This is a genomic window from Nocardia sp. NPDC052001, assembly GCF_040680615.1.
Lineage (GTDB): Bacteria > Actinomycetota > Actinomycetes > Mycobacteriales > Mycobacteriaceae > Nocardia.
The window spans coordinates 1-57,671 of the sequence record NZ_JBFAXC010000012.1; the positions used below are offsets into that span (position 1 = coordinate 1).

The 57,671-nt window shown below is 63.4% G+C and carries 53 protein-coding genes and 2 pseudogenes (1 of these 55 running past the window's edge); 33 read left to right on the plus strand and 22 right to left on the minus strand.

The genetic code is table 11. From position 1 onward, the window contains the following. Positions 1–310: 310 nt before the first annotated feature. Positions 311–1,951, minus strand: coding sequence for a hypothetical protein (locus AB0L82_RS36075; RefSeq protein WP_364647097.1), 1,641 nt, complete (start codon positions 1,949–1,951; stop codon positions 311–313). Between the two features lie 937 nt (positions 1,952–2,888). On the opposite strand from AB0L82_RS36075, the gene AB0L82_RS36080 reads away from it, so the two are divergent. Next, a complete protein-coding gene (locus AB0L82_RS36080) occupies positions 2,889–3,287 on the plus strand; it encodes a hypothetical protein (protein WP_364647100.1) in 399 nt (132 codons plus the stop codon). A 62-nt stretch (positions 3,288–3,349) separates the two neighbouring features. On the opposite strand, the gene AB0L82_RS36085 is transcribed toward AB0L82_RS36080, so the two are convergent. From AB0L82_RS36085 to AB0L82_RS36105, 5 genes are all read right to left on the minus strand, one after another. After that, positions 3,350–3,934, minus strand: a complete 585-nt coding sequence (locus AB0L82_RS36085) for a hypothetical protein (protein ID WP_364647103.1) — start codon at positions 3,932–3,934, stop codon at positions 3,350–3,352. A gap of 273 nt (positions 3,935–4,207) precedes the next feature. Next, positions 4,208–4,792, minus strand: a complete 585-nt coding sequence (locus tag AB0L82_RS36090) for a dihydrofolate reductase family protein (RefSeq protein WP_364647106.1) — start codon at positions 4,790–4,792, stop codon at positions 4,208–4,210. A 720-nt stretch (positions 4,793–5,512) separates the two neighbouring features. Then, a complete protein-coding gene (locus tag AB0L82_RS36095) occupies positions 5,513–6,160 on the minus strand; it encodes a GAD-like domain-containing protein (RefSeq protein ID WP_364647561.1) in 648 nt (215 codons plus the stop codon). Between the two features lie 124 nt (positions 6,161–6,284). Then, positions 6,285–7,331 carry a DUF3558 family protein gene (locus AB0L82_RS36100; RefSeq protein WP_364647109.1) on the minus strand — a complete coding sequence of 349 codons (1,047 nt, stop codon included), beginning with the start codon at positions 7,329–7,331 and terminating at the stop codon, positions 6,285–6,287. Positions 7,332–8,432: 1,101 nt separating this feature from the next. Beyond that, entirely contained in the window at positions 8,433–8,888 is a 456-nt protein-coding gene (locus tag AB0L82_RS36105; protein WP_364647112.1) for a hypothetical protein, read from the minus strand. 215 nt (positions 8,889–9,103) lie between these two features. On the opposite strand from AB0L82_RS36105, the gene AB0L82_RS36110 reads away from it, so the two are divergent. The 11 genes and pseudogenes from AB0L82_RS36110 to AB0L82_RS36160 form a co-directional block, all read left to right on the plus strand. Continuing rightward, positions 9,104–9,430: a hypothetical protein gene (locus tag AB0L82_RS36110; protein ID WP_364647115.1), complete on the plus strand. Its 327-nt coding sequence runs from the start codon at positions 9,104–9,106 to the stop codon at positions 9,428–9,430. Beyond that, positions 9,408–9,944 (plus strand): DUF6879 family protein, encoded by a 537-nt coding sequence (locus AB0L82_RS36115; protein ID WP_364647118.1) that lies wholly within the window; start codon positions 9,408–9,410, stop codon positions 9,942–9,944. The genes AB0L82_RS36110 and AB0L82_RS36115 overlap by 23 nt, the downstream gene beginning before the upstream one ends. Further along, entirely contained in the window at positions 9,941–10,783 is an 843-nt protein-coding gene (locus tag AB0L82_RS36120; protein ID WP_364647121.1) for a helix-turn-helix transcriptional regulator, read from the plus strand. Before AB0L82_RS36115 ends, AB0L82_RS36120 begins: the two co-directional genes overlap by 4 nt. An 86-nt stretch (positions 10,784–10,869) precedes the next feature. Continuing rightward, on the plus strand, positions 10,870–10,986 hold the full coding sequence (locus tag AB0L82_RS36125; protein ID WP_364647564.1) for a DUF6879 family protein: 117 nt from the start codon (positions 10,870–10,872) through the stop codon (positions 10,984–10,986). 234 nt (positions 10,987–11,220) lie between these two features. Further along, positions 11,221–11,631, plus strand: a complete 411-nt coding sequence (locus AB0L82_RS36130) for a hypothetical protein (RefSeq protein ID WP_364647124.1) — start codon at positions 11,221–11,223, stop codon at positions 11,629–11,631. 15 nt (positions 11,632–11,646) lie between these two features. Continuing rightward, the gene (locus tag AB0L82_RS36135; protein ID WP_364647127.1) at positions 11,647–12,015 is read left to right on the plus strand and encodes a YciI family protein; all 369 of its coding nucleotides are present in this window, start codon (positions 11,647–11,649) and stop codon (positions 12,013–12,015) included. After that, positions 12,012–13,202, plus strand: coding sequence for a DUF6596 domain-containing protein (locus AB0L82_RS36140; RefSeq protein ID WP_364647130.1), 1,191 nt, complete (start codon positions 12,012–12,014; stop codon positions 13,200–13,202). The genes AB0L82_RS36135 and AB0L82_RS36140 overlap by 4 nt, the downstream gene beginning before the upstream one ends. Positions 13,203–13,306: 104 nt before the next feature. Continuing rightward, the gene (locus tag AB0L82_RS36145) at positions 13,307–13,492 is read left to right on the plus strand and encodes a hypothetical protein (RefSeq protein ID WP_364647133.1); all 186 of its coding nucleotides are present in this window, start codon (positions 13,307–13,309) and stop codon (positions 13,490–13,492) included. A gap of 108 nt (positions 13,493–13,600) precedes the next feature. Continuing rightward, positions 13,601–14,566 (plus strand): linear amide C-N hydrolase, encoded by a 966-nt coding sequence (locus AB0L82_RS36150; protein ID WP_364647136.1) that lies wholly within the window; start codon positions 13,601–13,603, stop codon positions 14,564–14,566. A gap of 101 nt (positions 14,567–14,667) precedes the next feature. Beyond that, entirely contained in the window at positions 14,668–16,050 is a 1,383-nt protein-coding gene (locus tag AB0L82_RS36155; RefSeq protein WP_364647139.1) for an amidohydrolase family protein, read from the plus strand. A 59-nt stretch (positions 16,051–16,109) separates the two neighbouring features. Further along, positions 16,110–16,391, plus strand: a pseudogene (locus tag AB0L82_RS36160) (dihydrofolate reductase family protein); the annotation flags it as partial. Between the two features lie 128 nt (positions 16,392–16,519). Here AB0L82_RS36160 and AB0L82_RS36165 read toward each other — a convergent pair. Then, entirely contained in the window at positions 16,520–16,840 is a 321-nt protein-coding gene (locus AB0L82_RS36165; RefSeq protein WP_364647142.1) for an NIPSNAP domain-containing protein, read from the minus strand. A 107-nt stretch (positions 16,841–16,947) separates the two neighbouring features. Next, positions 16,948–17,589 carry a hemerythrin domain-containing protein gene (locus AB0L82_RS36170; RefSeq protein ID WP_364647144.1) on the minus strand — a complete coding sequence of 214 codons (642 nt, stop codon included), beginning with the start codon at positions 17,587–17,589 and terminating at the stop codon, positions 16,948–16,950. Between the two features lie 116 nt (positions 17,590–17,705). On the opposite strand from AB0L82_RS36170, the gene AB0L82_RS36175 reads away from it, so the two are divergent. From AB0L82_RS36175 to AB0L82_RS36190, 4 genes are all read left to right on the plus strand, one after another. Then, on the plus strand, positions 17,706–20,972 hold the full coding sequence (locus tag AB0L82_RS36175) for a BTAD domain-containing putative transcriptional regulator (protein WP_364647146.1): 3,267 nt from the start codon (positions 17,706–17,708) through the stop codon (positions 20,970–20,972). A gap of 108 nt (positions 20,973–21,080) precedes the next feature. Beyond that, positions 21,081–22,424: a zinc-binding dehydrogenase gene (locus AB0L82_RS36180; protein WP_364647149.1), complete on the plus strand. Its 1,344-nt coding sequence runs from the start codon at positions 21,081–21,083 to the stop codon at positions 22,422–22,424. A 135-nt stretch (positions 22,425–22,559) separates the two neighbouring features. Further along, a complete protein-coding gene (locus AB0L82_RS36185; protein ID WP_364647152.1) occupies positions 22,560–22,988 on the plus strand; it encodes a DUF4267 domain-containing protein in 429 nt (142 codons plus the stop codon). Between the two features lie 47 nt (positions 22,989–23,035). After that, positions 23,036–23,488, plus strand: a complete 453-nt coding sequence (locus AB0L82_RS36190; RefSeq protein WP_364647155.1) for a DUF2871 domain-containing protein — start codon at positions 23,036–23,038, stop codon at positions 23,486–23,488. A 144-nt stretch (positions 23,489–23,632) separates the two neighbouring features. On the opposite strand, the gene AB0L82_RS36195 is transcribed toward AB0L82_RS36190, so the two are convergent. Beyond that, a complete protein-coding gene (locus AB0L82_RS36195; protein ID WP_364647158.1) occupies positions 23,633–24,013 on the minus strand; it encodes a hypothetical protein in 381 nt (126 codons plus the stop codon). Between the two features lie 1,042 nt (positions 24,014–25,055). Here AB0L82_RS36195 and AB0L82_RS36200 point away from each other — a divergent pair. The 3 genes from AB0L82_RS36200 (at position 25,056) to AB0L82_RS36210 (ending at position 27,523) form a co-directional block, all read left to right on the plus strand. Next, positions 25,056–25,565, plus strand: coding sequence for an ATP-binding protein (locus tag AB0L82_RS36200; protein ID WP_364647161.1), 510 nt, complete (start codon positions 25,056–25,058; stop codon positions 25,563–25,565). Positions 25,566–25,765: 200 nt separating this feature from the next. Beyond that, positions 25,766–26,497: a DUF234 domain-containing protein gene (locus AB0L82_RS36205; RefSeq protein ID WP_364647164.1), complete on the plus strand. Its 732-nt coding sequence runs from the start codon at positions 25,766–25,768 to the stop codon at positions 26,495–26,497. Positions 26,498–26,935: 438 nt separating this feature from the next. After that, on the plus strand, positions 26,936–27,523 hold the full coding sequence (locus AB0L82_RS36210; RefSeq protein ID WP_364647167.1) for a hypothetical protein: 588 nt from the start codon (positions 26,936–26,938) through the stop codon (positions 27,521–27,523). Between the two features lie 235 nt (positions 27,524–27,758). Here the strand turns inward: AB0L82_RS36210 and AB0L82_RS36215 are convergent, their stop codons facing one another. Beyond that, entirely contained in the window at positions 27,759–28,478 is a 720-nt protein-coding gene (locus tag AB0L82_RS36215) for a haloacid dehalogenase-like hydrolase (RefSeq protein WP_364647170.1), read from the minus strand. 101 nt (positions 28,479–28,579) lie between these two features. Here AB0L82_RS36215 and AB0L82_RS36220 point away from each other — a divergent pair, with 101 nt between their 5' ends. Beyond that, positions 28,580–29,215: a diadenosine tetraphosphate hydrolase gene (locus AB0L82_RS36220; RefSeq protein ID WP_364647173.1), complete on the plus strand. Its 636-nt coding sequence runs from the start codon at positions 28,580–28,582 to the stop codon at positions 29,213–29,215. Here the strand turns inward: AB0L82_RS36220 and AB0L82_RS36225 are convergent. Further along, positions 29,148–29,507: pseudogene (locus AB0L82_RS36225) on the minus strand (tyrosine-type recombinase/integrase); the annotation flags it as partial. The gene AB0L82_RS36220 and the pseudogene AB0L82_RS36225 sit on opposite strands and share 68 nt — an antisense overlap. A 26-nt stretch (positions 29,508–29,533) precedes the next feature. Here AB0L82_RS36225 and AB0L82_RS36230 point away from each other — a divergent pair. From AB0L82_RS36230 to AB0L82_RS36255, 6 genes are all read left to right on the plus strand, one after another. After that, on the plus strand, positions 29,534–29,662 hold the full coding sequence (locus AB0L82_RS36230; RefSeq protein ID WP_364647175.1) for a hypothetical protein: 129 nt from the start codon (positions 29,534–29,536) through the stop codon (positions 29,660–29,662). Positions 29,663–29,689: 27 nt separating this feature from the next. Next, positions 29,690–29,851 carry a VOC family protein gene (locus AB0L82_RS36235; protein ID WP_364647178.1) on the plus strand — a complete coding sequence of 54 codons (162 nt, stop codon included), beginning with the start codon at positions 29,690–29,692 and terminating at the stop codon, positions 29,849–29,851. Between the two features lie 1,220 nt (positions 29,852–31,071). Then, positions 31,072–31,929 (plus strand): hypothetical protein, encoded by an 858-nt coding sequence (locus tag AB0L82_RS36240; protein ID WP_364647181.1) that lies wholly within the window; start codon positions 31,072–31,074, stop codon positions 31,927–31,929. Next, positions 31,926–33,314: a hypothetical protein gene (locus tag AB0L82_RS36245; RefSeq protein ID WP_364647184.1), complete on the plus strand. Its 1,389-nt coding sequence runs from the start codon at positions 31,926–31,928 to the stop codon at positions 33,312–33,314. Before AB0L82_RS36240 ends, AB0L82_RS36245 begins: the two co-directional genes overlap by 4 nt. Next, positions 33,274–35,079 (plus strand): AAA family ATPase, encoded by a 1,806-nt coding sequence (locus AB0L82_RS36250; RefSeq protein WP_364647187.1) that lies wholly within the window; start codon positions 33,274–33,276, stop codon positions 35,077–35,079. Before AB0L82_RS36245 ends, AB0L82_RS36250 begins: the two co-directional genes overlap by 41 nt. Before the next feature lie 154 nt (positions 35,080–35,233). Beyond that, complete coding sequence (locus tag AB0L82_RS36255; protein ID WP_364647190.1) at positions 35,234–36,652, plus strand: hypothetical protein; 1,419 nt, start codon at positions 35,234–35,236, stop codon at positions 36,650–36,652. A 236-nt stretch (positions 36,653–36,888) separates the two neighbouring features. Here the strand turns inward: AB0L82_RS36255 and AB0L82_RS36260 are convergent, their stop codons facing one another. Then, the gene (locus AB0L82_RS36260; protein WP_364647193.1) at positions 36,889–37,395 is read right to left on the minus strand and encodes a hypothetical protein; all 507 of its coding nucleotides are present in this window, start codon (positions 37,393–37,395) and stop codon (positions 36,889–36,891) included. Positions 37,396–37,553: 158 nt separating this feature from the next. On the opposite strand from AB0L82_RS36260, the gene AB0L82_RS36265 reads away from it, so the two are divergent. Both AB0L82_RS36265 and AB0L82_RS36270 read left to right on the plus strand, forming a co-directional pair. Next, entirely contained in the window at positions 37,554–38,285 is a 732-nt protein-coding gene (locus AB0L82_RS36265; protein WP_364647196.1) for an XRE family transcriptional regulator, read from the plus strand. Between the two features lie 12 nt (positions 38,286–38,297). Continuing rightward, positions 38,298–38,765: an NUDIX domain-containing protein gene (locus AB0L82_RS36270; protein WP_364647199.1), complete on the plus strand. Its 468-nt coding sequence runs from the start codon at positions 38,298–38,300 to the stop codon at positions 38,763–38,765. On the opposite strand, the gene AB0L82_RS36275 is transcribed toward AB0L82_RS36270, so the two are convergent. Beyond that, positions 38,753–39,316 (minus strand): HD domain-containing protein, encoded by a 564-nt coding sequence (locus AB0L82_RS36275; protein WP_364647202.1) that lies wholly within the window; start codon positions 39,314–39,316, stop codon positions 38,753–38,755. The two genes, AB0L82_RS36270 and AB0L82_RS36275, sit on opposite strands and share 13 nt — an antisense overlap. Before the next feature lie 418 nt (positions 39,317–39,734). Here AB0L82_RS36275 and AB0L82_RS36280 point away from each other — a divergent pair, with 418 nt between their 5' ends. Then, complete coding sequence (locus tag AB0L82_RS36280; protein ID WP_364647205.1) at positions 39,735–40,040, plus strand: hypothetical protein; 306 nt, start codon at positions 39,735–39,737, stop codon at positions 40,038–40,040. Between the two features lie 381 nt (positions 40,041–40,421). Here AB0L82_RS36280 and AB0L82_RS36285 read toward each other — a convergent pair whose 3' ends face one another. The 7 genes from AB0L82_RS36285 to AB0L82_RS36315 form a co-directional block, all read right to left on the minus strand. Next, complete coding sequence (locus AB0L82_RS36285; protein WP_364647208.1) at positions 40,422–41,141, minus strand: hypothetical protein; 720 nt, start codon at positions 41,139–41,141, stop codon at positions 40,422–40,424. Then, on the minus strand, positions 41,138–41,554 hold the full coding sequence (locus AB0L82_RS36290) for a hypothetical protein (RefSeq protein WP_364647211.1): 417 nt from the start codon (positions 41,552–41,554) through the stop codon (positions 41,138–41,140). Before AB0L82_RS36290 ends, AB0L82_RS36285 begins: the two co-directional genes overlap by 4 nt. A gap of 74 nt (positions 41,555–41,628) precedes the next feature. After that, the gene (locus tag AB0L82_RS36295; protein ID WP_364647214.1) at positions 41,629–42,687 is read right to left on the minus strand and encodes a hypothetical protein; all 1,059 of its coding nucleotides are present in this window, start codon (positions 42,685–42,687) and stop codon (positions 41,629–41,631) included. Between the two features lie 153 nt (positions 42,688–42,840). Then, on the minus strand, positions 42,841–44,355 hold the full coding sequence (locus AB0L82_RS36300) for a hypothetical protein (protein ID WP_364647217.1): 1,515 nt from the start codon (positions 44,353–44,355) through the stop codon (positions 42,841–42,843). Positions 44,356–44,774: 419 nt separating this feature from the next. Continuing rightward, positions 44,775–46,496, minus strand: coding sequence for a hypothetical protein (locus tag AB0L82_RS36305; protein ID WP_364647220.1), 1,722 nt, complete (start codon positions 46,494–46,496; stop codon positions 44,775–44,777). Positions 46,497–46,783: 287 nt separating this feature from the next. Beyond that, positions 46,784–48,808, minus strand: coding sequence for a hypothetical protein (locus tag AB0L82_RS36310; protein WP_364647223.1), 2,025 nt, complete (start codon positions 48,806–48,808; stop codon positions 46,784–46,786). Beyond that, complete coding sequence (locus AB0L82_RS36315) at positions 48,805–52,389, minus strand: penicillin-binding transpeptidase domain-containing protein (protein WP_364647226.1); 3,585 nt, start codon at positions 52,387–52,389, stop codon at positions 48,805–48,807. The genes AB0L82_RS36310 and AB0L82_RS36315 overlap by 4 nt, the downstream gene beginning before the upstream one ends. A 579-nt stretch (positions 52,390–52,968) precedes the next feature. On the opposite strand from AB0L82_RS36315, the gene AB0L82_RS36320 reads away from it, so the two are divergent. Further along, positions 52,969–53,562, plus strand: coding sequence for a hypothetical protein (locus tag AB0L82_RS36320; protein ID WP_364647229.1), 594 nt, complete (start codon positions 52,969–52,971; stop codon positions 53,560–53,562). 251 nt (positions 53,563–53,813) lie between these two features. Here AB0L82_RS36320 and AB0L82_RS36325 read toward each other — a convergent pair whose 3' ends face one another. Then, positions 53,814–54,236 carry a hypothetical protein gene (locus AB0L82_RS36325; protein WP_364647232.1) on the minus strand — a complete coding sequence of 141 codons (423 nt, stop codon included), beginning with the start codon at positions 54,234–54,236 and terminating at the stop codon, positions 53,814–53,816. A 519-nt stretch (positions 54,237–54,755) separates the two neighbouring features. On the opposite strand from AB0L82_RS36325, the gene AB0L82_RS36330 reads away from it, so the two are divergent. From AB0L82_RS36330 to AB0L82_RS36340, 3 genes are all read left to right on the plus strand, one after another. Further along, the gene (locus AB0L82_RS36330; RefSeq protein WP_364647235.1) at positions 54,756–55,820 is read left to right on the plus strand and encodes an HEXXH motif-containing putative peptide modification protein; all 1,065 of its coding nucleotides are present in this window, start codon (positions 54,756–54,758) and stop codon (positions 55,818–55,820) included. Positions 55,821–55,885: 65 nt separating this feature from the next. Next, entirely contained in the window at positions 55,886–56,482 is a 597-nt protein-coding gene (locus AB0L82_RS36335) for a class I SAM-dependent methyltransferase (protein ID WP_364647238.1), read from the plus strand. Between the two features lie 101 nt (positions 56,483–56,583). Then, a complete protein-coding gene (locus tag AB0L82_RS36340) occupies positions 56,584–57,375 on the plus strand; it encodes a fused MFS/spermidine synthase (protein WP_364647241.1) in 792 nt (263 codons plus the stop codon). 42 nt (positions 57,376–57,417) lie between these two features. Here AB0L82_RS36340 and AB0L82_RS36345 read toward each other — a convergent pair whose 3' ends face one another. Next, a protein-coding gene (locus AB0L82_RS36345; RefSeq protein WP_364647244.1) for a radical SAM protein crosses the window boundary here: on the minus strand, positions 57,418–57,671 show its 3' portion. 1,213 nt of this gene lie beyond the right edge of the window; only the last 254 of its 1,467 coding nucleotides appear in the window; the start codon falls outside the window, past its right edge; its stop codon occupies positions 57,418–57,420.

The following is a 57,671-nucleotide window of genomic DNA, read 5'->3' on the forward strand; positions in this document are numbered from 1 at the left end:
GATTCGACAAACTCGCCGTCCGCTACCTGGCCACGATCCACATCGCCGCCATCAACCAGTGGCTACGGTGCATTGACTTTCAAAACACGCCCTAGCCGTGTGTGGGCGAAGACGGCCTCGACCAGACCGTGGTCCAGAAAACGACCATAGTAGGTCTCATCGGTCCGAAGAAGATCCCATTGGGCCGCAACCGAATTGCCGTCATCCGAAGGCTCGGTCGGTGAACGTGTGCTGTCCGAATTCACGAGCGTGATTGTGCCCGACTTCGTCGGGCTCGTGGTCAGGTCGCTTTCACTGGCGCACTACACATCTATTCGACCAAGCAGTCGAGGATTCGTCCATCCACGGTTCCGATCAGCAGGTTTCCCGGTCCAATTAGCGTGAGCGACAAAGGCACTGCGGGGTGACCGTCGATCTCCAGGTGTTGTCGCCACCGCACGGTCCCGTCCGGTGTACCGATCGCCACGAGTTCACCGGAATTGAACGCCACATACACGGTGTCCTGGTCCCCGTCCAGGGCAGTGACCGGGAAGTCCGCGGTGAACACCCACCGCACCGCGCCGTACAGGCCGCTGCGCCGGACAACGAAGACATTGCCTGGAAGGATCCCTGCACCATTATGAACAGCTCCGGCGTGCACCAGGTCCCGGTTCCCCACGCTGCCCACCTCGATGCCGGGCCCACCGAAAAGATGGCCGGCTCGCTCGGGGTCCCATTCGAGGGGGAACAGCTCTCTCAGCACGGGCTCTCCGTCGACACCGTCCGGATCGACGGAGACGACGCATTTGTCCTGCGACGGCTCCTCACGGTCCTTGCCCTCGAGGAAATACAACTGACTGCTATGGCGGATCGGGAACGCGTGATTGCGAGCATCGAATCCACCGAGCGGCACCCGCATCTCGAGGTCATGCCCGGCGGGACGAATCAGCGCCGCCCAGCCTTGGGTGTAAGAATCGGTGGAACGCAGTGCGAGCCAACCATCCTCGCGTGTGGCGAGCGTGACGGAGGAGTCCAGGGGCAGGGAGTCGAGCACCTCGCCATTCGCAAGTGACACGCGAACAACCAGCGGCGATTCGGTAACCCGTTCTGCACCTACCCAGTGCCATAACCCCCTCGCCACGTTGACCCACGCCTCGAGCCGACCGGCCCGAATCACCAGTTGTCGACCGCCCTCCTCATCGCTGACACGCCACTCCAGTTGCCCGTCCGGCCGCCATGATTCGGCCAGAACCCCCTCTAGGCAAGCCAGCACCCGCCCGTCGCGCAGTGGTTGCACATCCCACACCTGCCGCCGAAGCTCCCACGGCTCCCCCGTCAACGCGGTGAGCGCCGCGATGGCATGTCCAACCACTACTTCTGCTGCAGGGCGCTGGAATTGGATTCGCTGTCCGCTGAACTCGTCTCGCTCTACCGAGCGAGCGGCCACATTGCTCCAGTCCGGTCGTTCAAGGACCGCGATGAACGCATACGTGTGCGTCGTGGCGTCGTACCGTCCGCCGGGGAAGCTGTCCACCGGAGCTACTAAGACACGCAGAGCCTGATCGCTGGACCATTCGAGATGCAGTACCTCTCGTGCCCCGCGCTGCACCGAGGTCGAAAGCCCTGACCGTAGATCCAGAATCAGCAGCTCGCCCTCGTAGGCGTATCCCCCGTCATATGCCCCGGTTCCCACCGCCACTATCGGCAGCGACGGGTGAAAGGCCACAGAATGCACAGGTCGCTGAGTTTCCACGACCCACCGACACCGAAGATCGCGCAGGCCATAGATTCCTACGCGGTACTGCCGCCAACGGTAGTGGTCGGTTCCGTAACCCGACCACCCCAGATACCCCAGATCGCCGCCGACGACGACCAGCTCACGTTGCTCGTCGACAGCTACTGCCGACGGCTCGCCGATCTCGGAGAAGGGCTGGTCGCCGAGAACGCGACGAATGATCAGCGGACTGCCCATATAGCAAAAGCTCCTGGTACTCGAAAAGTTGGCGCCGACAAAATCATTCAGGTGCCGCCACAGCCATATCGAAGGCCCGAACAGCCCTTTCGTACTGGTCGCGGTCGAACAGGAACGGGCCGAATGTGCGGTAGACGCGGCCGGTGTCGTACGGCGGGCCGAAGTTGTCCCACACGACCAGGTTTCCCGTTGGTGTGATACGAGTCCGAAGCCCGCCGCAGCCCAATTCCCCGCACTTGCACACGAGTACAGGAGTCCGGTGGTCTCGGACGAGATCAGATGATGGTCTGTGAAAGCGGGCCACACCTGACGCGGACCGCAGGGAACGAACAGCAAGTCCGACATACCAACCACCCGAGGGCTGCACGCCCGCGCCGACCTCGAAGGTGTCAACGAGATCGGTCAGGGGAATGGCGTCGATATATGGGACGACCCGGAAGGCCCCATCAGGGCCGGCGCTGTAGTCGAATCCGACGTCACTGACAGTAGGTTCGCGCTTGTGCCACACACGCTTTCGATCCCGAGCGGACAACCCAACCGGATTCGCGCGAGGAGATACGTCGGCGACCGGGGGCTTTCCGGGGGTCACAGGCGATGGCGCACGGCGCCTTTCCCACGCGAAATGATCACGGCCTCACGGTAGTCGGCAACTGCGTACCCCGCAAAGCCAATTCCGCCCGCTAAAACGGCAATTGGTCGCTCATCGGCGAGTTGGAGACTGGTGTCAGGATCGGATCCCGGCCAGGAGCAGATCTACGGTGCGCGATAGCTCGGCCGGACAAGCGGTCGATGCCCCTGCAGTGTCGACCGGTCGCGGTGAACTGGCCAGGCGGGTAAGCCGAGTCCGCAGCCGGTGAGCATGCGGCCCGAGTACCTACTATGAGCTGGGTAATCCTACGGATCCCGCAGCAGCTGCCCGGCAGCGATGCTGCTACCCATGACGACAACAGGCAGCCCGGTACCGAATTCACGGATCATCCGTACGCCAATCCCAGTGTGGGACAAAGTGATCACCGGAGTGTGTCTCACCCTGACCGTCGTCGCCGCGATCTGGTTCTCGATGCTCAGCGGGTTCTTGGCGATGGGGGGCGATCCGTGTGCGCCAGGCAGCCCCTGTCTGGATGAAGTCGGCCGCGGCTTCCACATCTATCAACTCGGGATGCTCACGATCCTGGTCACTGGATCGATCGCCGTGCTCATCGCTGCGATCACCCGCACCCGGCTCTTCATCTGGGCCTTGGCGACCTTGCTCCTACTACCGGTCCCCTGCGCCATCGGCAGCAATATCGTCGACCATGCCTCCGAACTCAGCACGGTTGCACCTTCGCGACCGTGAACTCGCACAGCCGGTCGACGCCCCGCTCGAACCCGTCCGAATGGGGTCCGCCCATCGTGTGTCTAGTGGCTGATGTCTTGCGTGGTTGTGATGAGTAGGTCTGCGGCTGTGGCGATTTGGGCGTCGGTGATGGCGAGTGTGTCAGTCTCGTTGACGATGGTGATTCCGCTGACCCAGGGGTCGCTGCGGGTTGCGAGTTCGACAACGCCTTTGGTGTGGATCGAACTTTGCTTGGCGCGCGCGTCGCTGATCCAGATTTCCTTGCTGTGGCCTGGCAGGGGCACGAGGTTCATCTCTTTGACGTAGGCGGGTAGCCCGCTGTGGTCTTCATCGGACTTGGTGCGCCGCAGCGACGCATTCGCCGTGATGTGTTTGGCGGGCTGGGAGAACACACAGGCGACACCGCCATCGGCGTCTTGGGTGATGGCCGTGTCCGCGGTGCCACGGGTGTAGGTCAGAGTGACACCGTCGATGGGGAAGGTGGTGCGGAAGTAGTCCAGCAGCGGCACACAGAAATCCTTCTGCGTATGTGCCGCAGGGGTATTGGTGCCCGAGGTTGTTCCACACGCCGTGGCCGCGGCGACGATCAGCATCGATACGCCGAGCAGGCGTCGAGCACGGTGCGGATCGGTGTGGCGGCGGGTCATCGGACTTGGCTCCTGCCTATCTGGAGATTGTTCGCGAAGTCTTGGAGGCGCTCGTGCAGGATCCCGCCAACAGGCCTCGAGGATATTGCGGAGGCTGGAGTTGAGGTTGCCCAGGGTCGGAAGCAGGGCAAAATTTCCAGATCTCTGCTCCTCTGACCAACCCCCGCCGCGAGGCATGTGATGAGCTCACCGGCGCCACCACCACACTGACGCCCGGCCTTCCCCGGACAAATGATCGACCAGACATCTACCCCTGCAGCAGCCCGACCAGCGTCAGCGTGGGGCGAGGCGGTGTACGACGATGCCGGATTTGAAGGTGGTCGTCCCGAGCAATCGCAGGTGAGTGAGGTCTGGGTAGCCGTCGAAGAGCCGCTCACCTGAGCCTGCGATGGCCGGGAAGATCCAGAAGTGGTATTCGTCGACGAGTTCGGCCTCGAGCAGGGTGCGCGATAGCGACCCGGTGCCGAACTTGAGGATGTCGCTGCCGTCTTGTTCCTTGAGAGCGCGCACCGCGTCGACGATATTTCCTTGCAGGACAGTCGCGTTCCAAGTCGTGTCCTGTTGTGCGAGGGTGCGGGACGCGACGTATTTGGGCATGGCGTTGATCCGCGCCGTGTAGGGGTCGTCGTCGGACCGAGTGGGCCACACCTGCGCGAAGCCTTGGTAGGTGTCGCGGCCGAGCAGGAGCGCATCGGCGCCGAACAGCAGGTTGGTCCCGTACTCGCTGTGCTCGTCGTCCCAGTACGGCGCACCCCATCGGTGGGGTTCGCCGACTACTCCGTCGGTCGTCACGAATGTGGATTCGATGATCTTGCGCATGGACGGCCTTTCGATCTTGTTGTGGTGCTGACTCAGCATCGCCAGCTGAAACCCGTACAACAAGCGGTATTCCGGCAACACAGCGTTAAACGAATCGCAACGCTGGCCGCGCGCTCGAACGTCGCCGCGACACAGCGGCTTCGCAGATCGTCTCCACGAACGACGCGTGGAGCCAACCCGGAAAGGCCCCGGGGGTAATAGCGACGCTGCCACAATGACTTTCGCTTCGACGAGTCCGGGGAGAAGGTGGCCTGAATCGGGCAACACCTCCGCTTGGGGGATGTGCGGTCCGTGAAGCCAGCTGTTCGATGGCCAATCCATGCAAGTCCAGAATATTCGGAATCCTGGCTGCGGTCGGGTCATTGACCTCGTCGAGAGGTTTGAGAGCACCGCTGTTATGCCTAACCACGTTGTCGGACAGCCCGAATGGCGGCTCTACGTAATGCTGCAAGCACTCGTGGACAACCATCGGATCGATCCGAACGTACTGCTGACAACGCTTGCCGTGAATGGGTCCCTGCTGCTGACGGGACCCTTGATTTGTCCACCTGATCAGGGCCCCTGATCGAAATCATTGGGTCAGGTCAGATCTTCCATGGATCATGTCATCGGGCAATGTGCGAACAGGAGACGGCCCCGAGATTCCCGGCCACCGCCGATTTCCGCACTCTCCCAAATCATTACATTCCCTCTGCGCCAACCACCCTTCGAGTGGCTCGGCTCTGTTACCGGCTGCGGCGCAGGATCTGCGGCCTGACCTCACAGCGGGGGCAGATCGGCGAAGAGACTACGAGGTGTGACATCGCTGAGCACCTTCATATGCACTGCGGTATCGAGTATCTCGACATTTCGTGGAAGCATCGAACCGCCCAAAGCGGCAGCCGGAATGAACCCGTACATGGTGTCCGCTTCGACCGGCCCCAGCCTTCGCAGCACTCTGCCGAACAGCGGTTTGCCGTCGTCGCCGAGGATATCCAGGCTATTCGGGTTGGATGTGACCAGTGCTGCGTACACGAGGAGGTCGCGGTCCTCGCTGTTCGACATTTCCGATGAACAGTCTTCGACGACATACCACCCCAAGTGCGGAACAATCGTGAGACTCATACCGGTTCGTCGGCCCCACAGTTGCATCTGCCCAAATGCGCTGCGACTGACCGCGATCCATTCGTCCGAGCCGATGGACAACCGCAGTCCCGCCGTCCACTCGTCGACGACCGGCTGCCAGACCTCCGGGTCACATACCCACACCAAACCGTCGAGAAATCCCGAGAACCCCACCTCTCGCCACACCCGAAGCAGGAACTCGGGCAGGATATCCCGATACTTCTCGAACCGCTCCGGAGGAGCGAGTACTCGTACAGACGGATTCCCCCACTGCTCGAGTACATCCCCTACCGACAGCACCACCGCCCCCAATTCACGCCACCGATCCCTCCGACGCAGCCTGGACGAGGCTCAGGATGAGCGAGCTACCGTTCGCGAGCTCGCCCGGTAGTGTGGGTCATCCTCGGCGAGCGCCCGCACTCTAACACTATGAGCGGCCTGCGGGCAGGTACGGCACCAGCACCTGCGCGACGCGGATGAGCTGAGCGCACAAGGCATCTCGGCCGGTCACGCGGTGGCCCGCCGCGCCACTGGACCATGCCTGCACCTGCACGACTCCCAGGGTGTTTCCGTTCCGTTGGCCCTGTGGTGCATCGAATGCCAGTTCGCACCCGCTGTCGCCGAGGGAGGCGGAATCGATGTTCAGCGCGGGGCGCCCCGCCACGGTGACCGGGCGGAAGCCCGTGTACAGGCCGAGTTGGTACATCGACTCACGGAATCGTCGGGCCGACGACCGAGCCGAGATAAAGAACCCCTCGCCCTGCCACTCACAGGAGTGCTCATCCCCACTGCCGCCGCGGTCCTTCTCGGTCGCAGGATCCAGCCCGGCCTGCGCCAAGGCAGTGTCCGCGATATCGCAGGGAGTCCATACCGGCACTGGAGTCGTCGTGAATGGCGGGTCCTGCTCCGGCGCCCCGGTTTGCAGGGTCCAGTCGATGACGTGGCGCGGCAACATATTCGGCAACTTCTCCAGCAGAGCGGCGGCGATATCTTCCGCACCTGCGGTCAGGTCGGTGCGCAGGTTCGGTGAATCCGACACGGGCAGGGCCGCGCCGCCGGACCAATCCATTCCGTCGGTGATGATGTCGATATCGATGTTCTCGACTCGCAATCGTGCCCTCACCTCACGTGCACCCCGCAAGGTTTCCAGACCGCTCGAGATGACCGAATCCTCACCGGCGCCCGGTAGCGTGCGGGTATCACCCGTGAGTGCGAACCCGATCGTGTTGGGGGTCAGGCTCGGTCGGGGCACCGACAAGCGCGGTGAGGTGCCGGTGGCTCGAAGCGTGATCGCCACCGACCGCGACAACGGCCCCGCCGCGGGGTAGCTGTCGGCGCGGGGAATCGGGTCCTCCACGGTGAGAGCGCAATTGACCGCCTGCGCCGTCCGCGTGTTCTCGGTGAACACGGTCTGCAGCGGAGCACCCGAGGTGTACAGGCCACCGCCGAACGTGTGCAGGGTATCCCCGAGCACGGTGTCCAACTGTGCACACGTGGGCACCGCCGTGAATTGCGTTGCTGCCGAGACGGATTCACCGTCATCGACGGCGCACCCCGCTACCAGAGCCGCTATCGTCGGGACCATCAACACAGAACACAGCATTCTCCCCGCCACCGCCCCTACCCTACGGCCCGACGTGGCGCTCTTGACAGTTCACCGCAGGCGGATTGCGCGCGGGTAATGCTCGGGACTGCCCAGTCCACGCCAGATATCCGGTCGGTCGTCCCCGCGTTCGTCTCGCGAAAGTCACTGTCTCGCAACAGCACTCAACGGTCCTTCGCCCAGAAACTTTACGGTCAGCACGTCCGTCGAGGATCTTCGACGAGATCGGGACGACATGGTTGTAGAGGTTGGGAACCCGCCCGCCGTCGAGGAAGAACTTGAACTGGACTGGGCCCGTGGCGGTGACGACGAGGCAGTAGTGGGTCGCATGCGCGGCCCGACACGTGGAACGAGTAGATGTTGTCGGCGCTGTGCAACTCATCGACCGAAAGGTCGGCCGCCGGGTAGCCATGGGTGTTGACGTCGCGAACATAGTCCGTCACAGCGGTGTTCAGCCTGTCCGAGGCATGCTTCATGTCCGCGGGCTCTATTTTGCCACCGATACCGACTTCGACCGAGGTGCCCATTTTCTGTGCGACAGTCTCCAACGCCGCGCGAGAGTTGGTCAGGCCCAACAGGTTTCCGATCGCAATATGGTTGGCCCCGAACCCGAAGAACACCAGGACGACACCGCTGATGACCAGGAGTGCTCGCCGTGAGGTGAACTCGGCGTCACTGGGCTCGTTGGCGTCGGGGTTGTTGTACTTCCGGGATGCCGTTGCCTCCCATAGGGATAGGGGTCGACCAAGATGCCGAACAGAATAGAGAGACTTCCGAAGCAGATCTGAAACCAACCGATGAACCATGCCATGCAACCGGTCCTTGGGGCCGCTGTGGGATCGGATGACAGTCACCTACCGCTTAGGTAGTTGCGGTTGCCTGTATCAACCGAACCCCGGGGGTCATCGAGTGCTCAGTCCTGGATGCTGTCCCTGGACCACCTCCGTTTCTTCCCGAGCATCGTGCGGTGGCCTAGCGCGGTTGGGCCTGGTGCGCCTGGGGACGACGCGAGTCCAACGCGTCGTGAAGTTCCTTCTCCGACAACCGCAAACGCCACCGATACCGCATCGCCGGATCAGCGGTCTGAAGCTCGGCGAACGCGGTCACATCCACCGAATCCCCGCCCAGGTGACCAAGATTCGGCGTAATCACAATCCCCGCATCCACCTTGCGGACAGTGTTGTACAGCGTCCGCAGGTGAGCACCGTCCGAGTTGCCCAGGACAACCACGTCCGCGACCCGTAACCCGAGCTCGTGCGCCCGTTGGCGAGAGTGATACTCCGCCCAATCCCGGTCGGTTTTGGTGGTCAACACACCCAGATTGATGTAGATCACGGCCTTCTCGGCCTGGTTCATGTCCGCCCCTCTCGCCGCTGGTTGACAGTCGGAGGTGCCTGAGATTTTCGCCTCGTGTTCGGTGAGAGCCATCGATGCTCCTTCGCCGTTGTCGCCGTCTTTTCGCCGTGGGTGGCTGCTTGGGGCGGGACGGCGAAGACCGGCCCCAAGCGCCTACAGGAACCGTACGAACCAGGTGTGTTGCGCTGCTATCGAATTGCGCGAAGTTGCGCGACTCGTTGACGGGAATCGCTCTGAACAGCGAGGATTGACATCGTCATCAGCAACGATTCGAGCTAGGTGTCATCATGCATGTTGAATTTCTCGGCGGCGACTCCGGCGGCCAGGGCTCACCGCGCCTGTATGTGACCGATCGCAGCACCTTCGCTGTTCAGGGTTGGAAAACACCACACACCAACCAGATTGAGATCCCGCATCGTCTACTTCGCTACGCGCAGCCCGGCACCTGCCTGGCAGGTCTGCAGGACACCGGGCACGGGACGTTTCTGTTGTCCGGGACACCTGTGACAGATCCGGAGGCGCTGGAAGTCATGAGGATTCCCGGACACGAGGCCGCGGTCGAGGTCCCTATTTCGCAGGTGGTGACACCGGATGCGCCAAGTCCTCGGGGGTGAGGGGTTCGATCGGCTGCTCGATCAAGCGAAGGCACGCGCGTTTCATCTCGAGACGCGCGACGACTACACCGCCGAGTCCGAAACCGATTCGCTGAGAGCCTTTCTGGCTGACGAGTCGATCGATCCTGGCGGTGACTGGTTCGAGCCGTGGGCTGGCCAGGTTCGCCGAATGCGTGGACGCGGTGTCGCTGTTCAAAGGGCTCGGATCGTGTCAGTGCCACACACCGGGTACACCAGGTATCTGCTGGCACTCGCACGCAGCAATGAAGAGGCCGGCGAGGAGATTCGATACCTCGCGCGCTCCGAGGCAGACTCGGCCGACGCGGTCAGCGATGACTTCTGGCTGCTCGATGACCAGTTGGTGTCGTTCAGCTTGTTCGACGACGGCGGCTTCTGGGTCGGAGGAGCCGTCACCGAGGATCCGGTGATCGTGGCGTACGCCGCCAGTATCCGAGACCGGGTGTGGGCCGCCGCGGTCCCCTATCGAAAGTATCTGGTACGTAGTTCGACGTGACCGAAGTTCTGCGTGCGCGAGCTGCTCTGGGTGCCCGGCTGCGTGAGCTCCGAAAAGATGCTCGCTTGGACGGCGCCCAGTTCAGCGTGCTCGCAGGGTGGAACAAGTCCAAGACCAGCCGAATCGAACTCGGCAGGCAAACTCCGAACGAGTCCGACCTCGAGATTTGGTGTCAGACTTGCCAGGCACCGTTAGCGTTGCCTGACCTGCTTGCGTCCCTGCGGAATGTGGAAGCTCAATGGGCTGAGTGGAAGCGGATAGCCGCGGCGGGGCATAGTCGACGCCAACGTCGGCAGGTGGATCTTGAAGGACGGGCAGCTCTTCAGCGGACCTACGCGCCGATCGTTCTCCCGGGCCTGCTGCAGTCCGAGAACTACGCTCGCGCGGTTCTCACGCAATGCATCCGGTTTCTCGGCACACCAGATGATTTGGAGGACGCAGTCGCTGCGCGCATGCGGCGTAAGGAGGTCTTGCGGCGGCCTCGGCACAAGTTCGTTCTGCTGGCGGACGAGGCTGCGCTCTACAAGACCGTCGGTGACTCATCGGTGATGGCAGCACAGCTGCAGGATCTGCTCGACTCGGCGTTCGAGCTCCCTCGCGTATTGTTCGGGATCGTGCCGCTCAAGGCCGAGTTCACCTATCTCACTACATCATTCGACCTGTTCGACAACCGCTTGGCGCTGGTGGAAACAGTCAGCGCAGAGCTCACTGTCGTCACCGCGTCCGAACTCGCACTGTACGAACGGGTGTGGAGGTCGTTGCAGGGGCAGGCGGTCTACGGTGAACGGGCTAAGGCAATCGTCGCCGCCGCGCTCAGCAGTCATCTAGCCGACGGGTGACGAGTCCGAAACAAGTGTCGGCTAGCCGAGAGTGTATAGAGACAGGACTTTCTGCGGTGCAGCGAGTCCACGGATAGTCCGGTGAGCTGTTCCACGACTGCCAGTTCGACGCATTCCATCTCGAAGTACGCGACACCTATGCGGTTCCATCTAAATCAGAGGACCTCCGTCGCTTCCTGAACGGCCCCGCGGGCCACACGTGAGTACCTGCTACAGATCACCGCACCCCGATGATGCGGGAGCAATTGCCAAGGCGTGTGGATCAAGATCACCTTTTGGGCGTTTCCTCGGTCGTCTGGTCGGGACGTTCGAGCGTGCCGTTGTCGTAGCTGTGTCCGCGGCGCCGCCGTGCACATTTTCGACGACCGAATGTCGAAAACCGTCCGCTGGCTCCGTGGTACCGGCGAAGGAACCATCAACCGAAAGGAACTCTCGTCATGAGTACCTCGATCTCCGACCTCGACCGTCTCGTCGGCACCTGGCGGGTGTCCGGCGGCGCCGACGGCACCACGACCTACGCGTGGCTCGACGGCCGCGCCTTCTTGTCCCAGCGCGTGGACATGAACCACGACGGGCACCACGTCTGCGGACTCGAAGTCATCGGCCACGAACGACCGTTCGGCGGCGAGACGAGTGAGGCGGTCACCTCACGCTTCTACTCGAGCGACGGCGAAACGCTCGACTACGAGTACGAACTCGACGGCGACGTGCTCACGATCTGGGGTGGCCGCAAGGGCTCACCGGCGTACTGCCGGACCACGTTCAGCGCCGACGGCAACACGCTGTCCGGCGCGTGGGTGTGGCCCGGTGGCGGTTACGAGGCGACGATGACACGCGTCGGTCAATAGCGGGAGGATGGAGCCGTGAAGTACATCCTGCTGGCCTACACCAACACCGCGGACTGGGCGTCGGTCGACTACTCGAGTCCCGAGTTCGCCGCGATGTGCACGTTCTACGAGGAGCTCGGTGCCGAGCTGACCGAGTCCGGCGAGCTGGTCACGACGATGGGGCTCGCCGATCCGTCGTTGACCTGGACCGTGCGGAAATCGGCTTCGGGTCCGGTCGCCAGCGACGGGCCGTACGCCGAGGTGAAGGAGGTTCTCGCGAGCTTCTCGGTCGTCGATGTCGACTCCCACGACCGCGCGATGGCAATCGCCGCACGGGTCGCCGACAACATCGGCGACACGGTCGAGGTGCGGCCGCTACCCGACGGACCGCCGGCTGATCTGTGATCGCTCGCGAGATCGAGGACCTGCTGCGCGACTTGGCGCCGCAGGTCCTCGGTGCGCTCGTGCGGCGGTACGGGCACTTCGACCTTGCCGAGGACGCGGTGCAGGAGGCATTGCTCGCGGCGACGACACAGTGGCCCCCGTTGCCGGACGAACCACGCACCTGGCTGATCCGGGTGGCCTCGCGGAAATTGATCGACCTGCTGCGCAGCGAGCAAGCCCGCCGTGAGCGGGAGGAAGTGCCGATCGCACCGTCCGGACCCGTTTCGGCACAGGATGATTCGTTGATCCTGCTGTTCATGTGCTGCCATCCCGCGCTGCCGCGCACCGGTCAGATCGCGCTCACCCTGCGCGCGATCGGTGGCCTCACGACGGGAGAGATCGCCCGCGCGCTGTTCGCGCCCGAAGCCACGATGGGCCAGCGGATCAGCCGCGCCAAGAAGACGATCAAGCAATCCGGCGTGCCGTTCGCGATGCCGGCCGAGCACGCCGAACGCCTCGACGCCGTGCTGCAGGTGCTGTACCTGATCTTCAACGAGGGCTACACGAGCACCTCGGGGCCGGTGCTCGCGCGGGTCGAATTGTCGACCGAGGCCATCAGACTCGCCCGGATGCTGCACCGTAGCCTGCCCGCCGACGGCGAAGTTGCCGGCCTGCTCGCGCTGATGCTGCTGACCGACGCCCGCCGTGCCGCGCGGACCGGGCCGGCTGGCATGCTGATTCCGATGGCCGAGCAGGACCGGACATTGTGGGACCGCGCGCAGATCGCCGAAGGTGTTGCGCTGGTAACTGCCGCGATGTCACGAAACAAGCCCGGTCCCTACCAGATTCAGGCAGCGATCGCGGCAGTCCACGACGAGGCGCCGACACCGGACGCGACCGACTGGGAGCAGATCCTCGCGCTCTACACCTTGCTCGACCAGATGTCGGACAATCCGATGGTGACACTGAATCGTGTTGTCGCCCTGGCGATGGCACGTGGGGTGCCCACCGGGCTCACGTTGCTCGAGCAACTGCGCACCGACCGGATCCTTGCCGAGCATCATCGCTTCGCCGCAGTCGAAGCGCATCTCGCGGAACTCGCAGGCGATCTGGAACTGGCCGCCGTGCAATACCGTTCGGCAGCACACAGGACACTGAGCGAACCCGAGCGGCGCTATCTCCTCACGAAGGCAGCGCGGCTCGAATGACATGCCCCGCCGGGATCGAGAGTTCGAGTTCCGGCCCCCGTAGCATCGTGAAGTACACAGATTGCCGAAAAGTTGCCCAGTGTCGGTGGTGGGAGGAGACGTCGGTGAAACGCTGCGGTGTGGCGCTCGCGCCAGTCCCAGGCGGAATGGCGGTGTGGACCGCGTCGTGGGCCACCGGCTACGCCCCCGAACTCGACCACCGTGGTGCGGTCGCCACGGCGTCCAAGATCGTCGCCTTCCTGCAACTGGTCGGACCCTCCCGACCTGCATATCCCCGCAGCCGATCATGACCGGGTCATGATGCCCTCACCAGCGGACTCCATACCGTTCATGGCCGGTCTGATTCCCTGATCCAGCCTTCCCCGATCGTCGACGATTCCCCCGATGTGGAGGCGACCATGTGCACTCGAGCGTTGTGGAACAACAGCGGACAAGGCGTTCTCGTCGGCCGCAATATGGACTGGCGCGAGGAGATGGACACCAATCTGTGGGTGCTGCCGCGTGGTGCGCAGCGGGTCGGGCACGACCGGGATCCGCTGCCGCTGACCTGGACCGCGCGTCACGGCAGTCTCGTCGCCACCGTGTGGGACGGTGCGACCAGCGACGGCGTCAACGAACACGGTCTGGCCGCGCATGTGCTGTGGTTGGCCGAGACCGACTTCGGTGACCGCGACCCCGAGGTTCCGGCGCTCGCGGTGTCGCTGTGGCCGCAGCTGTTCCTGGATCTGTGCGCCACCGTCGAGCAATGCGTGGCGCTGATCGCCGAGATGCCGTTCCAGGTGCGCCCGCTGATCGAACCACGATCGCAGCGCGCCGCGACCGTGCACCTGGCCCTCGAGGATGCCACCGGCGATTCGCTCATCATCGAGCACCTGGACGGCCGCGCGGTTCTGCACCACGATCGCGCCCATACGGTGATGACCAATTCCCCGCCGTACGACCGGCAACTCGAATTGCGTGAGCGCTACACCGGATTCGGCGGAGACCTACCGCTCCCCGGCAGCACCGAGGCCGCCGACCGGTTCGTTCGCGCCAGCTACTACCTCGACCGGCTGCCACCGGCTGCCACCCCGGCCCGCGCCTACGCGGCGCTGCTCAGTGTCATGCGCAACGCCGCCCAGCCGTTCGGCGAACCCGATCCGCAACGACCCAACATCTCGGCCACCATCTGGCGCACAGTGACCGATCTGCGCCAGCGCCGCTACCTGTTCGAATCCTGCTTCAGCCCCAACATCGTCTGGACCGATCTGGACCAACTCGACTTCACGCGCTGCCACAAACTCGACCTCGCCGATCCCGGTCTGCTCGGAAACGTCACCGCCCGATACACCCTCGCCGACCCGCCGACATTCATCGTGTCCTGACCGGTTCCGGTCGAGAGGACGCTGCCACGAGATAGGGGATGAACGCCGTGTCACCAGACTTCCCGCACTCTCCGAAATGCCATTGTGAGTCGTTCGCACGATTGTCTCGGCGTAACCTCCTCGTCGCTGTCGGCGCGGTGTCGATCGCGGCGGTGTTGTCGGCGAGCGCGTGTTCCTCGGGCGATAACGGCGCGGTGGCGACCACACAGGCCAAGGGCCCTGCCGCACCACGCAAGCCGGACTGCCTGTTCCGCAACGTGCGAGTCCTCGACGTCCGGCAAGGACGACTGGGTGATCCGACCGATGTCCTGGTGCGCGGCAACACCATCGCGGCCATCGGCGCCGGCCAGCCCGGCACCGACCAGACCGAGGTCATCGAGGGACGAGGACGCACCCTGATGCCCGGCCTCATCGACAACCACGTCCACCTCGTGTTCGGCAGCGCCACGATGGCCGACCTCAACGACCCCGGCAAAGACCCCCAGTTCTACGCGCAGGCCGCGCTCTCGTCGGCGGATGCGATGTTGATGCGCGGATTCACCTCCGTACGCGATATGGGCGGTCCGATCTTCCCGCTCAAAGCTGCCATTGACGCGGGCAAAGCCACCGGACCGCGAGTGTGGCCATCGGGTGCGATGATCTCCCAGACCGCAGGCCACGGCGATTTCCGGACTCTCGAGGAGAAGTCACGCCGATTCACCGGCAAACAGTCCCGCGCCGAAGAGATCGGTGCGACCTTCATCGTCGACGGCCGCGACGAAGTGCTCACCGCGGCGCGGGAGAACCTGCGCATGGGCGCGAGCCAATTGAAACTGACCGCGGGCGGCGGCACCTCCTCGGCCTACGACCCGATCGACGTCACACAATTCACACTCGACGAGTTGCGAGCCGCCGTCGACGCGGCCGGTGACTGGAACACCTACGTGGCGGTACACGCCTACACACCCAAGGCCGTGCGACGCTCGGTCGAGGCCGGTGTCCTATGCATCGAACACGGTCAGTTGCTCGACGAACCAACGATCGATCTCCTCGCCGAACGCGGTGTCTGGCTCAGCGGCCAGTATCTGAGGCCCAATTCCGAGAGCATGTCCGCCGAGCGTCGCGCCAAACGCGCGGGCATCGTGGCGGGCAACTCGATCGTGTGGCCCATGGCCAAAAAGGCCGGCGTCAAGCTGGCGTGGGGAACCGACTTCCTCTTCGAACCCGAATCGAACGCCGAACAGAACAAATTCCTGCTCCCACTGACCGAATGGTTCAGCTCCGCCGAACTACTGCGCCTGGCCACCCTCGACAACGCCGAACTCTTGGCGCTGAGCGGACCCCGCAGTCCGTACCAGGGGACACTGGGCGTGGTCGAGCCCAACGCTTTGGCCGACCTGATTCTCGTCAACGGCGACCCGCTGACCGATATCACTCTCATCGGCGACCCCACGAAAAATTTCGACGTAATCATGAAAGACGGAGTGCTCTACAAAAACGTCTAGGAGAGCGCCGCAGAGCCGACACTGCCGACTTGCACGTCGCGGTGTCGGCCACGGCGCCGAACTGGGGCCCGACCACGATCCTGCGCTCACTCGACGACGTCGCCGCCCTCAAGCGGACCGAGGGTGGTCCGATCATCGTCCACGGCAGCGCCACCCTGAACCGGAGCCTGTCCGACGCCGGCCTGATCGACCGCTACCACCTGCTCGTCTTCCCGCTGCTGCTCGGGGCGGGCAAGCGCCTGTTCTCCGCCACCGACAAGAACGCTCAGAAGCTGAAGCTCGTGGAATCGCAGTCCTACGCGAACGGTCTGCAGCTCAACGTCTTCGACGTCCTCGGCTGATCGACTTGAAAAACAGCGGCATCGGCCACTGTCGGCCGCGACCGGCACCTTCCGCTACGGCCGCGTCGTAGCGCAAGATGCGTTCTCGGTTGGCGATCCTGTGAGCACTTCCGACCATGGCGTGGCGGCTAGAGCAGTGGCGATCCGGGAGCGGGGGTGAGTTGGGTGGCGGTCACCTCGCTGATGGCGGTGGTGTCGAAACCTTCCATATCGGAGCGCAGTTCGGGGCTGGCCAGATATTCCGCGGTGATATCGGCTGGGTCGGCGTCGGCGGGGAACGACACCAACGCGTACAGTTTCGGCACCTCGGAGCTGTCAGTCCACAGCCCGTGCAGTCCGATGCCGAACTTCGGGAAGCTCATCAGATGCCGGAGATAGTGGATGCCCAGATATCGTTCCAGCGCATCTGTCGTCGAGAGTGTGTAAACCCTGAGCTGATAGATCCTCATGACCCGATTCCTATTTTCTGAATGGTTGAGCGGCAGGGGTTTTCAGTGGCGACCACGCCGGTCCTGGCAACCTGGCGATCTGGCCGTCGACCTCGTGCGGACGCGGGTCAGGCCGCGCGAACACGGCGAATGTGGCGGGCATGGCGGGGGCGACCGATGACATGCCAGAAGGCGCGTACCGGTGCCGGGAGGCTGGCCAGGAGTGCGGCACGTTCGGCTCGGTCGGCGTCCTCGAGGACGAGACCGAGGAGTGTGAGCAAGGCGGGCTTGGGTGTGTTGACTACCAGGTGTTCGCCCAAGGAAGCCCACTCTTTCTCGGTGATGTACTCGGCGGCCAGGGGAAGCAGGGTCGCCTCTTCGTCGTCGAGGTGTTCGAGCAGGACGGCCCGGTGGTCGACGAGTATCGCCACAACGGTGTCTCGTTCATCGGCTCCGGCCGTGGTCTCCCACGCCGGGACCAAGGCGTCCAGCCTGGTCAGAGTGGCTTCAACGCGCTCGTGCTGGGCTTGCATGCGCAGGATGACATCCGCGCCGAGATCGACCCGGGACAGCAGCGGCGGCCACAGCAGCTCGTCCTCGCCCTCATGGTGGTTCTTCAGCCCGAGCCGATAGTCGCGGAAGTGATCAGCGATCACCGCGGCGCGTGCGGTGTCGCCCGGAGTGACCACCGCGATCAGCTCGATCAGCAGTCGAGACTCGCGACGGAAGGCGCGATGGACTATTTCCATATCCCGGGTGTTGACGCTCATTGTTCCTGCCCTTCAAGGGTTTCGAGTGCCTCGAGCCTGATTTCCGGGGTTTGGAGGGGACTGGGAATCGACTTGGAACGCTAGGCATCCTCCACGCGCGTACGATGTGACGCGTCATGGTCTTCATCCGGGTATTGGGTTCGTTCGCGGCGGAGGCCAGCGGAGAATCCATACCCCTCGGCGGGCCGCGGCAGCGTGGTGTGCTGGCTCTGCTGGTGGCCGCGCGCGGGCAGGTCGTTCCGGTCGACCGGATGATCGAGGACCTGTGGCGCGGCGAACCGCCCTCGCGGGCGCTGGCATCGTTGCAGGCGTACGTGTCCAACCTGCGCCGCCTGCTGGAACCCGGCCGACCGCCGCGGGCGCCCGCCCGCCTGCTGGTGAGCGCGTCGCCCGGCTACGCGTTACGGCTGCCTCGAAAAGCGGTGGACGCGTGGCGATTCGAGGAGCTGCTCGACGAGGCACGCACCCTCTCCGATCCACGTGACGCGCATATCCGGCTGACCGAGGCGCTGGCGCTGTGGCGCGGCCCGGCGTTCGCCGAGGTCGCCGATGAGCCGTGGGCCGCCGCCGAGACCGCGCGGCTCGAGGAGTTGCGCTTGGTGGGCCGCGAACTGCGCATCGCGGCCGGGTTGCGACTCGGCGACCCCGCCGCGGTGGTGCCCGATACGGAAACCTTCACCCACGACCATCCCCTGCGCGAGGAAGGCTGGCGCCTGCACGCCCTCGCGCTGTGGAGCAGCGGCCGTCAGGCCGACTCCCTGGCCGCGCTCCGCCGCGCCCGCACCACCTTCGCCGATGAACTGGGCCTCGACCCGGGACCGGACCTGGCGGCTCTGGAGGAAGCGATCCTCACCCAGAGCACGGACGTTCTCCGCGCGGCCGTTCCTCCGCCCCCGCGCGACAAACCCCGCTTCGCGGCGACCCCGCCGCCCATTGAAAAGCCTTGCCCGGCAACGTTCGTGGGCAGAAGGAACGAGATGGCGGCGTTGCTGGCCGCCGCCGCGGAAACCGTTCGCGAGGAGGTGCGCGTCGCGCTCGTCACCGGTGAGGCCGGGCTCGGCAAGTCGATGCTGCTCGAGCGATTCGGTGCTCGCCTCGCGCGGGAGGGATGGCTCGTGGCCATTGGGCGCTGTCCCGATGCGGACAGCGCGCCACCCGCCTGGGCATGGGTCGAGGTGCTACGGTCCGTCGCCGAGAGCATTCCACCGGGCGAGTTCGCCGACGACCTGGCGCCGTTGCTGTCGGACTCGGCGATCGTGAACGGGGACGCGGCGGCCGGCCGTTTCCGATTGCGGCGGGCCGTGTGGGCTTGGCTGTCGGCGGTCGCCGCGGATCGTCCGGTTGCCGTCGTGCTGGACGACCTGCACTGGGCGGACGCAGCCACGCTGGAACTGCTCGGCGGCGTAGACGCGCGAGCCCCGATCCTGATCGTCGCGGCCTACCGCGCGGATCAGAGCGAGCACCTCGGCGCGACGCTCGCATCCCTGGCCCGCACCGCGCCGCTGCGGCTGGACCTCCGCGGACTCGATCACGACGCCGTCGCGGAACTCGTCCGCGCCGAGTGCGAAGCCGACGACACGACCGTGGCCGGGATCGCCGAGCGGACCGGCGGCAACCCGTTCTATGTGCGTGAGACCGCGCGGCTGCTCAACGGAGAGGGCGCGCTGAACGCGCTCTCGGCGGTACCCGAGGGCGTGCGGGACGTGCTGAGGCGGCGGTTCGCCAGGCTCCCCGAAAGCGGTGTCTCCGTCCTGCGGCTGGCGGCGGTGGCCGGTCGGGAAAGCTCGGTGGACGTACTCGTGCGGGCAGCGGATACCGATGAGGACGGCGTCCTGGACGCGCTGGACGCGGGCGTCATTGCCGGATTGCTCGACGAGCCCGGACCCGGGCGAGTCCGATTCGTACACGCACTGGTCAGGGACACGCTCATGACCGATGTCAGCCGGGTGCGGATCACGAGGATGCATGCCCGGATCGCCGCGGCCCTGGAGGGCTCCGGCGATGTGGTCGCACTGGCTCACCACCATGCGCGAGCCGGATCACCGAAAGCGGTCGGCTACTGCGTGCGGGCCGCCGAACTGGCAGAGGCGCGTTATGCCCACGATGTGGCGGTCACGCTGCTCACCGACGCCGTCGCCAACTCCAGCGACCCGGACGAGCGGGTCGGTCTGCTCGGCAGGCTGCTGCGTGCGCAGGTCCGGGCCGGAGCCTTCGCCGCGGCCCGGGACACGCGCGAGCGGGCCGTGCAGTACGCCGAATCGATCGGGCGCGAGGATCTGATGATCGCCGCGTTCACGGCCTGGACCGAACCCACCCCTTGGCAGGCCCGCACCTACGGGACGGTCGATCGTCCCATTGTCGAGCGCCTCGCCCGCCTGCTCGAACGAACCGGCCTGGAACCCGATACGCGATCCCATCTCCTCATCGCCTACGCCCACGAGCTGGTGGGCGAGGGCGATCCGAGCGTGATGGCGGCGGCGCGGGAGGCACTCGAGCTCGCCACCACTCCCCGACTGCGGGCCGCGGCGCTGCTGGTTCTCGCGCGCGAGTCCGGGCGGGAGGAGCACTCCCGTGCCCTGGTGGAGATCGGCGTCGAGCACAACCTGCCCGTCTATCGCGTGACCGGCCTGCTCAATCAGGCCGCGAACGCCGCCTCGGCCAACGACCCGGCCACCATGCGCCGTGTGGCCGAGGAGACGCTCACCCTCGCCCGCGCCTACCGGATGTCCGAGGCGATCGGCGCCGCCGAGATCGCGCTGGCGACACTGGTTCTCATCGAGGGACGGTTCACCGACGCCGAACGCCTCTATATCGAGGCCACCGAACGTATGGAACGCGCCGGATCGGTGCACGCCGCGGGCTTCCTGCGGCTCGCACGGGCGGCGATCTGGATCAACGACGGCACCCTCGGTGACCACCTCGATGACGTGCGTGCTTTGCATGCGACCCTCGGCCCGATGACCACCGACCTGCTCGCGCTCGCCCTGCACGCCGCGGGCCGCGGCGATGAGGCGGACCGGGTCCGCACCGAGTCGGCCGCGATCCGGCCCGACTTCTTCTTTACCTTCCTGACCAGTCTGCGCGCGCTGGCGGCCGTCGCCTCGAACGAGCGTGAGGTGGCCGAGCAGATCTACCTGGACCTGCTGCCGCACCGAGACGGTCCTCCCGCGGGCGCAGAGAGCGCGTCGCTGGCACTGCGCCCGGTCGCGCATACGCTCGGCGAACTCGCCCTGTTCCTCGGCCGCGCCGACGAGGCCGCCGCCCACTTCGCCCGGGCCGCGGCCATCGCCGACCGATGGAATGCCCCCGCCTGGTCCGCGGACGCCAGAGCTCGCGCGAATCATGTTCCCGGCATTCGGATTTCGCCCTCGCATCAACGCTGAGGCCATCCTCGACGTAGGGGTTCGAGCTCCAAGTTGGCTCCAAGCTCGTTCCAAAACCCGAGGCGCAGTGTCGAACCCATCAGAACCGAGCTGATGGAGGAATGAAACATGAACAGCCCCACCTTCCGAGCCGCGGTCGTCCGCACGCCGAACGGACCCGACTCGATCGAGATCATCGACCTGCCGGTCACGGAGCCCGGCCCCGGCGAGGTCCGGGTCGCGGTCGCCGCCGCCCCGGTCAACCCCACCGACCTCGGCGTCACCGGTGGGTTTTTCCACCAGATGGGCATGATCAACCAGCCCTCCCACACGGGCTTGGGCTGGGACTTCGCCGGCACGGTCGTCGCCGCCGGTCCGGGCGTGGACTTGGCCGTCGGGACGCGGGTGGCCGGTGTCGTGCTCGGTTTCGATCGCGACTTCGGCACCTACGCAGAACAACTCGTGGTGCCCGCCGCCGATCTCGCCGTAGTGCCCGACGACCTCGACCTGATCGCGGCATCGACGGTACCGCTCGCCGCGTTGAGCGCGGCGCAGATCGTCGATCTGCTCGGTGACGCCCCCGCCGACCACAACCGAGTGCTGGTGGCGGGTGCGGCCGGCGCGATCGGCGCGAATGTGGCCGCACTCGCACCCGAGCGCGGCTGGCGGGTGACCGGACTGGCCCGCGCCGAGGACGAACCGTTCGTGCGCGGTCTCGGCGCGGACTTCCGCACCGAAGCCGAGCCGGGCTGGGATGCGGTCGTCGATACCACATCCGAGCAGGTATGGAGTTTGCATCCGGTCCGTGACGGCGGATCCTTCGTCGGCGTCCGTCCGAACCTGACGCCCGCGGCCGAACGCGGAATCACGGTGCACACGTTGATGGTTCAGTCCGACGGCGCGCGCCTGAGTCAGCTGCTGGCCCGGGCCGCATCGGGCGAGCTGCCGACCCGCGTGCACGCGGTTCTGCCCTTGACCGGGGCCGCCGAAGCCCACCGGGCCATGACCAAGGGCGGGACGCGCGGCCGCTATGTGCTTCAGCCCCAAATCGTCCAGGACCCAGCATCTCTCGGGCGAGAGTATCGAAACCGCATGGAGGGCAGCGATGTTCCTCCTTCCGGTAATCCTGTCGTCCCCGACACCGACGTCCCGGTCACGGTGATCAACACGATGTCCGTGCCCGCGGCGCAGCGAGATCTGTTCCTGCAGCGCTGGCTCGACAGCGCCCAGTACATGGCCGCCGCATCGGGTTTCCGTCGAACCCGGATGTTCCAGGCGGTCGATGAGGCGGCCGAGGCGGTTTTCGTCAACGTCGGAGACTGGGACAGCGCCGCCGCGCTGCGCGAGGCCCTGGGCACTCCGGAATGGCGTGAGCTGACGCTGCGGATCCAGAACGATGTCGACCTCACCGCACGACCGATGATCTTCCATCTCGCCCTCGAGTTGGGACCCGGCGACGTCCTGTCCCGGTGACCGCCGATCAGTAGCACGAAGATTCAACGCCCGGCCGACTCGCTCGCGAGCGGAGTCGGCCGGGTAGCACCCTCGGGAAGGCGGAATGCCTTGCCGGACAACAACTCACTGCTCGAACGTCACCGGAGACCAATCATGTCACCCAAGCACATCAACAGCGCCCTGGCAGCCGCCACCGTCCTGTTCACCTTCTACCTCGCGTTCTCCTTCATCGTGACCCCCGCGATGTCGGCCCCGGGATTCGGCCTGCCGACCTGGCCCGCCGGCGACGGCGGCGGCTTCCTCATCGTGAAAGGGTGCCGCGAACTCGCGATGGGGCTCGGCTCGGGCGTCCTGCTGATGACCGGCCGCCGCCACGCCCTGGGCTGGGTCCTGCTGACGACGGCCGTCGCCCCGTTCGGCGACATGGTCAATATCCTGGCACACCACGGTTCCACGGCCACCGCGTTCGGAGTCCACGGCCTGACTTCCGCGCTGATCGCGGTCACGGGCCTGCTGCTCCTCCGCGAAACGACCGAGATGCCACTGCCCCAGCGGAACGCCGCTCCAGCGCCCGCCGCGTAGCCCCTGACATTTACACTCCCGCAAAACTTTTCACGAACGAGGACTCGATGAAACAGCTCTACTGGGCCGCCGTCGGCTACACCGCACTCGGACTGCCCTCGGGCCTGCTCTACCGCGAGCTCACCAAGGCCCACCACTTCACCGGCAAAACCGAACTCGCTGTCGTCCACACTCACCTGCTTGCCCTGGGAACACTGTTCTTCCTGATCGTGCTGGTGCTCGAACACCAACTCGACCTCTCCAAGACCCGCGCCTATCGCTGGTTCTTCATCCTCTACAACCTCGGCGTCCTCTGGGTCGTGTCATGCATGACGATCATCGGCGCCCGGACCATCCTCGGGCACAGCGAATACCAGCCGCTGTCGCACCTGGCAGGCGGCGGCCACATCCTGCTGACGATCGGATTCGTACTCTTCTTCCTCACCGTGCACCAGGCCATCAGAGCCCGCCACGACGAGCCGCTCGGCTCCCGAACTCCGGTCGTCCACCCCAAACACTGATCTCCGCAGCGACATCGGCGCTGAAACCCGGCGAAATGGTGGCTGTTTCGACCAAGAACCGCTGGCCACCGCGGACCGCGCGGGATGCGGCAGTTCAGTACGTTGGCTTGTCCGGACACCCCAGTCGCCGCGAGGTGCCCGCATTCAGTGCGATGAGCCCGAGCTGTTGAAGGGCCAGGGCGGAATCGGACCGTTGTCGACCACCACGTTCTCGTACCGCATTCCGAAGATCGGATTGTCTGTGCTGCACCGGCGCTCACGGTCATACACACAGCGCTCGTCGTGAGAACCACAGTTACCACCCACGGCCGTGGTCAGATGCGGGGGAAGGTAGGCACGGGCTATTTGCTGTTTTCCCAGACCGCAGTCGAAGATCACATCCACGCGGTAGGTGTCGTCAGTTTCGTTGCGGCACCAGCGGTCAGTACACGAGACCCAGGGAGCCAGCACCACCGGAGTGCCCGCGGCAGCCTCCGGTGCGGCAACACTGACGGCAATAGCGAACAACGAGCTGGTGGTGCTCAACAGGGCTGTCAATCGGTGCGGCATACGGCTAGAAGCTACAAGCCGTCCCGGACGGGGCGGTATAGGGCATATGCCCCAATTCGATTCGGGCAGTGACCCGTTGCCAATCGCGGCGCCACCAGATACTCCAGGGACAGCCTCGTCGCGTTCAGTCATACGCCGCCGGCTGCGGTGTCACCGAACCGGCCCGACTCCGCCGCTGCGTTGGCAGTGAGGTCCCCCGCTAATCCGAACAGCGTTCTGTGGCTCCGGTTGGAATCTGCTGATGATGGCCGACGAGTCGGCTGGGATTGCCCTGACCATCCTCGATGGCTAGCGGTCGCGGATTGCTGGTTCGCTTGCTGGTGTCTTGCGTTCCGGGATCGCAACCACGCTGATGCGGTTGCCAATTGGGTATGCGTGTTGCGCCCGCCACGTGCCGGAGTCGAGAAAGAGATCCAACCGGGTGATGAGCTCATCGGCCCCGGTTGCGGTGTCGGTCTGGGTTGTGGTGAGCGGCAACAGATATCGCGGTGCGCCCGCCGGGTCGTCCAGTAGCCATCGAAACGAGACGACGATCGTTTCCTCAACGCATGACACTGTGATGTCGGCCAGGTGTATCCAGGGAGTACGCCCTGACAGTGCGCCATGCGGAGGCTGGGTGTACCAGCCCTCCTCATCTACACTTGCCGCCGATCGCCCTGCGGGGGGCCGGGAACGCAGCTGCCTCCCGCAGGTAATTCTCCAGTGACCGTGCGATTTCGCGAGCCCAGGAGGGTGAATGCCCGGTTTGCTGGGTCATCAGCCCAGTGTGTCATTCACCCAGTCGGGAAAGAATCCCTCGCCTGCCTCGCTGCCGGACTTGCAATACGCCGTGATCACCGGTAATTGTCGCGCCACCCTCGTCGGCCGCGCCGCCGGGCCAACATAACCGCGCCGGGCTGTTCGGTCAGCGCGGAACCATGGTGGACGCGGCAGCCGCGTGCGTTCTGCCGGACCGAATAGATGTAGATCAGATCTACATAGATTTCATCTACATAAATCCGGCATTCGAGGTGTGGCAATGACATCAGGGTTCGTCGGCCGAAACATCGAACTTGGCCTCCTGCGGACTCGCCAGCAGCGTGTCGCGGAGTCCCGCAGGGGCGTCGCCCTGGCGATCCGCGGGCGCCGACAGGTCGGAAAATCGCGGCTCGTTCAGGAGTTCTGCGATACGGCACAAGTCCGGTATCTGTACTTCACCGCCACCAAAGGTATGCCCGTATCCGAATCGCTCGCGATGTTCCTGGAGGAGTTGAAGCGATCGGGAATCGCCTCTGATCCAGAGACCCTCCCCGACCGGATCGGCGGATGGCCCGACGCATTCCGGGTGCTCGCGACCGTGCTCGGTGAGACGCCCACCATAGTCGTGATCGACGAATTGCCTTGGCTGGCAGAACAAGACGCCGTCTTCGACGGCGCGCTACAGACGGCATGGGACAGGCTGCTGCAGCAACGCCCGGTATTGCTGCTACTGCTGGGCAGTGACATCCACATGATGGAACGACTTACCGCCTACGACCGCCCGTTCTAGGGCGAGCCGACAACCTCGCCCTCGATCCGCTCAACCCGGCCGACGTCGGTCGCGCGCTCGGACTCGACGCGGCCGAAAGCATCGACGCACATCTGATCACCGGTGGGCTGCCGGGAATCTTGCGCAGTTGGCCACACGGGCTGCCGCCACTCGAGTTCGTGCGACGCGAATGCGACGACCCGGCCGCACCGCTGTTCGGTGTGCCCGAGTCCACCCTCCTCGCCGAGTTCCCCGCAGCCGACCACGCGCGACGTGTACTCGAAGCGATCGGCAACGGGAAACGCACCCACGCCACCATCGCGGCCACCGCGGGCAGCCGCAGCGGCGCATTGCCTTCCGGAACGTTATCGCCTCTACTGCACCGACTTTCGACAGAAAAGCAGGTGCTGTCGGTAGACCAGCCGTTATCGGTCAAACCAGGCAAGCCGGCACTCTATCGAGTCGCCGACAGCAACCTGCGGCTCTACCTCGCCACCCTGCGCTCGGTGCAGGACCTGGTTCGACGGGGGCGCGGCGAGGCGGGCTACGAGTTGTTCGCTCGACGTTGGACCTCCTGGCGCGGCAAAGCTGTCGAGCCTCTCGTGCGAGATGCCCTCGAACTGTCCGCGCTCGCGGGCGAGCTGCCCTGGAAGGACGTCACCACGGTCGGCGGCTGGTGGAACCGCGCATTCAACCCCGAGATAGACCTCATCGGCGCCGACCGCTCCCCGGTTGCCAATCAGCTGATCTTCGCCGGATCGATCAAATGGCTCGGCACCCCATTCGACCGCCACGATCTCGCCGACCTGACCCGCGGGGTCGCCAGCGTTCCAGGCTTCGAACCGCAGGAAACCGCGTTGGTCGTCGTCTCCCTGGCCGAAATCGAGCGAACCCTGGCCGACACCGTCGATTTGGTCTGGAACGCCGCGGACGTGCTTTCCGCATGGAGTTGAGGTAGCCGGCGGCGGGCGTTGCCGCCACCCTGAAACCAGTGCGGATCATGGGTGTGGCCCGGCGGCGGCTATTTCACCACGGCGATTCGCGAATCGTGAAGCCCCGCAGCAGCACCCAGTCAGCCGGGTACCGCGTCGGAATTCGACTGCCGAGATCTTTTGCCGATTCCGGCGGTGTCGGGGACCGGGCGTATCCGTCCCGGCCCGCGCGCCATGACCGTCCATGCGACAACCTTCGGCAGGTCGTTGTTGGTCTCCCGTGCCTGGGAGCGAGTTCGAGGTCCGTAGGCCATAGGTCGCGGGCGTCGACGGCCTCGACCTCGACCGCGCCGCGCCGGCACCCGCCGACCCACAGATGTGGCGATAACCGCTCGTTGTGACAGTGCGAGATCATCTAATATCCTTGACTACCAACGATATACACGCATGAGAGGGAACGTGAGAGCCGACGCGAGACGCGCCGTTCCGGCAGACAGCGAGCTGGATCCAGGATTCTTCGACGCCGACGCACAGCAGTGCGGCGCCTGGCGCGCATGGAGCGACCCGGCCGCGGTCGATGCCCGCCTCGAGCGATTGTTCACCGAGACGCTGCCCCGATTGGAAGCGGTGCGTGGCACCGACGGCCGCCCATCGCTCGATGACCGATTCAGCGTCGCCGCGTTCGACTGGATCACTTCCCTGATCGATATCGCCGCGCGCGGCGACGATGGACGGTACGCGCCCGAAAACGCCGCTCTCGCAGACCAGTTCATCACCTACCTCGGCGAGTGGCTGGTACGACGCGTCGAAGGTGTCTGGTTCAACTCCCCGGAGAACGGTGCACCGATCTTCGACCTGTACGGTCCGGCGGTTGGATACCGATGGTCGCAGGAGTCAACGAACGACCTGCTGACGCCGATTTTCATGATGGCCGTGAACAGCGACGACAGCTCGTATGCGTACTTCGTGGACCTGCTGTGCGAGCGTGGGCTGGAGTTCGCGCAGGAGCGGGGCAGACCAGATCTGAAAGCGGAGATCTTGGCGTAATCGGGCCGACTGCCCGATCGGCAGAGCTCGGTAGACCGGTTCGAGCGAGCCTCCACACGCTGAAATCGGCACTTCAGTGCACCATGGTCGCGCTGGCCATCTCTGTCGGCGGCGCCATGCCGCATGCGCGGATAGTCGGTATCGAACGGGCCCGACGAGCCATGGAGCGGTTGGCTCCATGGAAGAGCGAGCGGCCGGTGCGCGAGCTGGAGGAGCGAGTCGAGAGCCTGAGCACCTAGCGGCCGAGCCCGGTCAATGAGTTCGCCAAGGCAACAACGTCATCCGGCACCATGGCATCCACAATCGCATCCGGCGAATGCTGTTCGAGCTCCTCACGACTTGTTCGATGAGTCACGACGATCACATGAAATCCTGCGTGCCGAGCGCAGGCGATATCGTTCGGCGCATCACCAATGACGACAGTCCGGGCAGGGTCCAACGGCTCGCCATACTTCGCCAGAAACCGCTCGGCGACCACTACAGGAAGGTCGAATCTTGCGCGTGCATCGGACCCGAAGCCGCCGATGTCGAGATCCAGGTGGCGATCCAGCCCATTGACACGGAGCTTCACCGCGGCGGCCGAACGCAAGTTCCCCGTCAGCACCGCCTGGAGAAACCCGTGCTTGTCCAGGCCGGCAATCGTCTCCGCTACTCCCGGATACGCGGGCTGGTCACGTGCCAACTCTGCCTCGCCTTCGGCCATGACCTCGTCAAGCTCCTGATGGAACCGCTGCACCCCTCGCTCCGCGGCCTCAGCCGCAATGCCGGACGCGAGAGCTGTGTCCACAACGATGGACTCATCGGTGTAGCCATGCACACGCGCTGCCGGGAAGACGACGTCTGCTTCTTCGATGGCGTAGGTGCGAGCGACTGCTCTGCGGAGCCACCGCAAATCGGCCGGAATGAGAGTGCCATCGACGTCCCAAACGATGAGTCCCGCGTGCTCCACACCCATACTGCGCATTCTGGCAAAGGCACGGATTCCGCGCTGAGGCCCCTCACCGAAACCCTCGGCCCCCGAAGGCGACCGCGCCGGGAGTTTCGTATCGAAATCTCTTGACGCACAGCGTGATCATCGAGAGTCCGCAGTTGCGGACGCTGCCGCCTTTTGGTCCCTTTGAGATGACCACGGGGTTGACCTTCAGCAGGACAATCCGGTCTCGACGAATCGGACCCGTAGGCCGCGTGAGCCGATATTCGGTAGCGTCGCGTGTGATGAGCGGTGACTTTCGAGCGGACCGGATCGGTAGTGCTCTTCGTGGCGAAAACCCCACGGTAATGCGGCGGTTGGACGCCGGATTCGCCGTGATCGGGGACGTGCAGTTCCTCCCGGGGTACTCGGTGCTTCTCGCCGACGACCCGCAAGCGCAGCGACTATCGGACCTTCCCAGGGGCAAGCGGCTCACCTACCTGGCGGACATGGATCGATTGGGCGAGGCCGTCGAACGCGTCTGCACACGGCTCGATCCAGCGTTCCGGCGCGTGAACCTGGAGATCCTGGGAAACACCGACAGCTTTCTGCATGCGCACGTATGGCCACGATTCGAATGGGAGCCAGAGCATTTGGTGCACAACCCGGTGTGGCTGTACCCCAGCGAACACTGGAGCGATCCGCGCCGCGCACTCACCTCGCAGCACGAGGGCCTCCGACAGGCGATCGGCGAAGAGTTGGATCGACTCGCCTCCGTCTAACCGAGAATCGGCATATGCGGACGGTTGAGAAGTCATGTGGCAGAAGCCATGTAAGCGGCCAGGACGCAGTTCGGATGCCGGTCGAGCCCGAGCTCATCCACGGTCGTAGCGCGTCGTGCGCGGGGTCGGCGTGCCGGACGGCCATCTGTACATCCCGCAGATCCACGCCCGCGTCGAGCATGGTGGTGACCAAGGGGTGGCGCAGCATGTGCGGATGCAGTTTCGCTGGTCGCACCACCGACACCTCTGCCAGGCGCCGTAGTCGGGTAGCGCAGTGTCGGCCCATGCGCCGACCGCACTGCGGGCCACGCTGCGATCATGAGCCACCGTAGTCGACTGTGCCACTTCGTGATTGACGTCGCGGACCTCGACCGCGGCCTGGAGTTCTGGACCCGAGCACTCGACGCCGTCGAAGAGACAGTCAACCCGCAAAGCCGCTACGTCTAGCGCCGATTACGCCTGCCCGATTCACCGGTGCGACTCCTGCTTCAGGCGACCAACGACGGCAAGATGTCCAAAGAGCGCATGCACCTCGACATCGAAACCGACAACGTAGACGCCGAAGTCGCCCGTCTCGAGAGACTTGGCGCACCGAAATCTCCCAGCCTGGACCCGGACGCGCACCCGGCGCGATGAACTGCCACCGTGCCACCCGCTACGACGTGGGATTGATCCTGGCCACCGGCCAGCCCTACACCCTCCCCGCGGCTCGCAAGGAGAACGTCAAACCCACCTACCACCGCAAACATCGGTCAGAGGTCAAATCACAAGCTAAGTATCCGTTAGGCAACTGGGCAATTTCGGTGTCTCGCCAGTCGGCGGGAGATCAGCAGAATTATCGAGATTCATGGCTTCGCGGTGTTCGGGTAGTCCGTTCGTAGTCGCGGACGCAGCGGCGGCGGCAGATCCAGGACAGGTTGCGCTCGACCACCCACCTGCGTGGAATCACTCGGACCGTCGCAGCCGGCGCCGCAGACTAATGCAAACCGTGACACAGGCAGTCAGTTCTTTGACACTGCTTGTCCTAGCGAACAAAGGGGTCGCGAACCTATCGTTACCCGAATCAGCCCTCGATGTAATGCGCCGGATTTGATCGATATGGTCGAGCAATATCCAATCAGATATTGCCGGTTCCGATCTGATGCAGGCCATTTCGGCCTCGCCGAGACCGACTTGGCGACGCGGCTCCGGACTGTCGGTCCAATGACCAGCTCCATCGATGACCCCTTTCGATTTCGAAACTGTGTTCGATATCGGACAGATCACGGTGATGCGACGTCTGGTTGTACTCAGGGCCGCTGAGGCCGCAGCGGTACAAGAGAGACGAGGGACATGTCCGACCGTAATCGGTCACACGCGTGGCTTCCCCGGAAAAAGGGTGAGCCCGGCGGGCCGTTCCTGCCGAAGGCCGGGGAGCTCTTTCTGGTGAACACCACTGTGTGCTCCTTCGGCACCGACCCGGCGGCCGACAGGCCTGCGGTAGTGCTTTCGGTGCCTGCGGACCACCTGGTGGATGGAGCAATCTTCGTAGTCAGCCGTACTTCGAAATCTGTTGCAGGTGTGGTGCATCCCGCTGACCGAGCGGTGGGGTTGGATCGTGACGGAGTTTTCTCTCGACTGGTGTCCGTCGAGCGTTCACTGTGGTGCCCGCAGAATGTCGAACGCCTCGGGATTCTGTCGGAGCCGTACTGGTCTCAGGTGATGGAGCGATTCTCTTGAGCGCGCGAGAGGAGTATCGCGAACGCGGTCGACTCGGGGAGGTTGGTGCCCGGCTGTTGTACGGTACCGTCCGCCTGGTTGCGATCAGTCGTGGTTACCCACCACCTCCGGGCGCGAGCTGCTGGGACGAGACTGCGGTGGCCGAGATTGCGCACGACTTCGTCAGAGACGAACGTGGCACCAAGCGGCTCAACGACATTGCGATTCGATCAGTGGACGAGCGCTCGTTCGAACGCCTGTTGGAAGCAGCCGTGGTGAACTTTTTCCGAGATCTTGCACGGCGAACGGATTTGGGCAAACTCATCCTGCGGGTCAAGGAGATCTTGCGTGACGAGCCGAATTTCGTACCTGTTGCCGGGGCGACTGACCGCTGGACCGTGCGAGAAGGTCTTCACACGGCCAGCATCGTGCCCGGGAGCGTGCTGGAGGCGGCGATAAGCAGCATTGCTGTGGTCGTACCCCGGTGGTCGAGCGACCGCCGCGACGCACCCGCCGCAGACCGGGAATCCTTCATCCGACTGATGTACACGGTCCTCGAGGCTGCGGACGGTAGCTTGACCGCCGCAGAACTTGCGCGCACTATCACCACCCGGCTCGATCATCGCAGGGTGCCGTTGACGGTTTCGCTCGACGCGGGCGAGCACGCCGCCGAGCCGATGCTGGCCGGGGACGATCCCGCGGCTCGGACGGTGGCAGATCTTCATGCGACCTACATCTTCAACGGCATGGGCGATCGTGAACGCATTGCGATGACCCTGCTCGAGGGAAGCGTTCGAGACCTTGCGACGCGGCTGGATATCGGAAAGTCTCAGGCCGCGACAGTTCGCCAACGCTTGGTGGCGCATCTGCAAGACGAGCTCGGCGATGACGAAGACCCAGGTCGGACCGCAGGCGTCCTGAGTCAGCTTTGCGAAGATTGGATCGAGGACCGGACAAAACAATCCGCTGCGACGTCTGACAACCATGAGATCATCGAAAGGGGTGGCAAATCATGAGGGCTACCGTGCACCCCCTGTCCAGCGAACTGCTGACGGCGCTGCAGGACCCCGTTCAGTCCGCGTCCATACTCCAACACCTCGACGAGTGCCTGGCGTGCCGTGTTCGGATGTCGCGGATCCGTCGTGCGGAAGGGATTCCAGATCCTGGAGGCAACAGTGTTCAGCGAATCATCGAAGCCTCGACGCCAGCACCGACCGTGATCACCGAGTTGATGACCGCCCGTCGCGAAGGAGACCCAGCCGCAGGAGAATTGTGGCGGGTAGGGCGAGATGAAGCATTACTGGTTTGGGTACGACGGGTATTCGACGACGGAATTGCCGATGTTGTTCCTGTCGTTCTAGATGTCGACTTGGCGGACGGTCAGACACTTATCTTGGATTCCTCTGCTTCATCGTTGGGTGTTGAGATCGCTGCCATGGTGGTGCTTCGGACTCACATTTCTACTGCCGCATTTCTCAATCGAGTTGGCGTACTTGACATTCGCCAAGATATCGAAGAACTGATAGCGGCCGGTCGTGAAGGGCGTGAGCCGCGGGATGTTCGAGTCGGCCAGCCGATCGTGGACCCAGACGATCAGCGATTCGAATATCGCCAGGCGCTTCGCGATCTCCTTGCGGACTTGGATCCGGAAGAGTGGGCTGAGGAAACCGAGGCAAATTCGGGCGTCAGCTCGGCTGATATCGAGGTGGCCAGCTCTGATCTGATTGATATGGATTCGGTCAAGCTCGAGCTGGGTAGTCGCCTGTTCGGGATTCAATGTGTTGATGTCCCGGATCGCTTCCTGCCAATCGATGAATATTCGCGGATAGAGAGTCTATTCAAAGCTAGATTCCTTGATGAAACGGTACTTGTCGTCAGATTGATCGGCAGTGACAGTGAGATAGTGACTGTTCAAAAGGATCTCGCGGAAGCATGTCATCAGATGGCGATGCTGGAATCGGACGTTGATGCAGTCGCTGTGGCGCGAGCGGTTCAAGACCCTGGCGCGATCCTGATGACTACTGCGGATATGCGCAGCGCGATTGCAGTTCCGCAGGGGAATCGCGTGGGCCCCTCGGCGACCTTGAGCGGTTTGGGTCTGGTAGATCTTCTTTGTAAACACCTCGATGCATCGGTCGCTTTGTGGGAATCTGGTATCGAAACCTCGGGTAGCATTCAAGCATCGAATCTGCGTGAAATCGCCGCCAAGCACGTGAATTCGTCCGTGGAACAAGTTCTGCGCGAAGGATTGCGCGCCCGCCAAGAAGCCAAGAAGTCGTCCTGGTCCAACTTGTCCGGAGCATTCGGAAATGGAGTGCTGAACATGATCGTCGATGTTGTCAACGGGCGAGACATCGATAATGTATTTGCAGAGCTCGGCCTGGACGCTAGCGATGATTAAGTGGCTGCAGGTCAAGAACTGGCGCAATTACGAGGATGCGGAGTTTGAATTCGGCCAAGGTACGACGTTTGTCGTTGCTTCCAATGGCGTGGGCAAGACTTCTGTGGTGGAGGCCGCCCGATGGGCTCTGTTTGGAATTCAGTCTGCTGGTGGATGCGCCGCGATACGGGCGGGCGAGGATTTTGCCCGCATATCGGTCCAGTTGGAGCTGCCCGATCATCGACTACTGACGGTCGATCGGATCATGCAGCGAAAGAATCGACCCGCGTCCGTCGCACCGGTGGTACAGATCGATGGGCAATCGGTACCGGCACATGAGCTCGACCGATACCTTGTCGAGTACTACCGGACAGATCCCAATTTCCTGGCGAGCCTGACCATGCCTACTAGGCAGCAGATCGGTATGCGACCTATCGAGGGCGACTTGGAGCAGCATCTGGGGCGCTTTTATGGCGTCGACGGTCTGCGCGAAGTCTTGAAACGACTCGACAGCATGCGGCGCAAGAATGACGCCGAGGTCAAGCAGATCAAGGCCGCGTCAGTAGTCACACCCGCCAGGCTGAGAGACTTGCAGGCCGCGGTCGAGCGGGCAGCATCGGCCGTCGAGCAGACCACTGCGGCTCATGATGCGTTGCAACTGCAGTTCGATCGTGCCCGTGATCATGAGCGCCTTGTCAGTGAGACCGAGGCATGGGGCGAACGTCAGCGGGGGCTGATGCGTGAAGCGGCTACGATAGCGGCCAAACTCCCTGTGCCGCTTGCATCATCGCCTGTGGACATCGATACGCTCGACAACGCTCTCGAGGCTGGAGAAGCGGATCTGAATCGGCGATTGTCTCAAGTTCAGGCCAATATCGCTGTCTGCCGCAACCAGCAGGAATCACTTGGTCGAAACCAACACCGCCTTGACCTTGCCGCCCATGACGACTGCCCGGTGTGCCGGCGCCCGCTTGACGATGTCACCATCGATTCAGCTCAAGCGGCGAACACCCGGGACAATCAAACACTCAAACAAACTTTGACGGAACTGGGTGTCGCCGAGGCGAAACTCGCAGCTGAGCTGAAACAGATTCAGATCGCTCGCGGTGAGTGGATGAGGATCCCGAGGCCAGGCCCACCCCCGCAGCTGCCACAGGAAAACACAGCCGGTAATACCTCAATCCTGAAGGCCGAATTGGATAGCGCACTCCAGGCGGTCGTCACGGCGCGTGCGAACCACCAGCAGGCGAGCCGGGAGTTCAGCACGGCGCAAGGTGCGGACGAAGCGATGCGCAAGCTCGAGGGGCTGTTCACCCAAGCAGCAAAGATCAAAGTCACCCGCGAGACGACCGAGGCCACACTCTTGGAGTTGCTCGACGAGACGATCCGACCGCTCGCGAGTGAGGTCAACGAGAGATGGAGATCCCTGTTCCCTGACCGCGGCAAACTGGAGACACGGGCCGACGGCACAATCACCCGACTCGTGAATGGTCAGACACTCGCCTACGACTCGTTCAGTACCGGCGAAGGTATGACTGCGTCGATACTGACCAGACTCCTTGTCACACAGCTGGCTACCACCGCGGATTTCTGTTGGTTCGATGAGCCACTCGAGCACCTGGATCCGGACGTACGTCGCAAGGTCGCGAGTCTGCTTTCGCAGGTTGCTGGCCCTCACGGGCCGCTTCGGCAAGTAGTCGTGACGACCTATGAGGAGCGTCTCGCTCGCCTCCTGGAAGCCCGAGATCCGAAGTGGGTCAAGCTAGTTCAAGTGAGGCATGCATAGTTTGCGTGGTCGCGAATACCGGGAGTGGCCGAGATTGATTGGTAGAGAACTCTTTCGGTATCTCAAGCTTCGGTGGGGTAATGACGATTGATGGTTCGCAAGTTGATGGATCCGGGCGGCTGAGCCACCGGTGTGATTCACGAAGGGCTGTTTCATGAAGACCGACGGCAATGTCCAGTACTTCGACCTGAACATCGAAAAGGTGCTGGAGCACTGGCCGATCGCGTTCGCGATAAGGGAGATCATTGCCAACTCGCTCGACGAGCATGCGATCACCGAGACCGCAGACCCGACGATTCATAAAGTGCGACAGGATGTTTGGGTCATCCGCGACTATGGACGGGGGCTGCGGTATCGACATTTGACGCAGAAGGAGAACTCTGAGAAGAGTCGCCACTCCGCAGTGATCGGTCAGTTCGGGATGGGCCTCAAGGACGCGCTCGCGGTGTTTCATCGTCGCGGCATCGAAGTACGAATCCGGTCCCGCTACGGTGATATCACGACCGTCATGCGTCCGAAGGAGGGCTTCCGCGACATCGTCACTCTCCACGCTGCCGTGCACCCGCCGAGTGAGCCACGGCTGGTGGGAACCGAGGTCATTATGACCGGTGTGAACGACGCTGAGATCGACACAGCGAAAAGCTATTTCCTGCGTTTTGGCGGCGAACTAATGCTCGAGGAGACCTCCTATGGACAAGTGTTCGCACGCTCGGATCGCCAGCGCGGCGCCAACATCTATGTCAAGGGTCTGCTGGTTGCCCAGGAGGAGAACTTTCTTTTCTCCTACAACATCACGAGTCTGACCAAAAATTTGCGCCAAGCCCTGAACCGTGAGCGAAGCAACGTGGGTAGGAGCGCGTACACGGATCGGGTCAAAGCGATTCTCAAACAATCCCATTCGGCGGAGGTCGCTAATGGGCTGGCCGCCGATCTCGGGGAGTTTCAGACCGGTCGAATGCACGATGAACTGAGTTGGAACGATGTCGCCCTGCACGCCTGTCAGGTATTGGCGACCCATGAGAAGGTCGTATTCGTGACGGCGTATCAGTTAGCGTTCGGCGGTCCGCAGATCGAGTACGCCCGCGACGAGGGATACCGACTCGTGCTGGTTCCGGACGACATCGGAAACCGCCTAGGCGGCCTGGCAGATCTGGAGGGCGAACCGCTCTTCGATCTGGACAGCTACCGGGATGCATGGAACGACAGCTTCTCTTTCATTTTCGTCGATTCGCGCCACCTGACCGAAGTCGAATCCGAAGTGTTTGCCATGACGGAGCCACTGCTTGAGGCTCTTGGTCTTGACCTGGGAACCATCGGTGTGAAGGAGATCCGGATCTCTGAGTCCATGCGACTCAACGAATCTGGATATGAGGTCGTCGGCGTGTACGAACGCAGCGCGCAACGCATTGTGATCCGCCGTGATCGCCTAAGCGATTCCGCGAAATACTGCGGAACCCTCTTGCACGAGATTGCTCACGCTGCCAGCGGTGCCATCGACGGCACTCTCGCCTTCGAGGAGGCTCTGACCGCGCAACTCGGTGCGGTGGCGGCGAGGATGCTCCATTTGAGGTGACACCTACGTCGCACGCGCCGGATCTCGAGAGTCCTCCAAGCCGCCGCGTTGGTTGACAGAGCTTGCGCAGACGAACGGCAACTGTTGTTGTCCGGGTTGCGAGAACCCTCGGCGCGGTTGCGGTTGGCCGAGGGTTCATCGCGAAGTGCATTGTCCCCGTGGAGCAAAGCCATCGGGTTGTCCTGAAGTCGGCTCTATAGATCGCCCCCTCCCAGCTCCCGAGCCATCGGAATGGTCTACGCGCCGTCCAACTTGGCGGCGGGCAAGTCCCGAAGCGGAGGCATTGCCCGGCGGGCATAGGTCTCCTCGGGGTCCACGGTGATCACGTCGAGCTGTTGGACGAGCGTTGCTGGCACCTCACCGCCCGGGAAGTGCTTGGGGCTAGGAACAATCACTGCTTCGGCGTCCAAGCGGGTCACCTGGGCCTTCAGCCGCGCCAACGGCGGTCGACCGAACCGAGGATCGAAAATTACGAGGTCGGCAAAATCGTACCCGAGACGTGTTGCAAGCCTGCGGATTTGGGTTTGGTCCCATAGCCGAGCCATACCGGATATGTCGGTGCGGAGGTAGCCGACAGCGGTCGGCTTGTACTTCATGACTGCCCCTTTCTCATCCGGACTGGTGAACGCGCCATCTGCCGGAAATTCCAGGTAGAACCCTGCGCGGTCGTCGGATTCGCCTCCGGCGCTTCGCAGTTCGAACACACCACCGGGAAACTCGAAGAGTCTGGTACGCCACGTCATCTCGGCCCCTGTTCCATCGCTGGTGAGAGCCATCGTGGCTGCGAGGGAAGGGATCTTGTAACCGCGTTTGGAGCTGGGCCGTAGACGTCCTGGGACGTTTTCGGCGTCCTGGAGCGATTTCCTTGCCGAGGATCGGCACGTCGGTTTCCATGGGTACTGTGAACATCCGCCTACAGAGCGTGCTGCTCCAACGGCGCATTCGGCCCGAGACATTGGCCGACGCGTGCGAGGTGGACCCCAAGACGGTCAGTCGATGGCTTGGCGGCAGGGTGCCCCATCCGAAGCACCGCCGAAGTGTCGCTGAGCATCTGCGTATCGAGGAGGAGTTCCTGTGGCCGCCGGTTCTGGAAGCAACTCCGATTCCCAAGAACGCTGAACTGGTTGCCACCTATCGGAACCGCGCTGAAGTGCCGCGGGACGTCTGGTTGTCGATGCTGCGTGGTGCGACCGAACAGGTTGACGTGCTTGTGTATTCGGGCACCTTCATCGTTCAGTCGAACCCTCTCGTGGTGAAGATGCTGATGGAACAGGCAGCGCAAGGCACGACGATCCGTCTGTGTTTCGGGGACCCCCGTGGGCAGGCAGTTGCCGCGCGGGGGCATGAGGAGGGCATTGGTGACACCCTGTCGGCGAAGATTCGGGCCTCGCTCAGCTATTACCGGCCGCTGCTGTCCCACCAAGGCTGCGAGATTCGGTTACACGACACGACGCTCTACAGCTCGCTGTTCCGCTATGACGAGAACTTGCTTGTAAACCCGCACATCTGGGGACAGCCAGCCAGCGCGAACCCGGTGTTCCAGCTGAAGCAGGTCAGTGATGCCGCCTGGTTCGACAGCTACACCGAAAGCTTCGAATCCATCTGGGCTGGTGCGAAACCATGGAAACCCTGACGGAGGCCGATCATGGGCAGGATCGAGTACTACAACGACCCGAAGGCACCAAAGCCGAATTCCCTGGTAGTCGCGTGCAACCTGCTTGTCACCGATGAGTCCGGGGCGATTCTGCTTCAGCGGCGTCGCGACACAGGGCAGTGGGCGTTGCCGGGCGGGGCCATGGACTTCGGCGAGACGGCCGGTGAATGCGCGATACGGGAGTGCCGGGAGGAAACGGGGATTACCGCCGAGATCACCGGATTCCTTGGCGTGTACAGCAATCCGAATCACATCGTCGCCTACACCGATGGCGAGATTCGCCAACAATACGAGAACTGCTACATCGGTCGACGCGTGGCAGGCAAGCCCACCATCAACGACGAAGCGGACGGCGTGACCTTCGTCCAGCCGGATGACTTGGACAAGTACGACATCCACCCCAGCATGCGCCAGCAGATCGGGGACTACCTGTCGGGGAACTATCCCTATCTGGGATGAGCTGCCGTGGCCCGATCGATGCGGGAGACCGCCGCGAGAATATCCGGCTCCGCTCGCTGAATGAACTTGCCGACCACCGTGTTCGGGCCGTAGCGACCAACGATCTCGGCGATGCGGTTCGCCACGGTTGTTGGTGTGCCATCCGGTGTTGTCGTCATATCGCAGAAGGTCAGAGCATCGACAAGTACCTGGTCATCGAGGATCGGGAATTCGTCTTCGAGTTGTTCCCGCAGACCGCGTTCCTCGGCTTCGAGTAGCGCGAAGGTGTGATTGGCAACCAGACGAGTAAGGCGCTCGTCAGCATGATGCTCGTCCCGGAGAAAGCGCGCACCGTCCAATGGATGGAAACCAGTCGCAGCCACATTGGGTGAATAGCCCACATCATGCAGGATCGCGGATGTTGCGAGCAGCCTGCTGTCACAGGTGAGATGCCGTGAAAGGTCGACGGCCTTACGAGCCACACCCACCGAGTGTGCCCACCGTCGAGGAAGTGGCACCTTGAGTTCACTCCGGGCCAGGCTCCACGCCCAGGACGACTCGCCACCCATCATCGCCCAACGCTACAACCGCCCGAATTCCTCGAGGGCAGGTTCTGTTCGGTTGCACCCTGATGTCCAGCCGTCCCCACTGCCGGCAATCACGTCGACGCCAACGTGATCGCCTCGGCCCACACCATGGCTGGCGAGATGCCGCAGGGCGGCATGCCGATGTCTCGGCCGAAAGGGTGATTTCGTGCTGGCGGGCGCCGCTGGTCAAGGCCGACGCTGCTGGGGTGCCCCAGAAGGTTCAGCAGGTGCCCGAGCGGCTCGGCAACTGGGTGGTCATTCCGCACACCATCAAAAGCACCCGATTAGTGTTGCGATGACCGTTTGAGCCGCAGCAGGATCGGACGTTGATGAGTTATGGATAGAGATCGGCTAACCTCCGATTTCGCCACGACCGCTGACACAGCCGAGAGAGGTATAGGTAGTGCGGGATCGAGAGCGCATCGTCAGTGAGCTGCGAACACGGGCTCAGCGAGGAGAGACCCCAGCCGAGGTCGGCACCTGGTTGGTGGGACAGCTCGGGTCAGAACGCAACATCCAGCTCGCCACCTACCTGTTCCACGCCTACGAAATCTCCTTGAAGTCCCTCAAAGAGTCGTCGAACTGGGTTGGCCTCGGACACGGCGGCACGATGACCGATGCTGAACTCAACCAGCTGTTAGGCCCACTGATCCCCCGTTCCGCCGATCGCGAACTGAAGCAGAACCCGAACGGTTTCTGGACCGCATGACGGTCCTGTCCGCGCTGCATGCGGATTGCGCGGATGTTGTTTTCCCGCAACGGATTCGCCGCTGACCAGCCAACGCAGAAACATGCCTACCCGAGGCCCGAGTCCAGGCTTCGCAGTGTGGACGTCTACCTTGCGCCTATGCAACTGTCCGGGCTCGGTCATTGCCCTGGAGGCACCCCACCGGCTGTAGAGGGCCAACCCGCCACCTGTATAGCGACTCGAGCCCCACACACGGCTGGCACTTCCTCGTCTTCGACGTTGGTTTGGATCAGGAGATGCGGTTGAATGCGACAGACTTGGCCGACCCGGCCCGCACCATCACAATTCGTCCACAAAACCGATGGACGTAGGCCCGACCCGAAACCGGGCAGCCTCCGCACCTCAGGCGTTGGCACCCTCTGTCGTTATCCAGCGGAGTTGGATTCTCGCCGCTATCCCTGCGACGGCGGAGTCCCACTCGAGTACGCCGCCGGGTTCGGTGCTGGACGGGTGACGGCATACGAGGGCGTGGATCAGGCTGGAGTCGAGGTCAACGAGGTTTTCGACGACTTGGGTGTTGAAATCGGAATCGGTTGTCGAACAGGCGATTCGAGCCACCGATCGGCTACGCACCAGTGCCGCGTGCCGCGCATCACCCCCAGCCGTGGCCAGTTGCCGCCGCCATCCTGTTCCGAGCAAGTACCGGACGTAGTTTCGGCCGTCATTCGCCACTGCATAGCGTGCGCGATCCTGCGCCTCGACCACCCAGATGATCACAATCGCAGATGTGAACGCTTGTGAGAGTTCAGGTTCGAGCTGAAGGTGGTCCAAAGCATCGATCAAGACAACGCCGGTGTCACTCGGTGCGGTCCGGCCGAGCGGCGCGAGCACCACCAGTACGTGGAACCCGGCGAGCAGTTCGAGCGGTGTGGCCATGCGGGCGGGCATTCCAGGTCGATCGAGAATCGATACGAGCGCCTTTCCCATGCCGTCGACGGTGGTGTCGATGATGCCGACGGCTGTGGCGGCGGGCACCGCGCCGTGCGGAGTCGGCAGTGGCGATTCGTCGGATGGCCGCCGGGTCAGAGCGCCCGCGACGCGGCGGAGCAGTTCAGTGATCATCGGTGTCCGGAGAATACGAAGAGTTCGGCCTTGACCTCGCCCGGTCCCGCCTCGTTGTCGGCCCCCATATAGGGCCGGATCTCGTGGGAGTTATTCAGCTGTGGCAGATGCGCATCCACCAGGTACGTGCGCAGTTGCTCGGACACTTGGACACCATGCAGTGGCTGGCCGTCCCGGGAGACACCGAACAGGAGCACCAGCCCGACTTTCCCTGCACCAATACCTTGTTCATCCAATTTGGCGCGGAACGCGGCCACCGTATGTTCGGCGTCGGTGACCGCTACGACGATGGGCACGGTCTGCAGTGACAAACCCTCATTGGCGTCGCCGGACGCAGGTGGAGGCGGAGGACTCACCGCGGCCGCCGGGGGCAGATCGGGATTGGACCCGAAGGCGATGACCACCAGGACCATCGCCAACTCAGCGAATAGCCAACCTGTCAGTGTGAGCGGATTGAGCCCGGCAGCGCGCTGGAGACGATGCCGTCTCATCGATTGCTCTCCTCCGGTTCCGGCGTGTTCATCCGCTCCTGCGGGTGTTGGAGCCCGTCGGCCACGAGCGCGATCCAGTTCGCCTGTTCCACAGCAGCATTGAGCGATGCCGCGACGGTGCGCACGACATCGACCACCTCGCGCAAGGTTTCGGCCGTGTCGGAGACAGCGCTCAGCGCGGAGGTGAAAGGTGCGTTGGCGATCGTGATCAATTCGGACTTGGCCTGAATCGATTCCTCGACCGCGTCGACTCGCCGCGCGGCCTCAGCGGTCCGCACTGCCGACTCCGCAGCGGCCGACTGTGCCGATTCCGCACTGCTGGACGCCGAGAACGTCGTGTTCACAGCGGTTTTGAGTGCGTCGCCCTCCTCACTCACAAGCTCGGCCGCCTGGAGCAACTCGCGACCGGTGGCGTGCAACTTCTCGATCTGCTGGCCCACCGCCGGCACCACAGTCGTCAATTGCTCACTGATTTCAGCGAATCGACGCAATCCGGCCATGGACCGGTCGAGAGCACCGGCCGCGGCGGAGAATTGTTGTGCGGCGGCCGCCAAGTTGCGCGCGGCGTCTCGAGTGGCTTCGTCCGACTCGATCGCGGGCAGTGCGCGCAACAACGCATCAACCGCAGGACCGATGTCGGCTTCGAGTCGTTGCGCGACCTCGTCGATACGATCGGCTCGCCGCTGCGCTCGTGCATGCCGCGCATATTGCACCGAGATGATGACGATGGCGACTACCACCGCGACCGCCATCGCGACCGGACTCAACACGATCGGAGCCCGAGTCCAGGCGGCGAAGAACCCCTCGCTCGCCGATGCGGACTCACCGGACAGGGTGATGCGGTACCAGAGTTCCGCCCCTCCGATAAACAGCCAGGCCACCAGCACCGGAAGCATCATCACCCAGGTACGGGGCGCGGCGATCGGGTGATCACAGATCTCACGGAAATATCCAGGATCCCGTAGCCGCCACAAAATCGAATCCTCATCAAGCTGACCGGGGTTCGTGGTCAGTGTCGTGGCATCGCGTGTGGCACGGTCGAACGCACCGTTCACCTGAACCAAGAAGGACGGCCTCGCCTCGGGGGCGGCGACTCCCGCGATGGAGTCGAGGCGATTCGAGGCGTCCTGAAGCAAGGCGGTCAGTCGCGCGGACGCGTCGGATACATCGGAAGGTACAACTACTGTCCGTGATGGCATGGGATGTCCTCACCCGAGACGATCGAAGCCGAGCAGAAGGATCGAGGCGAACGTCGAGCCGATCAAGATGTAGACGATCGGCCACACCACCGCGTAGGCCCGAGACCAGGTGGTGTCGTCCTCGAAATCGTCTTGGACCTTGGCCGTTGGACGGAGACGGTTGACCGCTTCGTTCGACCACGGCGTTCCCATGATCGAGTCGGTGTACGACTCTTGTGGTCGCTCATGCCGGACCGGCGCAGTAGCACGGGTTTCCAGCTCCTTCGCCGCGACGGCCAACAACGTCTTCATCGCGAATTCGACACCGGTCCGGCGTTCGTGAGCCCGCAATACCCGCACCAACAATGTCTGATGCACCGGAGTTCGATCGGCGGCCAATTCCTCCCACAGGGCCACGACGATTTCCTCGTGACCGGGCAACTTCTGAATCAGCGAGTCAGCCCACTGTGCGGTCAGGTGATGCCCATAGCGCGCGTTGTTCTGCACGATCGCCAACGTGACCGGATACATGTGCTCTCCGGCAAGTTCGATCACCACCGCAGCCGCGGCGACCGGCAGGTGGTGTCGGAATTCCTCGACAATCGCCAGAACCGTAGTCAGCCGGTCCGCAGCGAAGTAGACCGCATCCTCCAACGACGCGCTGACCGTCCCCTGAGTTCGGATCTCATAGACGATGGTTTGCACAGGAACACCAAAATCGCTGCGCTGCAACCCGATACTCGACCACCAGCGGTCGGGAACCTTCGCCATCGCATCTTCGGTATCGAGGGGCCGTCCCGAGGCCAGCAGCTGTTCCTGCACGAACGCGAGCATCGCCGGTTTATCGGGGTACAGCTCGCACAGGTATCGAGCCAAGATCGTGTGCCAACCGTAGACGGGCTCACTCGCGGGCGGAAAGTACACCGGATTGCTCCCGGTGCGAGCTCGCTCGTGCACGCCCAGCAGAGCATCGACGATCGCGTTGGCCACCCCGGTATCGGTGTCCGACGACACCGCGAATGTCATGGCGCGCACCGCGTTCGACCCGACCCACACCGTGAGCGCGGACTGGGCCTGCGGTTCGGTGAGAATACTGTCACCGCGCCGCAGCAGATCGTCGATATCCTGCTCGCGCACAGTCAGTTCCCGCGCGGCGATAGCGGAAACGAACTCGGACTCGGTCGCTGAGCTCCGGTAGCGATCCACACGACCGGATCCGGACCGGCCTTGCCCGACCAACCACGCGATCACCTCGGATTGCCGGTCGAAACGCGCACGGATAACCCCCGGTGTCGACAGCCATTCATTGACCCTCCGACCAGTTTTGGTCGATGCCAACAGGTCGGGCCAGTAGCCCGATACCACTCCCGTGGACGAACGCGTATGGGGCGAGTCGAGAATGTGAGTGAACCACCAATACCGTTGAACGACACGTTCGGGCAACACGGACAAAGCGATACCGATGGCCGCGGCATTCGAGACCGAATCACCCTTGATCGGAACGATGTCGTGCCCGCAGAGCACGGCGTCGAGAACGGCCGCCACGTGATCGCTGTGTGCGAGCGAGCGGTGCGGAGGGACACCCAGACTCTGCAGTGTGATCAGCCCGCGCTCATCGACCGCGGACACCCCACGAGTCCAGGAATCAGCCGCGCTGACGTGTTCGGCGAAGAAGACGTACTGACATCCTCCCGCGCCCGGGAAGGGTGTCCGCTTGCCCTGCACCACGAAGCACCAGCGATCACCGAAACCCGCCACCCGCGTGCGCACCAAACCCCACACATGAGCGCCTGTCTTGGAGTCCCAGTCATTAGGGGGCTGGCCTACCGGGAATGGGCGCAACTCCTGTGCGGCGTCGACGAATTCTTGTGGCGGACTACCGAATTCGGAGCCACGATGCTGAACGAAGCCCGAACCACCGGTCCAATCACCCCATTCGACGACCACCGGATCGGCGAGACTGGTCACGCGAGACACCTCCTGAGCAGGTGAAGATGCAGTTGCACGAGCCCGGCCGAGCGGTCTTTGCGAAGCGGAAACACCCGTGATGAGCCCCGCAGTTCAATCGAGTCTTCTTGTGCCGGACGCATTTTCGGCACGCCCCCGAAGGGCGAGCACAGACTGAACATGACGGTGCGCTGGGACTGATTGAGCATCGTGGCGACCTCGCCACCGAACCCGAGACCCCCGGCGATTCCGCAGGCAAGCGTCGACATCACGATGTCGTGCATATTCAACGCGCCGCGGTCCGCCTCCATCAAGGACAGCTCCAGATAGTCCTTGATCGACCCCAGGCGCACCACGTACGGCGGATGATCGACGGCAGGTTCGGCCTCGGGTACGTCGATGACCATGGGCGTCCCGGTATGGACCAGTGCCCAGAAGGCGTCACGTTTGGAGAAGTGCTCGAGTAGCGCGGTGGCGAACTGCCCCAGCGCCGCCTCGCGACTGGTCCGATTACGCAGTGAGAGTCGGCGAAATAGCTGGGCAGTCTGTGGATCTCGGGAGAATTGCCAGCGTGGATCGTTGGCTGCGGCCTTGTCGAGCAGGTACCGCAGATTACTCACCATCGCCTCGAGGACAGCACCCTCCTCCCCGAGCTCGGACAACTGTCGTCCACTGGCCAATGCCTCATCGAGCAGGTCACTCTTGGTGATGACGACGACCAGACGCTGACGCCACGCGCTGTCGCGGTTCAGCTCGTTGGAGTCGGCGAGCAAGTCCGCGACATAGCTTTGATTCCCTTCGCGATTGGTCTGCACCTGACGTAGATCGCGCCGCAGGCCCTCCGGACGAGTACTCGCCACCAGGGTCTCGTCTCCGCTGGCGCCCCAGCTGATGAATTCCGTGGATACCGCCGGATCGACGGCCCACACCAGCGTGTCGAACTCGGCGAGTTTGTGCAGCATCAGCGTGTGCTGGGATTCCGCGGCGCCATCACGCAACCGGCTCGCGCTGTCGAAGGTCTCACCGGACAGGTCCGCGACAGCCAGCATCATCTCCGTCTCGCCTATCGCATATCGGCGCACTACCGGCTGGCGAATTGTGCTGAGCCAGGCCGCGTTCTGCAATCCGGGACGATGGGTCGCCTCACCGATCAGCGTGGTCATGTCCGCGACCAGCCCCGGATGGATATCCCGGAGAAACTGGATCGGCAGCATGCTGTCGAGCTGCGTGGCCTGCATCGGTTGTCCGGTGCCACGCATCAAGTCGTACTCGGACTCCAACATGCTCAGCGGCCGCGACTCGACGACCTTGCCCGGATTCGCCGCAACCGAGAGCCACCCGCTGCCATACGGGCGGGCCAGTGACTGATTGAGCGTGCGGACGGTCAAATAACTCTTACCAGCCGCCACACTGCCCAGGATTGCCACCAGGTCCACCTTCGACTCGGCGACAGGCATTCGTGCGGAGATACCCACGTACTCATTGCGTACGAAGTAGATATGACCGGCACCGCACACGTGGAAGACGTTCACGCCGTGCACGTCGGTGTACTGCCGACTGCACCGTGTCTGCGCTGAGACCCCGAGTAGGCGGAGCTGATATTCCATCCGGTCGTCGACCGGTGCGGTACGAACCTCGACCCCCGGCATCAGGTTGCGATTCGCCCATGCGGTGAGGTTCGCGCCGCAGATACTGCAGCGGGGCCGCAGCGCGGGCGGAAGTGACTGCGACCCGCTCATCGCAGGCCTCCGATCGCAAGCATGACGCCCGCGACAAGCGAAATACCCAGTGCGGTAAGAGCAATAGCCACATTGCGATGTCTTCGCGCGACTCGCCGACCCATCGTTACCGCATCGGCGAGGTGTTGGTCCAAGCTGCTCAACTCACGGGTAAACCTGGGATCAAAGCATGCGCTTCCCCACACCCAGTCTCCGTACAGGTGCGATTTGAACTCCGCCGGGGAAGGGATATCGGTGGGGACCAGCGCAGCGACCGCCATGGGGACGGGGATATTGCCGACGTTCACCTAGAGGGCCATCCTTTCAACGAAGACCAGGGCGAGCCCTGTCACGACGACGAGAATCCCCAGCCAGATGCTCAGGTACCCCCAGTACGCCCGGGCGGCCAGCTCCCGGTACTCGCGCGTGAGACCGGCGGCGACCACCTCGTCGACTTCGCTCTTGTGCCGGTTCCGGGCGTCGGCGTGAATACGCTCCAACTGTGCGCGATAGACCAGCTTCGACGGCTCATCGCGCGGTGAAACATTCTCCAGCGCAATAGGTTTGGCGTCGATCAAGCGCTGAATCCACTCGGCGAGCAGGTGGTCGTCTGCGGACAGTCGGTGCTCGTCGAGTCCCCGGGCCAGCACATCGGCGAACATGGCCCACTCCGGATCCCAGAATTCACCGATCACCGCCGCGGCCGCACCGGGGCGATCGACCACACCGAATTCGTCGGGGCGCCTGCCGATCAACCGGGCCAGCCGCTCGAGGTCGGCCACGGCCGCGACCACGACCAGTGCGAAGGCGAATCGGTCGGACGTGCGAAGCAGCCTCGGATCGGTGCCGGACTTGTCATACATCCTCGCCAGTAGCGAGGGAGCCGCGTATTTGAGCGAAGTACGCACGGTGCTGACATCGGCGTCGGTGCGGGCGACGCTGTCACCATCGACCAGGATGTAGCTCAGGTCCTGGCCTCCGCGACGACACAGATGTCTCACGGTGATGTCGCCGTGCGCGATGCCGAGCCCGTGACACGCATCCAATCCCTGTGCGAGCGGCTTCAGATACACCAGCTGATCGACAACGGGCGCTTGGTTTTCCCGCACCGCGGGGAATTCGATCGGGGTCAGATATGGCGACAGCGCAACGATGTAGCAGTCGAGGCCAGGCCCCGTATCGATACCAAACCACGAGGTGAGCAGCTCGTCATCGGCTGTGGGAGATGCGCGATGCGGGCGATCGCCAGTGCTCCGGACGATTCTGGTCGCGCCCTGCTCCTGCTGCGCGACACCGATTTCGGCGATCCGCACCCGCACCATCGCGGGCACCGTGGACAGCGCGGCGATCACCCCGGTCAGGCGCGCCTGTTCGGTCAGGATCTGGCGGAGGAATCGAGCATGCGCGCTGGTCACACATCGATAGATTTTGACGTGTACCCGCGTTCCATCGGAGTCGACGCCCTCACAGGTGAGCACGCGTGCGGTCAGCGGGTGCCGCTCTCCATCGGAGGACGGTACGGGAAAGTCCCTCAGGCGAATCGGCGTTCCCGATTCGGGCGGGCGCACAGTGACGACCGGCTGACCTTGCTCGGCGATGTCGATCGTACGATCCGACTCCGGCCGCGCCACCAACCCATCCGCGAGATCCACTGAACGCCAATGGTTGAACTCGAGCCGCACACCGGCGACGCCATGCGCCACCGCGTAGCTGAGCTCGATCGCCTCCCCCGCGCTCAAAGTGCTTTCCTCGCCCGGTGCGAGTAACCGGCCTCCGACAGTGATCTCGACCTTGTCCACTCCCGGTGCATCGGTCACACGATCGTGCGAGCGCACCAATACCAACCTGCCGCCGTGGAACCGGTAGGACAACAGCGCTCCGCGGGGCACCGCGTCCCACCTGCTCGGCAGGAGCGCCGCACCGGTCCGCACAGTCGGGTCGGTCGGTGAGACGCGACCGAGCACCTGCCAGCTGTGCGAAGGAACGATCAAGTAGTGCTGTTCACGCCCCTCCGAAATCACCGCCAGCACATGTGATTGCGAATCCCACACCGGGACCGCGACGACCCCGCCCTCGACCCTTCGGGTCGGGCTCAGCCCGACGGCCAGATCCCGGTCCAAGTCCGGCCTGACCATGAACTGGAGGCTCATCGTGTCCGAACCACTCTGCGTTCGAAACGACTCGCGAATGGCGGTCCGCAGTTGGTCGGAGATCTCGGCTCGGGTCCAGACCACTACCGAGGTGCTGTCGAGATCCGGCCGCGATCCAGCGAGACGGAATTCCTCCACCGCCCGCGCCCATAGTTGTTCCTCGTATTCCTGCGCGATCGTCATCGTCCCTCGGCGGCAATAGCATCGATCGTCTGCTGAGCAAGGAATCGCACCCGTTGGGCACCGGCGCGCTCATCACGGGTGGCAACCTCGACCGCGAAGGCAACCGGACCGTGCCCCTGGATTTCGACGAATCCCACCATCCATGCGATCTGACGTACGAAATCGCCTGGCGCACTTGGCTGATTCGGCGAGAGCAACTCGTGAGTGCCCGACTTGACCCAGAGCGCGCCACCGTCGGGCGCCTTCATTCCCGCCGCGGTTCCGCCGGGAAGTACCGTGCGTGCCAAGCCGATGCGCAATTGCTGGGCCGCGGTCGGCGACATCACAGTCCGCGATTGCGCAGCGCTCACCCAGGTCGCCGCCGGATTGTCCTGATAGGTGACCGTGGAGACGAGCGACGGCTCGATCGCTTTTCCGTGATTGGCGACCGCGGCCATGACCGTAGCCATTTGCAGCGGCGTTCCCGCCACGGCCCCGCCACCGAGCGCGACGTTACCCACATCCTTGGGATCACTGGGAACAGTCGACGCAACCCCTGTCCCTCCACCGGTCAGCCACGCTGTGTCCGACTCTGTCGCATCGACCTGAAAACCGAACAACTCAGCGGTGTCTCGAACTCTGTCCCATCCCAACCGCTGGACCAACAACACGAACGCGGTGTTGCACGAGACCGCGAGGGCATTGGTCAGGCTGATCTTGTCATCGACCGCGAAGGGACAGGCGCTGTTGCCGTAGTTCTCGATCGTCTGACCGTTGACGATCACCGATTTCGGTGCCGGAAGGAGATCATCAGCCGTGGTGCCCTCTTGCCGAAGGTACGCCGCGGCGATCACAACCTTGAAGCTCGATCCGAGCCCGAAAGTGGTTCCGAAGAAACGGTTCTCGTCATCCGCGGGCAGGCGCACCGTCTGGTCACCAGCGACGAACCTGCGCAGGTCCGCAGGATCACGCGAGACACTCCGGGGAAGCTCTTCGATCGCCTGCCACTGCACGCATCCCTTGGCTTCGGGCAGGCCATCGCAGACAGAACGCTCGACATCATGCCCATCGAGTCTCCACTGGCCGATGCGCCGATTGGCTTGTGCGAGAGCACGTTCGAAGTCGCCCTGCGCGTCCCATGAACGGTGCGACACGGTTGCCGCCGTCGCGGCACGACGAGTGGGTGCGCTGGCCAACCCGAGCACAGCGCCGGTACCGGCATCGAGAACAGCGACGCCGGCCGGCAATGGCATGGCATCATCAGGACCGTTCGACTCCGTCGCGGTCGCAATGGCACGTTGAATGCCCGGTACGACCGTCAATTTCAGCGTCGCGGCACCACCTTTCGAGACCGGTGGTATCAAACGCGCTGCGGCACCGGCCCGTTGCGGGTTGGCGCGTGCGCTGGACAGTGCGCTCGGAAGCACTCCCGGCAAGAGGATGCCGCCCATATCGGCCACAGAGAGTCCGCTCGAACCGGTCGGCATCCACGTCCCGCTCCCCCACTCGAACGCGGGTCCGCCGCCGAGGTCTATGAATGCGTTCGAACTCGCCGAGGCGACGAGATCTGTCGAGCATTCAGTACTGTGGACCTGCCCGGTGTCCCGGTCGACATCGCGCTCGGTGCACTGTCGTCGCGCCTCGGAAAGCCCTTGGTACGGCTCGACAATCGTGCCGATGACAACCACCAGCACGGTGGCGAACACCACAAACGCCACCGGTAGCCGCGGACGCCGACGTGTGGACCGAACGACGAACCCCGGGTCGGTCTTTCCGGACGCGGGCGCTGAACGGTACGCCGCGACCACAGCAGTGATCACGCCCAGCCCCATGGCAACCGTCGATTGAAATCCCTGCGACAAAAAGGGAGCAGTCAACCCTGAATGCGGCACCAACCCCACCGTCATCGTCAACTGCAGCACGAACTGCGCGAGAATCGTTGCCGCGATACCGGCGGCGTATACGGGCGCGAACGTGACCGTTCCGGGAAGTCCGGCCCGGCTGCCATTTCGCAGGACGATCGGCAGCCGCGCCAGCGCATAGGCGAGAAGGACGATCAACGACGACAGCAAGAGCACCACGAGCGCACCCAACTTGCTCCAGATCAGAGCCAGGATGAAGTCATAGGGTCCGGCCGGAACGCGCCCCGATGTCGAATCAGCGAGTCCACGTCCCCACAGCCCACCATCGTTGAGCACAGCGACCGCCTGCGACACTTGAGATCTTTCATTCGCCCGCACCGCCGCGAACGTATACAGGCATGGCCGCGAACCCGCAGGCAGCGCCATCGGAGCTGGATCGGCGACCAGATCATTGCTGCACTGCGAGGTCCACGGATAGGCCCATGGGTCCGCCCATGCGTCCACTCGCGCTCGGCCGTGGCCGATCAACGCGGTGGTCACGACCGCGATGACCAGGAACAAACCAGCGATGGTGAAAAGGGGCTTCGAGTACAGCCACGAATTGCGGCTGACGACCAATTCTTGATCGATACCCGCACTCTTCGTCGCGGTAAGGGAACGCCGGGCTTGTACCCGCACCACGAGTAATACGACAGGCACCGTCGCGAGCAGCATCGGCACGGTCGGCCCGAGATCACCACGCACCGTGTTAGCTATCGCGACAGCCCCGAAAAGAACCAACGGCAATCCGATATGGGCTCGGCGGCTGATGGCGCGTGCCCACATTGTGAAGATGTCGGCCCAACTCATGAGCATGCCGTCCGATGGCCCAGGAGCGCTACCGGATCGCGCATGCTGAATCCTGAACCCATCGCTATAGCGAATGAGTATTAGAGCCAATACGGCGAAGTACGCCAGCTTCCCGAATTCCTGTGTCTGAATACCGAAGATCGAGAGGTGCTCGTACCCGATGTACGGCGCGATAAAGAGCGCAGCAACAAACCAGATTCCACCGAAGGCAACCCACCAACCCAACCGACCGTGCATCCGCAACGGCGGCATCGACGACCTCCACCGAGCACGCTCCCGTGCCGCCTCGGTCCGAACTGGACCGTCACGCCACGACCCTCGCCAGAGCGCCATTCCGATAAGAACGAGCAGTAGCACACCCGGAGCGACCACAAGCGATTTCGTTGTTTCGTAGAACGAATCTCCGAACAGGTCGGCGCCTCCGTCGAAAACCTCCGACGTGCGCGCAGTGGTAAGACGTGCGATAAACAGCAGCCCGAACATGAGCAGTGCCGACAACGAGATAACCACCGCGACTGCGGTACCAGCTACCTCATCCGCCGTTCGGGATTCATGCCGGAGCATTCGAATCGAGAGCGACACCATCATGCCGACCAGGACAAGGATCGTCAGCTGCCAGAACAGGCGGGCCAGACCACCGAGTTGAAAGCCCGCCCAGATCAGGGCCAGAGGCCAGTAGATGCTCGGTACAGCCGACCAGAACACCACCCGCCAAGCAAATGGGTCCATCACCGCAACCGGGTCCGTAGACAACATTACCGATCCGCGCAGAAACCGGATCGCGTTGACCACGGCGAGGATCAATCCGCCGAAAATAGCGGCATAACTGACTCCTTGCCAACCGCCCGCAAATTGATGAACAAAGGCAAGGACAATCTCACCAATCGACACTCGGACCCAACCTCTGCGATTCCGGCGTCACCGAACTTCCTCCGTCGAACCATCGAGCACTCATTAGACACCCGCATGCCCCAGTCTGCCACCTCGACAGGATCCAGCAAACCGAATTCTCCGATAATCGAATTCGCATCCCGAGCGGTATTTTCTAATTGAAAAGACCGACAGGTCGGTAAATTCCACATGCGCACTGGACAGCATCGCCCGACACGATCAATGACAGGCCATCGGCGCATGAATACCGAACTCCTATCGCGGACACATACTGAATCTTCACCCTATTGAACCGTCGGGTTGCAAAAACTCAACGCCCAGGCACAGCAGCTCGGAAGTCCCGACCATGGCGACAGCGGGGATTGGGCTGATGGAATCGAGCACAGAGACTCGGTCATGTTCGAAGATCGAGGCGCCGAACTCCGCGGTCGTGCAGCCCAGACTCAGCAAGAGGCTTATCCGATCAACTCTCACAGGTCCGAGTCCAGCCGTATGCTATAGCGCCAGTGGCGTATTCGTCGTCCTCAGCACTTGTGCGGATTGTGAAGCCGGTGAGGCATCGAAGGAGTGAGAGAAGCCATGAGTCCCGGAAACGTCAGCCGGTACGACGCCAGCGTGTTCGAGTTCGGTCGATTGCAGAGCTACGCCAAGCGAGTCGCGCAAGAGACCCGTGCACAGGCAGAACCGCCGCTGACGACCACTGTTACCATTCGCGACGTCGTTACCAGGACACGCCGCGCGGGTTTTCTCGGCTTGCGCACCGAAACCTACAAAACGACCGAAAACCGATCGACTGTTCAGCAAGTTGTTGGCCCCCACTGGATTTTGTTCACCACCAGCCACAATATCGATCAAGAGAACACCCGCCGTTACCGTGCCTACGAGTTCGCAGAGAAGAAGCTCTGGATCCTCGATGAGAAAGGACAGCTGCTGAAAGTCTGGAAGTGGGACGACTTCACGCTGTGGCGTGATGGGACAACGAAGCGTGAGAACGACTGCACCGCTGCGCCGATGACGGAAGCCGACGTCCTCGAGCTGGATCGTGAGCACAAGTTCACCCATCATCACGACCACGAAGGGCACTACCGCGGCGACCGCACGGCGGGTCGAATCATTCGGCACGCCAAAGGCGTCGGACTCTCCCTCGCGCTGAAATCGCTTCTGGAGCGTTGACCCTCGACTGGAGTTGCTCGCGTCGCTCATCGACAACCCAGATCACCGGTGCACGTACGGTGGCATGAATCGTCACGAGCGAGGAACCGGCTTCGGATTCAGACCAGCGCCGGTCTGCATGTCCACTGTTCACAGTAATACGTGGCTTCGCATTTGGTCGGACCCAGGTGGCCCGGCCAGGAGGGGCCGGCATTCTTGTAACCGCTCACCGACCTCGGCCTCGGTGAGCGTCTTGAACAGACCGTATCGGTTCACGACCTCGGTCGTGAACAAGCGGATGATCGATCCAGCAAGGGCGCTGCCATAGGCATCGCCAACGGACCACTTGGCGCCGAGAGTTGCTGCAGAGCAATCGGTTCGGCGAACTTCACCGGCGTGTGCTTGGACCCGGCATAGCCGTAATGGATCGGGCCGGGCTCGATCGGACGCTCGTAAGGATCATGCCTCGCCACGGACATGTTGAGGGCCTTGGTCATCACCGCAGTCGTCTTCATGTTCGCCACGACCCAGGTGTAGACGTAGGTGAAATCGGCGACCCACACCAGATTCGACGCGGCGACGGTGAAATCACCGTGGAACCGGTCACCGGCGCGCACGCCGTCTTGCCCGGGATAGTGGTGCGCAACGCGCGACCGCCCACCACCCCGTCCAAACCCGCACATGATCCGATCCACGGGTGCAGAGGGCCACGTCGCGGCGGCGGCGCCACAGAAAACGGGCCATCCTCCGCTGCCCATACCTGAGCTCGGACGGCCTTTCAGATCACGTAATAGGTTCTCCACGTGGGCATCCGCGACATCGTAAGCCAAGGACAGTCGACAACGAGCCTGTACCGAACGCGCGCGGCAGATCGACTCGATGCCTACTGGGAAATAGCAATGGCGACAACGGATTCGGGTAGATTCATTCTGATCCGAGATTCGCCGTGGCTGGGCGAACAGCCGGGGGCGTCTGTATCGGAGACTACGTATTCACTATGGTGGCAGTGCGGCCGGTTGCCAGCAGATTCGTTCCCGGAAGGTCTGTCATAGAAGGTGCTGCGAGCGTGACACGCACCGCCTGACACCGCGAAAGCGATGCAGCGCTGAGGATTTCAGCCCGGGAGAAAGACCTTGGCGGCAATCGGTCGTCCGTGATCGCAGTACGCGCCTGGTTTCACCTCCAAGCTGGCGGGCACTCGGTAGGCTTGTGGAGTGACGACAAACGGAGACGTCGTTGACATCGACATCCCGCACCTGGTCTCGACCTTGCTTGGTCGCATTCAACCGGGGGCCGTGCGAGATGCCTGGTGGCGCAACGAGTACGCGTTCCGTCTCCAGACATTCGCCAGCGCACTACCGGAGTCGACTCCCGACGATGTCGATTACAGCACGCTCACAAAGGTTTTCAGACATCCCGCAGTCGGTTCGATAGCTCGATCCGAAGTCGCGGCGTCATCAATGAGCTGGGCCCCGGTGTGTGCCGCGCTGCGAATCTGCGCTGCGCACGAGTACGCAGATGCGACCGCCGAACTGTGCGGCGCGGAGCTTTGGGCCAACAGCAGCGTGCACCTGCCGGGCACCGGCCTCGTATGCGAAACCGCGACAGGAAGTCTGCGCAGCCTCGACGTAATCGGCGGGCTCGAGGTGAACAACGCCGACCAGGCCCTGAACATCTGGTCTGACCACGTCGATGCTCATGTGACGAGCCTTTGGCGCACAGTAGTTTCCGATGCTCTGGGGTTCATCACCGACTTGGGCAATCCCGACTTCATCAACGTGGCATCGTTGACCACAGTGCTTGTGCCCCTGCTACAGCGGGACGGCAGTGACTTCGGTCGAGACAGCCGGTACGAGATTGAGAGTGGCTCGGTAACCGATGCCGTTGGCGCTGCCTTCATTTCGCCGGGAATCGGCGATCCCGCATGTTTTGCTGAAGCGCTGGTCCACGAGTCCTATCACAACCTGTTCAATATGGCCCTGGAGATCGGTGACTTCGAGAAGGAGAATGCCGAAGAGTTCTACTCACCGTGGAAGGGCGCGACCCGACCGACTCGGGCGGTGCTCCACGGAATCGTCGCCTTCAGCGCCGTGATGCGTTTTTGGCGACAAGTCAGCGAAAGACAGGTCGAATGGGCCACATTCGCTGACGAATTGGTGGCCCGGCGCGCCGAAGAAGTCTTCGAATCGGCGACCGCGGTGCTGTCCGCCGGAGTTTTGACGGAGTTGGGCACGGCACTGGCCGAAGCGGCAGCATCCGACGCCCGCAGCGCGCTCTAGTGTCCGTTTGGTTCCCGACGTCCGAGCCGTGCCATACGAGCATCGGCACTCCGCAGCCCGACCTGTTGAGTCTGGTCGAGAAGGGTGCATTTCACGGCGAGGTGCTGGACGTGGGATGCGGAACCGGTGCGCTCGCAATACATCTCGCCGTCAGTGGGTTTGCGACCGTCGGTCTCGACCTGTCCACATCGGCAATCGCGGTCGCCCGCACGGCGGCCCAAAGCCGGGGCCTGGAACACGCGGTCTTCGAGGTCGCCGACGCCACGTCGTTCGTGGGTTTCGACGGTCGTTTTGGCACCGTTGTAGACAGCGCGTTGTTCCACACCATCCCACCCTCGTTTCGTCATCGCTATCAACAAGCGATCGTGCGTGCCGCGGCGCCGGGCGCCTCGTACTTCGTGTTGGTCTTCGATCGTGCCGGGATGCCGGATGACGTTCCCGTGGCAGCAGTCACTGCCGACGAACTATTCGAAGTTGTTGCTGCGCACTGGGAAGTCACCGATATCACTGCCGCTCGGATTCACGCGGCGACCCCGCAGTCCTCAATAGACGACACCAGTTCGGGCGGCTTCTCACAGAATGGCGACCGACCATCGTCCTCGGTGGTCATCTCCTCGAACGAGCCGTTCCCCGCGTGGCTATTGTCCGCACACCTCGCATAGGAAACGAACCTCATCGCGGTCGGATACGGGCCCCACGACAGGTACCCACACAATCCAGGAGTTTTCCAATCCTGATCCCGACGGCGGCATATGCTCGAATCATGTTCGAGGACTTCACGATTGAGCCCGACGGCAACGCCTTCCTGATATCGGTTGCTGGTGCTGCACAGTCGAGAGTGGTTCCTGATGATCCGTACGACCTGTCCTGGGGCTACCTACGTCACATCGCGGCATCTGTGCTGCACCGACGGCCAGAACCGCTCGACATCGTGCACGTCGGCGGCGGCGGAATGGTCTTGGCCCGCTACTTCGCCCACACCCATCCCGGGTCGAGACAGATAGTGATCGAACCAAACCAAGCGATGACCGAGGCGATCCTCGAGCGGGTCCCCTTCCCGCCCGCTGCACAGATCACGCTGCTGCACGAGCTGGGCCGCGCGGCGCTCGGCAACCTCGACACCGGATCGGCAGACCTGATCGTCGTGGATGCCTATGTGGGAGGACATGTTCCCGAGGACCTCACCACGGTGGAATGCATCACGCAGCTACGTCGTGTGCTGCGTGGCCCCGGTGTACTGGTGTACGGCCTGATCGATCATCCCGACATGCGGTACGTCGCCCGCGTGTGCGCCACTGTGCGGGCGGCCACGACAATGGCGCCGACAGTGATGTCGCCACACCACCGGTTCTTCGGCAACCACACGGTCCTGTGTACGGATCTGCGCGTCCGCACCGAGGACATGTTGGCGGCTGTCATCGCAGCCGACCCGGACTATGTTCTGCGCAGCGACAGCGAAATCGATTTGTTGTGCGCTGCAGCGGAAGTCCTCACCGACGCAGCGCCGGCGCAGTCCCCGAATCCACCCCCGGAGACTCTCGGCGCGACTTGGTAGAACCGCTTCGCACACCCAGTCCCGGGCGTCCTCAGCCGGGACCTACGCATCGACACTCACTCGGATTCGCGCCCCGGCCAGCGGTCCGTCGATCGGCAACCGACCGGAGATCAACGCGGGCAACAGATAGTCGACAATCGCCTCATGCTGCGCGACATACGACTCGCAATGCGCATCAGGTAGCGGAGTCGATGTCGGATTGCCGGAAAGGGTGCATCCACCACCGCAGCTGCGCAACCACGGACACCCCGCACACGTCGTGGGCTTTTGGTGCAGATCATCGTCGACCAGATCGA

What these genes read in the sequence shown, in the direction of transcription:
- AB0L82_RS36075 (WP_364647097.1), bottom strand. Translation starts at nt 1,951, where the DNA reads ATGGGCAGTCCGCTGATCATTCGTCGCGTTCTCGGCGACCAGCCCTTC.
- AB0L82_RS36080 (WP_364647100.1), top strand. Translation starts at nt 2,889, where the DNA reads ATGACGACAACAGGCAGCCCGGTACCGAATTCACGGATCATCCGTACG.
- AB0L82_RS36085 (WP_364647103.1), bottom strand. Translation starts at nt 3,934, where the DNA reads ATGACCCGCCGCCACACCGATCCGCACCGTGCTCGACGCCTGCTCGGC.
- AB0L82_RS36090 (WP_364647106.1), bottom strand. Translation starts at nt 4,792, where the DNA reads ATGCTGAGTCAGCACCACAACAAGATCGAAAGGCCGTCCATGCGCAAG.
- AB0L82_RS36105 (WP_364647112.1), bottom strand. Translation starts at nt 8,888, where the DNA reads ATGGCTCTCACCGAACACGAGGCGAAAATCTCAGGCACCTCCGACTGT.
- AB0L82_RS36110 (WP_364647115.1), top strand. Translation starts at nt 9,104, where the DNA reads ATGCATGTTGAATTTCTCGGCGGCGACTCCGGCGGCCAGGGCTCACCG.
- AB0L82_RS36115 (WP_364647118.1), top strand. Translation starts at nt 9,408, where the DNA reads ATGCGCCAAGTCCTCGGGGGTGAGGGGTTCGATCGGCTGCTCGATCAA.
- AB0L82_RS36130 (WP_364647124.1), top strand. Translation starts at nt 11,221, where the DNA reads ATGAGTACCTCGATCTCCGACCTCGACCGTCTCGTCGGCACCTGGCGG.
- AB0L82_RS36150 (WP_364647136.1), top strand. Translation starts at nt 13,601, where the DNA reads ATGTGCACTCGAGCGTTGTGGAACAACAGCGGACAAGGCGTTCTCGTC.
- AB0L82_RS36165 (WP_364647142.1), bottom strand. Translation starts at nt 16,840, where the DNA reads ATGAGGATCTATCAGCTCAGGGTTTACACACTCTCGACGACAGATGCG.
- AB0L82_RS36170 (WP_364647144.1), bottom strand. Translation starts at nt 17,589, where the DNA reads ATGAGCGTCAACACCCGGGATATGGAAATAGTCCATCGCGCCTTCCGT.
- AB0L82_RS36175 (WP_364647146.1), top strand. Translation starts at nt 17,706, where the DNA reads ATGGTCTTCATCCGGGTATTGGGTTCGTTCGCGGCGGAGGCCAGCGGA.
- AB0L82_RS36180 (WP_364647149.1), top strand. Translation starts at nt 21,081, where the DNA reads ATGAACAGCCCCACCTTCCGAGCCGCGGTCGTCCGCACGCCGAACGGA.
- AB0L82_RS36185 (WP_364647152.1), top strand. Translation starts at nt 22,560, where the DNA reads ATGTCACCCAAGCACATCAACAGCGCCCTGGCAGCCGCCACCGTCCTG.
- AB0L82_RS36190 (WP_364647155.1), top strand. Translation starts at nt 23,036, where the DNA reads ATGAAACAGCTCTACTGGGCCGCCGTCGGCTACACCGCACTCGGACTG.
- AB0L82_RS36200 (WP_364647161.1), top strand. Translation starts at nt 25,056, where the DNA reads ATGACATCAGGGTTCGTCGGCCGAAACATCGAACTTGGCCTCCTGCGG.
- AB0L82_RS36215 (WP_364647170.1), bottom strand. Translation starts at nt 28,478, where the DNA reads ATGGGTGTGGAGCACGCGGGACTCATCGTTTGGGACGTCGATGGCACT.
- AB0L82_RS36230 (WP_364647175.1), top strand. Translation starts at nt 29,534, where the DNA reads ATGAGCCACCGTAGTCGACTGTGCCACTTCGTGATTGACGTCGCGGAC.
- AB0L82_RS36245 (WP_364647184.1), top strand. Translation starts at nt 31,926, where the DNA reads ATGAGGGCTACCGTGCACCCCCTGTCCAGCGAACTGCTGACGGCGCTG.
- AB0L82_RS36250 (WP_364647187.1), top strand. Translation starts at nt 33,274, where the DNA reads ATGTATTTGCAGAGCTCGGCCTGGACGCTAGCGATGATTAAGTGGCTG.
- AB0L82_RS36255 (WP_364647190.1), top strand. Translation starts at nt 35,234, where the DNA reads ATGAAGACCGACGGCAATGTCCAGTACTTCGACCTGAACATCGAAAAG.
- AB0L82_RS36260 (WP_364647193.1), bottom strand. Translation starts at nt 37,395, where the DNA reads ATGACGTGGCGTACCAGACTCTTCGAGTTTCCCGGTGGTGTGTTCGAA.
- AB0L82_RS36270 (WP_364647199.1), top strand. Translation starts at nt 38,298, where the DNA reads ATGGGCAGGATCGAGTACTACAACGACCCGAAGGCACCAAAGCCGAAT.
- AB0L82_RS36275 (WP_364647202.1), bottom strand. Translation starts at nt 39,316, where the DNA reads ATGATGGGTGGCGAGTCGTCCTGGGCGTGGAGCCTGGCCCGGAGTGAA.
- AB0L82_RS36285 (WP_364647208.1), bottom strand. Translation starts at nt 41,141, where the DNA reads ATGATCACTGAACTGCTCCGCCGCGTCGCGGGCGCTCTGACCCGGCGG.
- AB0L82_RS36290 (WP_364647211.1), bottom strand. Translation starts at nt 41,554, where the DNA reads ATGGTCCTGGTGGTCATCGCCTTCGGGTCCAATCCCGATCTGCCCCCG.
- AB0L82_RS36305 (WP_364647220.1), bottom strand. Translation starts at nt 46,496, where the DNA reads ATGAGCGGGTCGCAGTCACTTCCGCCCGCGCTGCGGCCCCGCTGCAGT.
- AB0L82_RS36310 (WP_364647223.1), bottom strand. Translation starts at nt 48,808, where the DNA reads ATGACGATCGCGCAGGAATACGAGGAACAACTATGGGCGCGGGCGGTG.
- AB0L82_RS36320 (WP_364647229.1), top strand. Translation starts at nt 52,969, where the DNA reads ATGAGTCCCGGAAACGTCAGCCGGTACGACGCCAGCGTGTTCGAGTTC.
- AB0L82_RS36340 (WP_364647241.1), top strand. Translation starts at nt 56,584, where the DNA reads ATGTTCGAGGACTTCACGATTGAGCCCGACGGCAACGCCTTCCTGATA.